We start from the raw sequence: 45,912 nt of genomic DNA, 5'->3' as shown, positions 1-45,912 counted from the left end.
GCTCTTTGACATCGTGAGCTCTCTGGCGACGCCGTCGGGAAAGGTCCGGCCGCGGACGGACGCCCCCCCGTCCCCGCCGCAGCCGGACCGCCTGAGGCGCATGCCTATTCGTCGTAGATCGCCGTCTGAGCCGGACCGCCCGCCTGCTTCACGCCGCGGAACATGCCCTTGGAGTTGAACTCCATCGTATAGCCGCCGTCCTTGCCGAGAACGATCACGCCGCCGTCGCCGCCCAGGCCCTGCAGCCGACCATGAATGACGTCGCGGGCGGCTTCGGCGACGCTTTTCCCGGCGTATTCGACCTGCGCGCAGACGTCCCGGGCGATGGCGAGCCGGATGAAATATTCCCCGTGCCCTGTCGAAGAGACGGCGCAGGAGCGGTTGTCGGCGAAGGTTCCCGCGCCGATGATGGGCGAGTCCCCGACCCGGCCGTAGCGTTTCATGCTCATGCCGCCGGTCGAAGTTCCGGCGGCGAGATTTCCTTCCGCGTCGAGCGCCACGGCGCCGACCGTGCCGTATTTGTAATCGGCGTCCGCGGCGGCGCCTTTGTCCGGCTTGCCTTCCTTGCCCTTCTTCTCCTTTTCGAGGGCGTCCCGGTAGGCTTTCCACCGCGCTTCGGTGCGGAAATAGGCGGGAGAAACCAGCTCAAGCCCCTGCTCTTCGGCGAATTTCTCCGCGCCTTCCCGCGCGAACATCACATGCGCGGACTTTTCCATCACCGCGCGTGCGAGCCTGATCGGGTTCCTGACGCGCGTGACGCCGGCGACCGCGCCGGCGTTCAGCGTCGCGCCGTCCATGATCGAGGCGTCGAGCTCGTTCCTGCCGTCGCGCGTGAACACCGCGCCCTTGCCGGCGTTGAACAGAGGCGAGTCCTCCAGAATGACGATCGCCGTCTCCACGGCGTCGAGGGCCGAGCCGCCCCGCTCCAGCACGGCGTAGCCGGCCTCGAGCGCTTCGGTCAGCTTGGCCTTGTATGCGGCCTCTTCTTCCGGCGTGTAACGCCCCTTCTCCATCGCCCCCGCGCCGCCGTGAACGAGGATCGTGAGCGGCGGACCGGCCATGTGCTCGTCCCTCGATTGCGCGCGCGTCACGGCGGTCAGCATGACGCCGGCGAGCGCCGCCGCGATCGCAGCTTTCATCATATGTCGCATGGGAGTCCTCCTCGCCGGGCATAATGCCAACGTGCGGCGGGAGAACAAGTGCGCTCAGACCTCGGGCAGGAGCAGCTTCTGCGCGCGCCACTGCTCGACGATGCGGTCGAGGAAGCCCGCGTCGTCGACGTCCACCGACCAGCCGTCGGTGAAGCTCGCGGTGAGGCTTTTCGGCACGATTTCGCGCGGCAGCGCGTCGAACCGGATGCGGGTCGGCAACGGCACGCCTTCGCCGACGGCGACCGCCTCGCCCATGCCGAGCGACGGCAGACAGTTGAGCAGGCTCGTCGCCGCGTCCGGGACGGCCGCGCGCAGCGCGTCCTGATCGGCCTGGTTGGCGAGCCGCATGGCGAAGATAGTGTTGCACTGGGACAGGATCGTGGGGTCGAGCTCGGTCGGGCGCTGCGAAACGAGCCAGAGCGATACGCCGGTCTTGCGGCCTTCCTTGGCGATGCGCGTCAGCGCCCGGCGCGTCGGCGCGAAGCCCGCGTCTTGCTGAGCCGGGGCGTAGCGGTGCGCGTCCTCGCAGACGATGGCGATGGGCGCGGCCCCGTGGCTCCACAGGCCGAAATCGAAGGCGAGCCGCGCCGTCACCGAGACGACGACCTGCGCCACCTCGGACGGCAGCCCGCCCAGCTCCAGGATGCTCACGGGCCGGCCCTGAACCGGGATGCGGAAGAGCTGTCCCAGAAAACTCGCCATCGTGTCCTGGACCGTGAGGCTCGCGAACATGAAGGCGTAACGCGCGTCCTGGCTGATCGCGTAGATGCGATTGCGCAGCCGCTTGTAAGGCGAGATGGCCCGCGCGCTTTCAAGCGCGCCGAGCGATTTGTCGATGAGGCCGAGAAGCTCAGAAATGCGATACGGGGTCGGCGTGTCGACGGTTATCGAGGCGATGTCGCCGCGCCGCTCGGCCAGCATGCGCGTTCCGCCCTGGGTCGCGGCGAGATTCATGCGCTTGGCCTGCGGAATGAGATCGGCGAGGATTTCGATTTCCTCCTCATAGCCGCGCCGGTTCGGATAGAGCACCTCGACCAGCTCCTCGAAGGTGAGAAGCCAGTAAGGCAGGGTGAAGCTCGACGCGTCGAACACGACGGCCTGATCGCCGAAGGCGCGCGCATATTCATTGTGCGGATCGATGATGACGATATGCGCCTGGCTGTAACGGTCGAGCACCGCCCGAAGCATGAGCGCGACGGCGCAGGACTTGCCCGAGCCCGTCATGCCGAGAACGGCGCAGTGCCGCGCGAAAATCTCATTGACCGCGACGGTCGCGGGGATGGCCGCGTCCTGCTTGACGACGCCGATGCGAACGCTGGCGAGGCCGTTGACGGCGAAGAGCGCGGCGAGCTCTTCGCGCGTAGCGACATGAACCTCGTCGCCGAGCGTCGGGAACGTCGACACGCCGCGCCGGAAGCGCGCGGGCGTCTTCGCCGTCGGCTTGGTGAACTCGCCGATCAGCTCCATTTCGACGAGGCGCATCTCGCCGCCGCTTCCGTCGACGGACGGCGCCGGCACGCTCATCGCCGAGATGAGGCCGAGCACCACATTGGCGCCGGCGTCGACGCTCATGATCGCGCCGAGCTGCGGCCGGTGGAGCCGGTCGACCTCAGCCTGCGCGTCGTCGAGCATGACGAGGGCGTGCGAACCCGTGACCGAGATGATGACGCCGGCGCGCGGATTGCGCGCCTGCGCGGCCTGAACCGCCTTGGCGAGTCGCGCTTGAGGATTTCGCGACGCTTCCTGTGCTGACATTCATGCTCTCCGCGAGGCTTGTCTATCCGGCCATGCGCATGGGCTCGACGTCCGCGTCCGCTTGCGCCGCAGGCAGAACCGCGCGCACCAGCGTGCCCTCGCCCAGACGGCTGCGGATCTCGAAGCGTCCGCCCTGCATTTCGATGAAGGTCTTGGCGATGGCGAGCCCCACGCCCGGCCCCGCGAAGGACCGGTCGAGGCCCCGGTGGATCTCCTCGAAGGCGCCGAGCGCCTGGTCGATGGTCTCGCGCGCCAGCCCCGGACCGTGATCGCGGATGGCGATCTCCGGCTCGCCGCGCTCGTTGAAGACGGCCCGCGCGAGAACCTTCGCTCCCTTGGGCGAAGCCTTGATCGCCAATCGCAGAAGGTGATCGACGGCCTGGCCGAAGCGCCGTTCGTCGCCGACGCCGATCACGCCTTCCGCCGGTCCCTTGCGCGCCAGCGCGACCTCGCCCGCCTGCGCCGCGATCGCCGCGCGCGACATCGCCTCGCCGAGCGCGGCCGCAAGATCGAACTCGCCGCGGTCGAGGGCGCGCTCGCCGCTGTCGAGGGCGGCGGCTTCGAGAATGGTGTTGATATGACCGAGCAGGAGGTCCGCTGACTGAAGAATGTATTCGGCGTAGGCGCGGCGCTGTTCGTCGCTCAGATCGTAGACGTCGCTGTCGCGCAGCATGGTGGCGAAGCCGATGACGGCGTTGAGGGGCGTCCTCAGCTCGTGGTTCATGTTCGCCAGAAACTCCGAGCGCGCCTTGATCGACAGCTCGGCCTGCTCGCGCGCCGCGCGCGCCTCGTCCGTCGCACGCCGCACGGCGACGGCTTCCGCCATTCGCGCGGCGTAGCTCGCGATCAGCGATCCGTCATGGACGACGAAAGGATTATAGGCGCGCATGCGACGTTCCCTCGCGCAAACGCTACGCGGCAAGCGCTAATGCGCCGTTAAGCAAATCGTTCGTAAACGCGCCGTTAACCGCCGCCGGCGGCGGGGTCCGGCGCAAGCGAAGCGGCGGCCGGGCGCGCCGCCTCCTGCGGGCGTTCGGCGCGGACGCTTTCGGCTTTTTCGTCGGCGCCGGCCCTCTTCGGCGCCGTCTCGGCCGGCTTCGGCAGATAGGCGAGCACGAGGTCGCCGATCTCGGGCTTGACGGGCCGCTCCTGCGAGGCGAACAGCAGCGCCCCTTTGCGCTGGATGAGGACGATCTCGTACTCGTCTCCCAGATCCTCGAAATATTTCTCCGGCGGGTATTCCTCGGTCAGCCGCGTGCGCTGATAGATCCAGCCGGCGTAATGCCGGCGCAGAAGCTCGTCGAGCGTCGCGCCGGAATGGAGGAAGGTGCGCCCCTGCAAGGTGAAAGAAAGCGCCCGCCTGTCCTCCTCGTCCTTGCCGCGGGCGTTGACCTGATAGATCGCCGCCCGGCCCATTTCCGGCGCGAGGTCGGTGCACACGAGCGCGTTATGCGCCTCGTTGCCGCTCAGGGCGAGCAGATAGCCGAAGCGGTTGAGGTCGAGATGGTGCTCGGTCACCTCCGACAGGATCTCGCCGTAATAGGTCTCGACCTCGGCGAGGCGGACGGGGCGAAGCCGGCGCCAGCTCGCGTCGGCGACCACGACCGGCACGTCCATCTCCTTGAGCTTCGCGGCCAGCCCCGCCGACCATGGGCTCGCGCCGGAAATGAGCACGCCCGGCCGTTCGCTCGACACCAGGCCGAGCGCCCTGGCGAGCGGCCCGATGGTGAAGCCGTGCAGAAGCACCGTGGCGAAAACCATCGCGAAAGCGAGCGGAATGAGGCGCGCGCCGTCCTCATAGCCGGCGGCGGCCAGCGAGGCGCCGAAAAAGCTCGAAACGGCGACCGCGACGATGCCGCGCGGCGCGATCCAGCCGACCAGAAGCCGCTCCTGCCAGGGCAGTCCCGCGCCGATGGTCGACAGGAATACGGTGAGCGGGCGCACCACGAACAGCATCGCTCCGAGAAACGCGAAGGCGCGCAGGTCGAAACCCGTCAGCATGTCGACGGTGAGGTTCGCCGTAAGAATCACGAACACCCCGGCCACCAGAAGGACGGCGATGTTCTCCTTGAACAGCCTGAGCTCGTTGATGCTGGCGATGCGCGAATTCGCCATCGTCACGCCCATCGCCGTCACGGCGAGAAGGCCGGCTTCCTCCTGCAGGAGATTGGCGATCTCGAAGCAGACGAGAACGAGCACCAGCAGGATCGGGGGTTTGAGATATTCCGGCGCCCAGCCGCGCTGAAAGACCGTCGCCGCGAAACGTCCCAGCATGAAGCCGAGCGCGCAGGCGAGAACGCTCGCGATGAGAAGCGAGGCGAAGATCTGTCCCGGCGAGGCCCCGTGGCTGTCGTCGCCGCCGGCGCTGAAGACGATCACCTCATAGACGAGCACGGCGAGCAAGGCGCCGATCGGATCGTTGATGATGCCTTCCCACTTGAGCAGCGTCGCCGGACGCGGCTTCAGGCGTGCCTGGCGCAGAAGGGGAATGATCACCGTCGGGCCGGTGACCACCATGACGCCCGCGAAAAGGATCGCCGTCGGCCAGGAAAGCCCGGCGATGTAATGGGCGGCCAGCGAGCCCAGCCCCCAGGCGATGGCCGCGCCGGGAAACACCAGCCGGCGCACGCCCTTGGTGAGGCCGCGCAACTCGGCGAAATTGAGCGACAGTCCGCCCTCGAACAGAATGACGGCGACGGCGATGGCGATGATCGGCTGATAGAATTCGCCGAGCAGCGCCTGCATCGGCGGCAGGCCTTCGCCGACGCCAGGCGGCGGGCGCAGGATGCCCAGGACCGGCCCGGCGAGGATGCCGGCGACGGCCATCACCACGATCGCCGGCAGGTTGAAACGCCAGGCGATCCATTGCGCGCCGACGCCAAGCACGCCGATCGCCGCGACGACGAGGACGAGATTGTCCATCCATGTCTCCCGCGGGACCGCCGCGAGGCGCTTCGCGCCCGCTCCCCCGCGCCGTCAGGCTCCTAGCGGTTCTTGAAGGACGGCTTTCGTTTCTCGATGAAGGCGGTCATGCCTTCCTTCTGGTCTTCGAGGGCGAAGACGGAATGGAAGACGCGCCGCTCGAACCGCACCCCTTCCGACAAGGTCGTTTCATAAGCGCGGTTAACCGCCTCTTTCGTCAGCATGGCGATGGGCCGCGAGAAGTCGGCGATCTGCCTGGCGACCTTGATCGCTTCAGCCCTGAGCTCGCCCTTGGGCACGATGCGCGAGACGAGGCCGCAGCGTTCGGCCTCCTGCGCGTCCATCATGCGCCCGGTCAGGCACATATCCATCGCTTTCGACTTGCCGATGAAGCGCGCGAGGCGCTGGGTGCCGCCGGCGCCCGGCATGGCGCCGATGGTGATCTCCGGCTGGGCGAACTTGGCGTTGTCGGCGGCGATGATGAAGTCGCACATGAGGGCGAGCTCGCAGCCGCCGCCGAGCGCGTAGCCGGCGACCGCGGCGATGATCGGCTTGCGCACGCGCGTCGCCTCCTCCCAGTTTTTGGTGATGAAGTCCTCACTATAGACGTCGATATAGGACTTCGACGCCATCTCCTTGATGTCGGCGCCGGCGGCGAAAGCCTTCTCCGAGCCCATGAGCACGATGCAGCCGATGTCGTCGTCGGCGTCGAATTTCTTCAGCGCGTCGGTGACCTCGTCCATCAGCTGATCGGAGAAGGCGTTGAGCGCTTCAGGCCGGTTGAGAGTCAGCACGCCGACTTCGCCGTCCTTTTCGGCGAGAATGCATTCATAGGCCATGGTCAACGACTCCTTTCAAAACCCGCTAGTTGAAGCCTATCAACTTCAGCACCTCGTGGCGCGCCTTGTCGTCCTCGCGGAAGACGCCCATCATGCGGCTCGTGGTCATGATGACGTCGGGCGTCTCCACGCCGCGGCAGGTCATGCAGGCGTGCGTCGCCTCAATCACCACGGCGACGCCTGCGGGCTCCAGCACCTTCTGGATGCAGTCGGCGATCTCGGCCGTCAGGCGCTCCTGCACCTGGAGGCGCTTGGCGAAGGCGTGCACGACGCGCGCGAGCTTGGAGATGCCGACCACCTTGTCTTTCGGCAGATAGGCGACATGCGCCTTGCCCATAATCGGCGCCAGGTGGTGTTCGCAATGGGAATGAAAGGGAATGTCGCGCAGAAGGACGATCTCGTCATAACCGCCCACCTGCTCGAAGGTGCGCGTGAGATAGGTCTCGGGACATTCCTCATAGCCGCGGAAATATTCGAGGAACGCCTCGATCACCCGGCGCGGCGTGTCCTTCAGCCCTTCCCGCTCGGGATCGTCGCCGATCCAGCGTATGAGCTCGCGCACCGCTTCCATCGCCCTGCGCCGATCTTCTTCCGTACGGTCGATGGGATTGCCCATGAGCGGCTCCTCGCCTGCTGCGCCTAACGCATGCCTCTAACGTTTCTCAATGGGAACGACCTCGCGCTGCTCGACGCCCGTATAGTTCGAGAGCGGACGGACGAGCTTGTTGTCGGCGAGCTGTTCTATCACATGGGCCGTCCAGCCGGTGATGCGGCTCATGACGAAGATAGGCGTGAACATGGGGATTTCGAAGCCCATAAGATAGTAGGACGGTCCGGCGGGGAAATCGAGATTGGGATAGATGCCCTTCTCGGCGACCATGGTCTCATTGAGAATCTTGCTGATCTCCCAGTATTTCCTCGCCTCCTCGGTGCCGATCGCCTCCACCATTTTCCTGTAAGCCTCGGTCATGGTGGGCACGCGCGAGTCGCCCTTGCGATAGACCCGGTGGCCGAAACCCATGACGCGCTTCTTCTGCGCCAGGGCGTCGAGCATCCACTGGCGGGCGTTGTCGGGAGAGCCGATCTCCTTCAGCGTATGCATCACCGCCTCGTTGGCGCCGCCGTGGAGCGGGCCTTTCAGCGAGCCGATAGCGCCGGTGACGGCCGAATAAATGTCCGACAGCGACGAGGCGATGACCCGCGCGGTGAAGGTCGAGGCGTTGAAGGAATGCTCTGCATAGAGAGTCATGGAGATGTCGAAACACTTGACGATGTCGGGCGCGGGAACCTTCTCGAAGCACATGTGGAAGAAGTTCTCGGAGAAGCCGAGGTCCTTCGACGGCGCGACCGGCTCCTTGCCGTTGCGCAGGCGATAATCGGTCGCCACGATCTGCGGAATCTTCGCGTAAAGCCGGATCGCCTTGGCGTAGAGCCCCTCGGGCGAGGAATCGTTCGCCGTGTCGTCCTCCTGGCCGAGGAACGAAACGGCGGTGCGCAGCGTGTCCATCGGATGCGCCTTTTTGTTGAACTTGCGCATCACCGCAATGAGATCATCCGACAGCCCGCGCTCTTCCCGCTCGGCCCTGTTCAGCGCGTCGAGCTGGGCCTGCGTCGGCAGATCGCCGTTCCAGATAAGCCAGGCGACCTCCTCGAACCGGCATTTCTCGGCGAGGTCCTGGACCTTGTAGCCGCGATAGGTGAGCGAATTGATCTCCGGCATCACCTTCGAGATCGCCGTGTCGTCGGCGTAGACGCCGGCGAGGCCGTATTTGACTTCCGTGTCGGTCATGGCGCTTCCTTTAGTTCGTAGTTCGTAGTGCGTCGTACGTCGTTGAAGGTCGCGCAGCATTCTACGTACGACGGACTACGCACTAATACGTCACCCCTTCGGCGTGTCCCCAACCTCGAAGTTGAAGATCGACTGGTCGAACTGGTTGTAGTCCTCATAGCGCAAAAGATCGTAGAGGTCGCGCCGGTGCTGCATGATGTCGAGGACGCCGTTCTGATCCCCGTCCCTGAGGATCGCGTCGAGCCCCTTGCCGGCGCCGTACATCGCCAGGCGCAGGGTCGTGACCGGATAGATCACGATGTTGAAGCCGAGATTTTCGAGTTCCTTCTTGTTCAAGAGGCGCGACTTGCCGAACTCGGTCATGTTGGCGAGCAGCGGAACCGAAATCGCCTTGCGGACGGCCTCGAACTCCTTTTCGTTCTGCATCGCCTCGGGGAAGATCATGTCGGCGCCGGCGTCGACATAGGCCTTCATCCGGTCGACGGCCTTGTCCAGCCCTTCCACGGCGCGCGCGTCCGAGCGCGCGATGACGACGAAATTCGCATCACGCCGGGCGTCGACCGCCGCTTTCACGCGCTGAACCATGACGCCCGTCTCCACGACCTCCTTGCCGTCGAGATGGCCGCAGCGCTTCGGCATCACCTGATCCTCGATGTGACAGCCGGATAGGCCCATCTCCTCCATCGTGCGGATGGTGCGCGCCGCCATCATCGGCTCGCCGAAGCCGGTGTCGACGTCGATGACGGCGGGAAGGTCGGTGACCCGCGCGATCTGATGGCCGCGCTCCGCGAACTCGGTAAGAGTCGCCAGCCCGATATCCGGCAGGCAGAGATCGGCGGACATGACCGCGCCCGAAATGTAGACGCCGTCGAAGCCCTTGCGCTCGATCATCTGCGCACAGAGCGGATTGAACGCGCCCGGAAACTGCAGGAGCGCGCCGGACTTCAGCTTGGCGCGAAAATCGGCTCGCTTTTCAGCGGGGTTTTTCTTGGTAAAGAGCATTTTTCCAGGCCTTTCAAAACCGAATCCAGACAGCGCCGTTCTCATCCTGAGGAGAATTACTCATCGTCCGATGAGCAATCGGTCGCGATGGATGGGCTGCACGCGTCGTCGCTAAAAAGTCCCTTCCGCCTTCCACTCGTCGTCTAACTGACCCGCCCTGTCGATTCCGTCATCGCCGCCCTTTTGACGCCGGCGCGATCAGCGCGACGCGCGGGAAATAGGCTCGATAGACCTGCGGATCCCGCGTCAGCAACCTGTAGCCCGCGACGGCCGCATGGGCGCCGATAAAGAAGTCGAGCAGCGTTTTCGTTCTCCCGCCGCCCCGCTTTCTGTAGGCGGCGAAAGCCTTGCCCGCAAGGAAGGCGGCTTCGAAGGGAACGGCCTCCCGCTCGACCGCCGACCGCGGCAGGGCGTCCTCGAAATCCTCGATGCGGGAAAAGCGGATCGAGGCTTCCGCGTAAATCACGGCGTTGATGACGAGCCGGGACTCATCCGCGGCCTTTTCCAGGGCCTTGCTCGACCATTCGAACCATGCCGCGTCTTCGGTGAAGACGTCGAGCAGGACGTTCGAATCGACGAGGACGGCGCTCATCCCGACCGCGTCAGCGCCATGATCTCGTCGGTCGTCATTTTCACGTCGCCGCGGCCGCGCATGCGCGCCGTCAGCGCGGCGCCGCGCCCCGCCTTTTTGGGCGCGCGCGCCTTGTAGAGGCGGACGACCCGGCCGTCATACTCGAATTCGATCTCGGCGCCCGGCAGAAGCCCCGCCCGCTCGCGAATGTCCTGCGGGATGGTGACCTGGCCTTTGGAGGTGATGCGCATGCATGACCCTTTCTTACCAGTAAGAGTAAGAATTGGGGAATCGCCCGTCAAGGCGCGCCGCGCCCCTAAAAAATCCCCTTCGCCGCATTCTCCTGCAAATAGCCCTCCGGCGCGACGGGGTTGAGCATCACGACCTCGTCAGCGGACAGGTCCGGCAGGCGCTGGACGAGATCGAGGAACCGCTCGGATTCGGCCGGATCGAGAATATCGTCCGTCAGCGTTCTGAACTTCCTGATATACTCCGCCCTCCCGAAGGGGCGCGCCCCCAGGGGGTGCGCATTGGCGACGCCGAGCTCGTCCACGAGCTCCGAGCCGTCCTCGAAGGTCGCGACCACGCGCGCGCCGAAGGCTTTCTCCTTCGGGTCGCGGCTGTGATAGCGCCGCGTCCACTCGGGATCTTCGACGGTCGAGATCTTGCGCCAGAGCCGCACGGTGTCGGGCCGGCGCGCGCGCTCGGGCGCATAGGACTTCACGTGATGCCATTGCCCGTCCTGCAGCGCCACGGCGAAGATGTACATGATCGAGTGATCGAGGGTTTCCCGACTCGCATTCGGGTCCATCTTCTGCGGGTCGCCGCTCCCCGTGCCGATGACGTAATGGGTGTGATGGGACGTGTGCAGAACGATCGACTTCACCTTGTCGAAGCCGCCGCGCTTTTCGATCTCACGGCCCATGCGAAAAGCGAGGTCGATGAGCGCCTGGCTCTGGTACTCGGCCGAATGCTCCTTGGTGTAGGTCTCGAGGATCGCGCGCTTGGGCTCGCCCTTCTCCGGCAGCGGCACGTGATAGGTCGGCTCATAGGGGCTCTCGCCCTTGTCGCGCGCGGTGCGCCCGTTGAGGATCCAGGCGATCACCGAATCCTCGCCTTCATAGATCGGGCTTGGGCTCCCTTCGCCGCGCATGGCGCGGTCCACGGCCTCGATCGCCTGCTTGCCGGCATAGGCGGGCGCATAGGCCTTCCAGCTTGAAATCTCGCCCTTGCGCGACTGGCGCGTGGTGATCGTCGTGTGCAGGCCCTGCTGCACCGCCTGATAGATGACCGCCGTCGGCAGATCGAGCAGCGCGCCCACGCCGGCGGCCGCCGACGGCCCGATATGGGCGATGTGGTCGATCTTGTGCTCGTGCAGGCAGATCGCCTTCACCAGATTGACCTGGATCTCATATCCCGTCGCAATGCCGCGGACGAGCGCGCGCCCGTCCTTGCCGCATTGCTGGGCGACGGCGAGGATCGGCGGGATGTTGTCGGCCGGGTGCGAATAGTCCGCAGCCAGAAAAGTGTCGTGATAATCGAGCTCGCGCACCGCCACGCCGTTGGCCCAGGCCGCCCATTCGGCGTGGACGCGATGCCCGGCCGGCCTGCCGAACAGCGTCGCCCCGCCGGCGCGCGGATGGGCGTCAGCCATCGCGCGGGCAGACTTGATCGGGCCGCGGTTGAGCGAGGCGATCGCCACCGCCGCGTTGTCGATGATGCGGTTGACGATCATCTCCGCGACGTCGGTCTCGACCTCGACGGGATCGGCGGCGACTTCGGCGATCTTCCAGGCGAGCTGATCCTCGCGCTTGAGGTTGTCCTTGGATCGATGGGCGCGGACGGGATGGACTTTCATGGAGCCGCCTTTTCCTGAATGTTTTTTTTGCTTTCCGGCCTCGCCGGAGGACCCTCGGGGACGCGCCGGGCGCGCGCGTTGTCGCAGCCCGAAGGCGCGCCATTCGTGCCTTAACAAGGGCTTAGTGTCAAAAGCGCGCGGGCCGCGCGTCCGGCGGCGTAACGCCTCAGGAAAACCAGCGCTTGACAGGCGCGCCGAGTCTTGTTCCGGCCGCCTCCAGCTTCAGAAAAACAACAGCTTGACCGCCATCGCTGCGACCGCGGCGTAAAAGACTTTCTTGATGAGAGGCGCGCCCTCGCGCACGGTCGCGCGCGCGCCCAAAAGCCCGCCCAGCGCGTTGCCGGCGGCGAGCGCCGCCCCCGCGGTCCAGGCGATCTCGGTCCGCGCTGCGAACACGGCCAGCGCCACGACCGAAAAGACAAGGGCGATGAACACCTTGTGCATGTTCACGCGGACCAGGTCGAGGCCCATCGTCCGATAGAGGATCGGCATCATCAGGAAGCCGACGCCGATCTGGATGAAGCCGCCCCAGAAGCCGGCCCCGACCATCAGGACATGTCCGAGGACCAGGTTGCGGGCCTGCGGGGACGCGTCGGGCGGCGGCGCGGGCCGGTCGCGGCCGGTCGCCATCAGGATCAACACGCCGATCATGGTGAGCGCGAGCACCCGGTCGAACCACGCGCCGTCGAGGCGCACGCCGACCATCGCCCCGGCGAAGGCGCCGACCGAAGCGGCCGCGGCGAGGGTCGCGCTCAGCCTGAAATCGGCGAAGCCCTGCGCGCGGAACGAACCGACCGCGACGATGTTCTGGGCGATGATGGCGATCCGGTTGGTGCCGTTGGCGACCGGCCCCGGCAGGCCGAGAAACACCATGGTCGGCACCGTCAGCAGCGAGCCGCCGCCGGCGAGCACGTTGATCCAGCCGCAGGCGACGCCGGCAAGCGCCAGAAGGGCGAGCTCCCACGCCGTCATCGCCGCGCCTTCACGTCTGAATGCGGCCGCGGCCTGCGATCCGCGCCGACGAGCCCGACAGCCGATTCTTCGAAGCAGGGACGGAGGACGCCCGCCCCTCGCCGGCGCCGAGCCCGCGCGCGGCTTCCGATCCGTCGCGCGCCGGCGGCCGCAACGCGTCGGCTGCGCGCTCCGGCGTTCGATCCGGGCGCTCGAGATCGATTCCCGTCAATTCCTTCGTTCGACGATTGCTCCCGGCGAAATATGTCGCAAAAGCCGCCTCGATCTCTTCGCGCCAACGCCGTTCGAGCCATCGATTGAGCGCAGGCGGAACGAGTCTGCCGACGATCGTAACGAAGGGAAGGAAAAGCGCCGCGCCAAGAGGACTCGCCAGCGGACTGGACCCGTTGACCGTATCGGCGCGAATGAAAAGATTGAGGCGCGCCTTGAGCCAGACAGTGACCGCCGGCGCTTGGGCGTTCGCCCTGCGCGAGACGGGCAGGCCGGCGACAGGCGGAACTCCCGCGAAGGAGGCGACCCTCGACAGGAACGCTTCCGGCGCGCTTGCGAAGTCCTCATAGGCGAGCACGCAGACGTTTTCCGCGCCGAACAGCGTCTGATAGAGCTCGATGATCGCGTCATAGGCGAAGTGATCGGGATCGAACTGCGGCACGTGCCCGTCGCGCTGCGGCCTCAGATAGCCGACGAGGGAGCGCATGCCGCCCTTCTTCACATATTGTTTGTAGGCGGACAGGATCGCCGCCTTCTGTTCGCGGATGACGATCAGAACGCGCCCGTCGGGAAAGACGGCGCGCAACCGGCGCGCGATGGTCTCGCAGTCATAGCCGCCCGAATGCGGATGACCGGACAGCCTTTCGTTGCTGAGGACGGGAACGGCGCCCGGCGGCGCGGCCTCCCGCAGGGCTTCGTAGCGCGCCCGGCATCGCGCCGCGTCGAATCGGAGCGGATGGGAAAGAAAAAGATTCTTCTCGACGTCCATCCAGAAGAAGCCGCAGCCGGCGTCCCGGAACAGGAAACGCTGAAGCCAGGTCGACGCCGTCTTGTGATAGCCGATATGGATAAGGGGGCGAGGCCTTCGCCTCCGCTCCCGCGCGCCCGCGATCAAGTCTGACAATCTTCCCTCGTCGGCGCTCCCCGCTCGCGCGCTTTTCGCCGCAATCGGAGTCGCCCTCCCCTGGCTGCCCAGCCGCCCTTCTCTGTTATCGCCCCTGAGAAATGCGTCGGCGGCTTTTCTGGAAGGAACCGTCGGGCGGGTCAAGGCGCGCGACGCAGCCGGCGAGTAACCTGACTAATTTCTCACGGTTTTAAGACACTTTTTTCAACTCCGCGCCTCGGCAAGCCGATCGCGACTCGAACAGCTGAGTCGGCCATGATCGCAGGATGCGGGAATTCATGCGTCTGCTCATCTTCGCTGCGGCGGCGAGCTCGGCAATTCCAGCGCGTCGAGCCTCGCCTGTATGGACGAGATCTGGCCGCGCCTTTCCGCGCTCGGCCTCAATGCCGTGCTCGCGCCCGTCTATTGGGAAATGATCGAGCCGGAAGAGGGCCGTTTCGACTTTTCGCTGGTCGACGCGCTCCTCAAACGCGCGCGGGCTCACGATCAGCGCCTCGTCCTGCTGTGGTTCGGGAGCTGGAAGAACTCCATGTCGAGCTATGCGCCGGCCTGGGCGAAGCGCGATGCGGCCCGTTTTCCCCGCGCCGAAACGAAAGACGGGACCCGGCAGGAGATCCTCTCTCCCTTCAGCGAGGCCAATCTCGACGCCGACCGCAAGGCCTTGGTCGCGCTGATGACTCATCTCGCCGAGGTCGACGCGAAGCATCGCACCGTCGTCATGGTCCAGGTCGAGAACGAGATCGGCATGATTCCCGAGGCGCGCGATCACAGCCCCCGCGCCGGAAGCGCCCGCCAACGCCTTTTACGCCTTCGGCGCGCTCGACGCGATCGGATTCAGTCCGCTCTCGATCGAATCCATTGAGAATCCGGACGAGGACCCTCTCGGCGAAGCCTATCGCCTGCTCGCGAGCCTCGCGCCGCTCATTCTGGAGCGTCAGGGTGCGGACGACATCGCCGGCTTCCGCCCGCCCGTCGACTTCGAGGGCGAGGTCGATGCAGCGCCGCAGCGCCACGTCTTCGGCTCTTACCGGTTCAACGTCTCCTTCGTCGATCCGTGGACGCCGCAAGACGCGCAGAACGCCGCCGCCCATGGCGGGCTCGTGCTGCGCCTCGGCGAGGACGAGTTTCTCATCGCCGGCAAGGGGATCGTCGTGACGTTCGAGACCGTCGCCGGCGACGAACGCGCAGGCGTCGAGTCCGCCTGGGAGGGCCGGTTCGAGGCGGGCCGCTGGATCCCAGGCCGGCGCCTCAATGGCGACCAGACCCATCAGGGCCGGCACATCCGCCTGCCGCCCGACCAGTTCGGCGTTCAGCGCGTGCGGCTTTACCGGTATTAGGGCCGCCGGCCTCGCCAGGCCCGCGCCGTCATGGACGCGCTCTTCGCGCTTTGCTAACATAGTAGCTGGTAGCGTTAACAGAAGGCGCGGGCGGGGCTGCATGTCTCAAGCTGAAACCATTTTGCCGGCGGCCGGCGCCGCGCGAGAGCCGTTCTTCTCCTGGCCGCCGCTGCCCTTCGCCCTGTGGCTATGCGGATTCTACGCCTGCTGGCTCGCCATCGTCGCCGGCTTCGACTATTGGGCGACCGTCGCCGCGCACTGGCCGATTGCGGCCGCCATGGCGGCGGGATCGTATTTCGCCGGCTCGACGCCTATGGGGGGCGGGACGGTCGGATTCCCGGTTCTGGTGCTTCTGTTCAACGAGCCCGCTTCGCTGGGGCGCAGCTTCGGCCTCGCCGTGCAGTCGATCGGCATGGTCTCGGCGAGCATCTACATCATCGCCGCAGGACGCCGGATAGACTGGAGCCTTCTCAAACCTGCGCTTGTCGGCTCGCTGATCGCCACTCCGCTCGGCGCAGCCTTCATCGCGCCTTACGCGCCCGATCTCGGCGTGAAGCTGCTGTTCGCCACCCTGTGGGCGAGCTTCGGCGTCATCCACTTCGCCAAGCTCAAGATGATCGTGACGCCGGAAGGCGCCCGCCGCCCCGAGCCCGCGCTCGACCGCCGGATCGGCTTCGCCATCGGACTCGCCGGCGGCGTCGTTGCCTCGCTCACCGGCGTCGGGATCGACATGATGATCTACGCGGCGATGGTCATGTTCTATCGCGCCGACATCAAGGTCGCGATCCCGACCTCCATCATCCTCATGGCGTTCACCTCAGTCGTAGGGATCGCGAGCAACGTCGCGCTGTCGGCCTTCGGACCGCCGCAATACGCCCTGCCCCCGGACGTTTTTCACAACTGGCTGGCCGCCGCGCCGGTGGTCGCCGTCGGCGCGCCTTTCGGCGCGGTCATCGTCAACCGCCTGCCGCGCAAGTCGACCTTGCTGATCGTCTCCGCGCTGTGCATCGGCCAGTTTGTGTGGACGCTCGTTCAGGAACGCGAGGCCGGATGGCCCCTTCTCGCCGCGCTGGGCGGCCTGCTTTTGCTGAACCTCTTCTTCCTCTTCCTGTTCCGTACGGGAGAGCGGCGCGCCGCCGGCGAACGGGTTGAGTCGATCAAGGCTCGTTAGTCAGGCTCGCTCGCCGGAAATGAGGGATTTTTCCCATAATTCTTGACATAATTTGCCCGGTTTTCTCTTCGAAATCGTGGGAAACGCCTTGATCCTTCCTGTCGTCTCACGCATATTCAGCCCATTGCGCCTGATTGCTAGGGGAATTTTCCCACCATGTCTCAGATCCAGCATCTCCTCGCCCGCGCCGAGAGTTACGCCGCGCGCGAAGGCCTTTCGCTCTCCACCGTCTCGCGCAAACTGCTGAACGACGGCAAGGGGCTCGCCCGGCTCAAGGCCGGCGGGCAGTGCACGCTGAAGACGCTCGAACAGGCGCTGGCGCGTCTGGCCGCGCTTGAGGGAAACGGCGCCGGCGCGCCGGCGAGCGCAGCAGAGGCGAGCCGGGCGCAAACTGCGCCCGGCCAGCTCGAGCGCGCGTCCATGACCCATCTCGACCGGCTGGAGGCGGAGTCGATCCACATCATCCGCGAGGTTGCGGCCGAGTGCGAAAACCCGGTGATGCTCTACTCCATCGGGAAGGACTCCTCGGTGATGCTGCATCTCGCGATGAAGGCGTTCCATCCCTCCAAGCCGCCCTTCCCGCTCCTCCATGTCGACACGACATGGAAGTTCCGCGAGATGATCCGGTTTCGCGACGAGACCGCCAGGCGTCTCGGTCTCGACCTCATCGTCCATATCAATCAGGAGGGCCTGGCGCAGGGCGTTGGTCCGTTCACGCACGGTTCGCAAATCCATACGGACGTGATGAAGACTCAGGCGCTCAAGCAGGCGCTCGACAAATACAAGTTCGACGCGGCCTTTGGCGGCGCTCGTCGCGACGAGGAGAAATCCCGCGCCAAGGAGCGCGTCTTCTCCTTCCGCACGGCGCAGCATCGCTGGGACCCAAAAAATCAGCGTCCAGAGCTTTGGAGCATATACAACACGCGGGTTCACAAAGGCGAATCGATCCGCGTATTTCCCCTGTCCAACTGGACCGAGCTCGACATCTGGCAATATATCTGGCGCGAGAACATCCCCATCGTGCCGCTTTATTTCGCCGCCGAACGGCCCGTGGTGGAGCGCGACGGTGCGCTCATCATGGTCGACGACGAGCGCATGCCGCTCGCCGACGGAGAAAAACCGAAGCTGGAAATGGTCCGCTTCCGGACATTGGGGTGTTATCCGCTGACCGGCGCGATCCGCTCGACGGCGACGACCTTGCCAGAAATCATCCAGGAGATGCTGCTCGCGAAAACCTCCGAGCGTCAGGGCCGAGTGATCGACCACGATCAGGCCGCCTCGATGGAGAAGAAGAAGCAGGAGGGGTATTTCTGATGGCCCGCGACGACGCGCTCGCCCGCGAGGATATCCTCGCCTATCTCGACGCGCATGAGAAGAAGTCGCTCCTGCGCTTCATTACCTGCGGCTCGGTGGACGACGGCAAGTCGACCCTGATCGGGCGGCTGCTTTACGACTCGAAGCTCATCTATGAGGACCAGCTCAAGGCGCTTGAAGGCGACAGCCGCAGGTTCGGCACTCAGGGCGAGAAGATCGACTTCGCGCTGCTGGTCGACGGACTCGCCGCCGAGCGCGAGCAGGGCATCACGATCGACGTCGCCTATCGCTTCTTCTCGACGGAAAAGCGCAAGTTCATCGTCGCCGACACGCCCGGCCATGAACAGTATACGCGCAACATGGCGACCGGCGCGTCCACAGCCGACCTCGCCGTCATCCTCGTCGACGCGCGCAAGGGCGTGCTGACCCAGACCCGGCGGCATTCCTATATCGTTTCGCTGCTCGGCATCCGGCATGTGGTCGTCGCCGTCAACAAGATGGACCTCGTCGGCTATTCGCGCGAAACGTTCGATGAAATCGAAGCCGAATATCGCGCCTTCGCCGCGCCGCTCGGCTTCGAGAGCATTGTCTGCATACCGATCTCCGCGCTCGAAGGCGACAACGTCACGGCGAAAAGCGCCAGGACGCCGTGGCACAAAGGGCCGGCGCTCCTGCCCTATCTTGAAACGGTCGAAACCGCGCAGAACCGGGCCGGCGCGCCTTTCCGCCTGCCCGTGCAATGGGTGAACCGGCCCGATCAGAACTTTCGCGGATTCGCCGGCACGATCGCGTCGGGAACGGTCGGCGTCGGCGACGAGGTCGTCGTCGTTCCCTCCGGCCGGCGCTCGACGGTCGCGCGCGTGCTCGTCGGCGACCGGGAGGTCGCACGCGCCGGACCCGACGAGGCGGTCACGGTGACCCTCGCCGACGAGATCGACATCTCCCGCGGGGACGTCATCTGCGCCGGACGCGCCCCGGCCGAGCAGACCGATCAGTTCGCCGCCCACATATTATGGATGCATGACGAAGCGATGATCCCCGGCCGGCAGTATCTTCTCAAGACCGCCAACCGGGTCACGCCCGCGACCGTCACCGAGCTCAAGCACAAGGTCAACGTCAACACGCTGGAGCATCTTTCCGGCAAGACCCTGGAGCTCAACGAGGTCGGCTACGGCAACGTCGCGACCAGCCATCCGATCGCATTCGATTCGTACAGAAACAACCGCACGACTGGCGCATTCGTGCTGATCGATCGGCGCAGCAACAACACGGTCGGCGCGGGAATGATCGACTTTTCGCTGCGGCGCGCACAGAACGTCCACTGGCAGGACCTCGACATCCACAAGGCCGAGCGCGCCCGCGCCAAACACCAGCGGCCCTGCATTCTGTGGTTCACCGGCCTGTCCGGCTCCGGCAAGTCGACGGTGGCCAACCTCGTCGAGAAGCGGCTGCACGACATGGGCCGGCACACCTACACGCTCGACGGCGACAACGTGCGCCACGGCCTCAACAAGGATCTCGGCTTCACCGACGCCGACCGGGTGGAGAACATCCGCCGCGTGGCCGAGACCGCGAAGCTGATGGTCGACGCCGGGCTGATCGTGCTCGTCTCCTTCATCTCGCCCTTTGCAAGCGAGCGGCGCATGGCGCGCGAGCTGGTCGAGGACGGCGAGTTTCTGGAAGTCTATGTCTCGACGCCCCTCGAAGTGTGCGAGAAGCGCGACATCAAGGGACTTTACGCCAAGGCGCGCCGCGGCGAGATCAAGAACTTCACCGGCATCGACTCGCCTTACGAGCCGCCGGAGAATCCCGAGCTTGATCTCGACACGTCGAAGATCGCCGCGCACGAGGCCGCCGAGCGCGTGGTCGAATATCTCGAGCGCAACGGCTATCTGCGGGGATGAGGCGCGTCAGCCCAGCCGCTCGAGCACCGCTTGCGTGAACGCGCGACAGCCGAGCGTTCCGCCGAGGTCCGCCGTGCGCGCGCCCGACGCGATCGCTTCCTCGACGGCCTGCTCGATGTCTCGCGCCATATGTTCCGTGCCAAGACTGAAGCGGGCGAGCATCGCGGCCGAAAGGATCGCGCCGGCCGGATTGGCCTTGTCCTGCCCGGCGATGTCGGGCGCCGAGCCGTGGATCGGCTCGTAAAGCCCGACCGCGCCGCCGAGCGAGGCCGAGGGAGACAGGCCGATGGAGCCGGCGATCACCGACGCCTCGTCGCTCAGAATGTCGCCGAACATGTTCTCGGTCAGGATCACGTCGAAGGACGCCGGCGCCAGCACGAGCTTCATCGCCATGGCGTCGACGAGAACATGCTCCAGCGCGACGTCCGGATATTCGCGCTCATGAAGCTCGCTCGCCGCCGCGCGCCACAGCCGGCTCGTGGCGAGCACGTTCGCCTTGTCCACCGAGGCGACGCGCCCGCGCCGACCGCGCGCGGCCTCGAAGGCGACGCGCGCGACGCGCTCGACCTCCTCGCGCGCATAGACGATCTCGTCGCGCGCGCGCGCGCGGCCTTCCTCGCGTCGACCGAAATAGGCGCCGCCCGTTAGCTCGCGGACGATCAGAATGTCGGCGCCCCTCGCGATTTCGGGCTTCAGGGGCCCGAGCGTCTCCATCCCCGGCAGAACACGCATGGGGCGCAGATTGGCGAACACGCCCAGCGCCTCGCGCAGCGCCAGCAGGCCCGCCTCGGGCCGGCGCGGCGCGCCGTCCCATTTCGGACCGCCGACTGCGCCCAGAAACACCGCCTCCGCCTGAAGGCAGGCCGCCCGCGTTTCATCGGGGAACGGATCGCCCGCTGCGTCGATCGCCGCGCCGCCGAAGGGATGCTCCTCGAAGGCGAGCGCGACGTCATGACGGCGCGCGGCCTCCTCCAGAACGAGGCGGGCGGCCGCCGTCACCTCCGGCCCCACGCCGTCGCCCGGCAGCAGAACGATGCGACGACTCATGCGCGGGCCTTTTCGTAGGCTTCGATGGCGTCGATCTGATTCAGGAGATGGCCGAGCGGATCGACCCCTTCGACCAGGCAGCGGCGCGCGAAGGGCTCGACCTCGAAGGGAGCAGAAAGCCCCCCGCCCAGCGCGCCGATGACGCCGGCTTCAAGGTCGATCTGCACCTCGGCGCCCGGATGGGCGAGCAGATAGGCGTGCATCTCCTCGTCGACTTCGACCGGCAGAAGGCCGTTCTTGAGCGCGTTGCTCTTGAAAATGTCGGCGATGTCGGACGACACGACCGCGCGAAAGCCGAAATCGACCAGCGCCCAGGACGCGTGTTCGCGCGAGGAGCCGCAGCCGAAATTGGCGCCCGCCACCAGAATGCGATGGGCGCGCGCGTCCACGCCGTGGAACACGGAGGAATTGCGCGGTCGGCCCTCTTCGTCGAAGCGCCAGTCGTAAAAAGCGACCTCCCCGAGCCCGCGCCGCGTGGTCGTGGTCAGAAACCGGGCCGGGATGATCTGATCGGTGTCTATATTCGCCTGCGGCAGCACCAGCGTGCGCGAGCGCAGGACGGTGAAGGGTTCGAAGCTCATGACGCCATCCTTTCCGCCTGTTCGAGATAGGGACGCGGGTCGGCGATGCGCCCCTCCACGGCCGAAGCCGCCGCGGTCGCCGGGCTGGCGAGCACGGTTCTCACGCCCTTGCCCTGGCGGCCCATGAAGTTGCGGTTCGAGGTCGAGACCACCAGCTCGCCGGGCTCGCCCTTGTCGCCGTTCATGGCGATGCACATGGAACAGCCCGGCAGGCGCCATTCGGCGCCGGCGGCGAGAAAGACCTCATGCAGCCCCTCGGCCTCGGCCGCGCTGCGCACCGCCTCCGAGCCTGGCGCCACCAGCACCGTAACGCCCTCCTTCACTTTCCGTCCGCGGAGCACTGCGGCCGCCTCGCGCAGGTCGGACAGGCGCGAATTGGTGCAGCTTCCGATGAAGACGCGGTCGACCCTGATCTCGCTGAAACGCTGGCCGGGCGCGATGCGCATATAGTCGGCCGCCGCCCTGCCCGCTTCGCCCGGATCGGCCGGGACCGGACCATCGACGGGCGCGGCCGCGTCGGGCGAGACGCCGTACGTCGCCATCGGCCGTATTTCAGCGGCGTCGATGAAGACCTCGCGGTCGAAGGCCGCGCCCTCGTCCGTGGAAAGGGAGAGCCAGTCCTCGACGGCGCGCGTCCACGCCTCGCCCTTCGGCGCAAGCTCGCGCCCCTCCAGCCATTCTACGGTCTTCTCGTCCGGCGCGATCATGCCGCAGCGCGCGCCGGCCTCGATCGACATATTGCAGAGGGTCATGCGTCCCTCCATCGTCAGGCTGCGGACCGCTTTGCCTGCGTATTCGATGGCGTAGCCGCGCCCGCCGTCCGCCCCGATGGTCGCGATCATGGCGAGCGCCATATCTTTGGCTCCGACGCCGGGCTGCAGCCGTCCGCCGAAAGTCACGCGCATGGTCCTGGGACGGCGCTGAAGCAGGCACTGGGTCGCAAGCACGTGCCCCACCTCTGTCGTGCCGATGCCGAAAGCGAGCGCGCCGAAGGCGCCGTGCGTGGAGGTGTGGCTGTCACCGCACACGATGGTCATGCCCGGTCGCGTAGCGCCGAGCTCCGGTCCTATGACATGGACGATTCCGCGCCGGGGGTCGTCGAGACCGAGCAGCCTTATTCCGTGCGCAGCGCAGTTGCGTTGCAGCGCCTCGACCTGCGCCTTCGCCTCGGGAGACGCATAGGGCCATTCGCCGTCAGGACCGGGCGGGCGCGTGGGCGTCGAGTGATCGAGCGTGGCGAGGGTGCGGTCGGGCCGGCGCACCTTCAGCCCGCGCTCGGCGAGCGCCGCGAAGGCCTGCGGCGAGGTCACTTCGTGAATGAGATGCAGGTCGATATAGAGAACGGCCGGCGCGTCCGCCGCCTCCTCGACGACGACATGCCGCGCCCAGACCTTGTCGAACAGCGTTTGCGGCTTCATCGCGTCCTCCATCATGCTGCGCCCGCCAGCGTCGCCTTTTCGAAGTCGACCGCCTGGTTGATCGCGACGACGAAGGCGGCGACCGCCGCGTCGGCGACGTCGATCTCGCGCGCGGCGCCGCTGAAGCGCCGCCCGCTGACCTCCACGACGGCCTGCGCGTGCACGGGCCCCACTTCGTGTTCGGCGACGTGATGCATGTCGAGGCTGACGATGCGCCCTTGGACGCCGGCGATGGCGCAGACGGCCGCGAAGGCGGCGTCGATCGGCCCGCCGCCCTGTTCGGTCACCGTGCGCGTCGCGCCGTCGTCATGCTCCATCGTGACGCGCGCCTTCGGCGGCTCGCCGTCCTCGAAATCGACATGCAGCTCGACCCGCCGCACCTTCCAGGGGCCGGCGCGTCCGTCGCGGGTCTCGCCGGCGACGAGACGCACCACGTCCGCATCCGTTACTTCGCGCGTGGCGTCGGCGAGCTTCTTGAACTCGACGAAGATCTCGTTGAGGCGGTTGTCGCCGACCTCGAAACCCAGCGCCCTGATGCGCGCGGCGAGCGCGTGCTTGCCGGAATGCTTGCCCAGCACGATGGAGTTCGACGGCATGCCGACGGACTCCGCATCCATGATCTCATAGGTGCGCTTGTTCGCGAGCACGCCGTGCTGGTGAATGCCGGCCTCATGCGCGAAGGCGTTCTTGCCGACGATCGCCTTGTTGCGGGGGATGGGGTTGTGGGTGACGCGCGCCAGGGTCTGGCTCGCGGGATAGATTTTCGTCGTGTCGATCTGCGTGGTTACGCCGAAATGATCCCGGCGCGTCGCCAGCGCCATCACCACCTCCTCCAGCGAGCAGTTGCCCGCGCGCTCGCCGATGCCGTTGACGGCGCACTCGACCTGGCGCGCCCCGGCGCGCACCGCCGCCAGCGAATTGGCGACCGCCATGCCGAGATCGTCATGGCAATGGGCGCTGAAGACGACCTTGTCAGCGTCAGGCGTATTCGCGCGCAGAAAGGAAAAGAGATCGTAGATTTCCTCCGGCGTCGTGTAGCCCACCGTATCGGGAATATTGAGCGTCGTCGCGCCCGCCTCGATCGCAGCGGCGCAGACCTCGACGAGAAATTCCCGCTCGGTGCGGATGGCGTCCTCCGGCGAGAACTCGACGTCCTCGCACGCCGCGCGGGCGTGAGCCACGAGCCGCGCGACGCGCGCCAGGATTTCCTCCTTCGTCAGCTTCAGCTTGGCCTCGCGGTGCAGCGGGCTCGTGCCGATGAAGACGTGCACGCGCTTCCTTCGGGCCGGTTCGATCGCGCGCAGGGCCGCGTCGATGTCCGGCTCGGTCAGACGGGCGAGCGAACAGATGATCGGGCCCTCGACCTCCCGGGCGATCGCAGAGACCGCGGCTGCGTCGCCTGGCGAGGCGGCGGCGAAGCCGGCCTCGATGACGTCCACATTGAGATCGCGCAGCGCGCGGGCCATCACGAGCTTCGCGCCCGTATCCATCGAAAAGCCCGGCGCCTGCTCGCCGTCGCGCAAGGTCGTGTCGAAAATCCTTACGTGGTCTACGGATTTGTTAGCGGAAGAGGTCATGACGTTTCCTTCGAATTCGTTGAGCGTGAAAAACGGCGGCGCGGACGAAAAGGCCCGCATCGCCGCTAAGTCGCTCAGGCGAATTCTGGGAAAGACCGTGATATGCGTTCAACATGGCGATTCTCCTCTCCGTGAATTGCGTCGTTCCGGGGCGCGCCGAAGGCGCAAAGCCGGAAATCCGGCCGCTGAGGCCGTCTCTGGATCCCGGCTTCGGCTCTGACGACCCGCCCCTGGACGACGCGGAATAGTTTCGCGTTCTCATCAATCCGACTCCGGTCCGCGACGGATGGACAAAACGCCCGTGCGCGCCACCTCTATGAGGCCGAGAGGGCGCATCAGGTCGATGAAGGCGTTGATCTTCTCGCGCGCCCCGGTGACCTCGAACACGAAGGACGTATGCGTCGTATCGACGGCGCGGGCGCGGAAGATGCCGGAAAGACGCATCGCCTCGACGCGCTGCTCGCCCTTGCCGACGATCTTCACCAGCGCGAGCTCGCGCTCCAGCGCGTCGGTCTCCGCCGTCACGTCGATCACCCGGCGCACCGGCACCAGCCGGCCGAGCTGGGCCTTGATCTGCTCGACCTTGGAAGGCGTGCCGCGGGTGACGATGGTGATCCGCGAGCGATGCTTTTCGACGTCCGTCTCGGCGACCGTCAGGCTTTCGATGTTGTAGCCGCGCGCGGAAATGAGCCCGACGACGCGCGCCAGCACGCCGGGCTCGTTGTCGACGATCACGGCGAGAATCGCCTCGCGGATCGTCTCCTCGCCGGGCGAGACGGGATAGACGGACTGCGAAGATCCGGTCCCGACGCTCATACCAGCGTGCGTCCTTCGGCGCTGACTTTATCTCCCGCGACCGCGCCCAGCAGCATTTCGTTATGGGCCGCGCCCGAAGGGATCATCGGAAAGACGTTCTCCTCCTTCGAGACGACGCAGTCGAACAGCACCGGCCGGTCGCACGCGATCATCTCCATGATCTTCGCGTCGAGCTCGTCCGGCGTCGTCGCGCGCAGGCCGACCGCGCCATAAGCCTCAGCGAGCTTCACGAAGTCTGGCAGCGAGGCCGAATAGGAATGCGAATACCGCCCGCCATGCAGAAGCTCCTGCCACTGACGGACCATGCCGAGATATTCGTTGTTCAGGATGAACACCTTGATCGGCAGGCGGTGCTGCACGGCGGTCGCCATCTCCTGCAGGGTCATCTGCACCGAGGCGTCGCCGGCGATGTCGATGACCAGCGCGCCCGGATGCGCCGCCTGCACGCCGATGGCGGCCGGCAGGCCGTAGCCCATCGTGCCCAGCCCGCCCGAGGTCATCCACCGGTTCGGCTCGTCGAAATGAAAGAACTGCGCCGCCCACATCTGGTGCTGGCCGACCTCGGTCGTAACATAGACGTCGCGCCCGCGCGTCAGCGCGTAAAGCCGTTCGATAGCGTGTTGCGGCTTGATGACCTTCCTGGACGGTTCGTAGGCGAAGCATCTCTTGGCGCGCCATTCGTCGATCTGCGCCCGCCACAGGGCGAGGCGGCCGTCGTCGAGCGGGTCTTCCTTCGCTCGCGCGCGCCATTCGGCCAGAAGCGCCGCCATGACCTCGCCGGCGTCGCCGACGATGGCGAGATCGACGGGCACGTTCTTGTTGATCGACGACGGATCGATATCGATGTGAATCTTGCGCGAATCCGGCGAGAAGGCGTCGAGCCGGCCCGTCACCCGATCGTCGAACCGGGCGCCGACTGCGATCATCAGGTCGCAGTCATGCATGGCGTTGTTCGCCTCGACGCTGCCGTGCATGCCCAGCATGCCCAGCCATTTCGGATCGGAGGCGGGAAAGGCGCCGAGCCCCATCAGGGTCGAGGTGACGGGAAAGCCCGTGTCGCGCGCGAGCACGCGCAGCGCGTCGCAGGCGATGCGGCCGGCGTTGACGACGCCGCCGCCGGTGTAGAGCACCGGTCGGCGCGCGCGGCGCATCATCTCCACGGCCTGCGCGATCTTCGCCCGATCGACCGGCGGGCGCGCGACGCAGTCGCGCTTGGCCGCCCGCTCGCGCGCGACATAGACGGCTTCCTCGAACTGGACGTCCTTCGGAATGTCGATCAGCACCGGACCAGGCCGGCCGTTCGTCGCGACGTGGAACGCCTCATGCACGATCGACGACAGGCGCTCCGCCGACGGAACGAGATAGTTATGCTTGGTGCACGCCCGCGTGATGCCGATGGTGTCGCATTCCTGAAAAGCGTCCGTGCCGATCAGCTTGCGCGCCACCTGCCCCGTAATGCACACGACCGGGATCGAATCGAGCAGCGCGTCGGCGAGCCCGGTGACGGCGTTGGTCGCGCCGGGTCCGGAGGTGACCAGCACTACTCCCGGCTTGCCGGTCGAGCGGGCGTAGCCTTCCGCCGCATGGACAGCGCCCTGCTCGTGGCGGACAAGCACATGCCGGATCGTATCGCGCGCATACAGCGCGTCGTAGATCGGCAGCACCGCCCCGCCGGGATAGCCGAAGATCACCTCGACGCCCTGCTCCTCGAGCGCGTCGAGCAGAAGCTCGGCGCCGGCTTTCGTCGCAGCGGCGGCGGCGGTTTCAGGCGCGGCGGCTTTCGGCCTCGCGGTCGGGGCGGTCATGGCTTCCTCAATCATCTTTCGTGTTGGCGCCGGCTTTCAGCCACGCCATGCGGGCGCGCAAGGCGCGCCCGATATGCTCGATGGGATGGTCGAGATCCGCGTCCAGAAGCTTCTGGTAACGGACCTTTCCGGCCTGGTTCTCGACGATCCAGTCATGGGCGAAGGCGCCCGACTGAATGTCCTTCAGCACCTCGCGCATGCGCTGGCGGGTTTCTTCATTGATGACGCGCGGCCCGGAGACGAGATCGCCGTATTTCGCCGTCTCGGATATGAATTCGTGCATTTTCGCAAGACCGCCTTCATAGAGAAGATCGACGATCAGCTTCAGCTCGTGCAGGCATTCGTAATAGGCGACCTCGGGCGCGTAGCCCGCTTCGGTCAGCGTCTCGAAGCCGGCGAGAACAAGCTCGGTCGCGCCGCCGCACAGCACGGCCTGCTCGCCGAAGAGATCGGTCTCGGTTTCTTCGCGGAAAGTGGTCTCGATGGCGCCGGCCGCCGCGCCGCCGATAAGGCTGGCATAAGACAGCGCGCGCTCCTTGGCCTGGCCCGTCGCATCCTGATGTACGGCGATGAGGCACGGCACCCCGCGTCCGCGCTGATATTCGCGGCGCACGAGGTCGCCCGGCCCCTTGGGCGCGACCATGATGACGTCGACGTCCTCTGGCGGCGTCACGCGGCCATAGAGGATCGAAAAGCCGTGCGCGAAGGAAAGCGCGTTTCCGGCCTTCAGCGCCGGCGCGACCTCGTCGCGGAACAGCGCTTCATGGCTCATATCGGGCGTGAGAAGGGCGACCACGTCGCCCGCTTCGGCCGCCTCGCGCACCGGCGCGGTCTCGAGCCCGTCCTCGCGCGCGCGCCTGTCGCCCGCGCCGCCGGGGCGCGCGCCGACCACAACGCGACAGCCGGAATCCTTGAGGTTCAGGGCGTGCGCGCGGCCCTGGCTGCCGTAACCGATGACCGCGACCGTCCCTTCCCGCAACAAGGCCGGGTTCGCATCATCATCCGTGTACACCTTCATTGTTCTGCCTTTCCCTGTCATGATTGTTCGACGGCGATGGTGACGGCGCCTTTCGACGCCGAAGCGACGAGGCGGGCGTATTTGTCGAACGCCCCGCCGAGCCGACGCGGAGCCGGCGGCCGGAATCCGGCCCGGCGCGCCTGCCAGCCGACATCCGCATCGATGCGCTGGCGCTCGGCGTCGATGCGGATGACGTCGCCGTCTTCAAGAAGCGCGATCGGCCCGCCGGCGGCCGCCTCCGGCGCGACATGGCCGATGACGAACCCGTGCGAGGCGCCGGAAAAGCGCCCGTCCGTGATGAGCGCCACCTTGCCGGCGAGCCCCTGGCCGGCCAGCGCCGCGGTCACGGCCAGCATCTCGCGCATGCCCGGTCCGCCCTTAGGTCCTTCGTAGCGGATGACGACTACGTCGCCGGCCTTGATCTTCTGGGCGCTGACGGCCTCGAACGCGGCCTCCTCGCTGTCGAAAACGCGCGCCGGGCCTTCGAAGGCGCCGTCGGCGTAGCCCGCGGTTTTCAGCACCGCGCCTTCCGGCGCGACGTCGCCGTAAAGAATGCGGATCCCGCCGGTTTTCTTGACGGGATCCGCGACGCTGCGCACGACCTCCTGGCCGGGCGTTTCCTCCGCGTCGTTCAACTCCTCGAACAGGCCGCGCCCGGAAACCGTGGGCGCGTCATACAGCCGCCCGGCCTCCATCAGGCGCTTGCCGAACAGGCGCATGCCGCCGGCGGCGTAGAGATCTTTCGCCAGAAAGCGCCCGCCGGGCTTCAGATCCGTGATAACCGGCGTCGACCGCGACAGCTCGTCGAAGAGGTCGATCGTAAACGGAACGTTCGCCTCAGCGGCGATGGCGGCCAGATGCAGAACCGCGTTGGTCGAGCCGCCGCTTGCAACCACCGCCGTTGCGGCGTTGCGCAAGGACGCGCCGTTAATATAACGGCGCGCGTTGTCGCCCGCGAGCGCCCGCTCGGCCGCGAGACGACCGCAGCGCTCGGCCTCGGCCTCCTTGGCCGGATCGACAGCAGGCGGATCGCCCGCGCCCATCGGCGCGAGCCCGAGAAAGGCGAGCGCCATCGCCATCGTGTTGGCGGTGAACTGGCCGCCGCACGCGCCCGCGCCCGGACAGGCATGACGCTCGATTTCCTCAAGGCTCCTGTCGTCGAGATCGCCCTTGGCGTGAGCGCCGACCGCCTCGAACACGTCCTGGATGGAAAGATCGCGGCCCGCGCAGCGGCCGGGAAGGATCGTGCCGCCATAGAGAATGACGCCCGGAATATCCATGCGCGCCAGGGCCATCGCGGCGGCGGGCAGGGTCTTGTCGCAGCCGACGAGAATGACCGCGCCGTCGAGAGAATGGCCGCGCACGGCGATCTCGATGGAATCGGCGATGACCTCGCGCGAGATGAGCGAGGCCTTCATGCCCTCCCCGCCCATGGTGATGCCGTCCGAGACGACGATGGTGTTGAAATCGACCGGCGTCGCCCCGCCCGCGCGCACGCCCCGGCGCACCGGCTCGGCCAGCCGGTCGAGATGCATGTTGCAGGGCGTGACCGTCGACCAGGTGTTGACCACCGCCACCAGGGGCTTTTCGAAATCCTCGTCCGTGAAGCCCGCGGCGCGCAGCATGGCGCGGGCCGGCGCTCTGGCCGGGCCTTTGGTGATGGCGTCTGATCGCTTTGCCTTGGTCATTGTCGGTCCTGGCTCGATGGGGCGAAAAAAACCCGCTCGCCTTGCGGGGAGCGGGTCCTGTGGTTCCTTGCTGCGCTTCAGGCTCTAGCGTGCAGGCTCCCTGGCCGCTCCCCCGAGGGGGCGAATAAGGAGGTCTACGACGAGGCTAAGTCGGCCAGCGGCGGCAGCGCGCAGGCGCGGGCTCGGAGAGCCGCCTTCGCTCAAAGCTTTTTCTGGCGTCATGGTCGCCATCGTCGCCATGCCTTCCGCGAAACGTCCGCGCCATGGTGTTGCGGCGCGGCGAAATCCTGCCTAACCAAGACATCGGCTGATTGCAACAGAAAATTTCAACCGCCGTGTTGATTCGCACATTTTATGCTCAGCGGCAGTTTTCTGCTCCAACCGCACAAGGGTTAACGAGCTTTCAACGCCGCCGCCCGTCGGGCGTTCGCCGCGATCGCCGCCCAGTCCCGCGCCTCGATCGCCTTGGCCGGCGCGATCCATGACCCGCCGACGCAGGCGACATTCGGCAGCGCCAGATAGTCGGCCGCCTGTTCCGGCCCGATGCCGCCGGTGGGACAGAAAACCGCCGCCGGAATCGGCCCGTAAAGCGCCTTGAGATAGGCGGCGCCGCCGGCGGGCTCCGCCGGGAAGAACTTCAGGCGGCTGACGCCCGCCTCCAGCGCGCGCATGACTTCGCTCGCCGTCGCCACGCCCGGCAGAAACGGCGCGCCGCTTCGCGCGGCGAACTCCAGAAGCGCCGGGGTGAGCCCCGGCGAGACCAGAAAGTCCGCGCCGCGGGCAAGCGCCCGCTCGGCGTCGTCGACCGTGAGCACTGTCCCCATGCCGACGATAAGCCCCGGCGCGGCCCGTTTCATCGCCGCGAGCGCATCGAGAGCGGCGGGCGTGCGCAAGGTGAGCTCGGCGACCCGCACGCCTCCTTCGAGCAGCGCCTCGGCGAGCGGCCCGCCGTCTTCGGCCTGCGCGGCCTCCATTACGGGAATGACGCTCGCCGCGGCCAGAATGTCGTCGATGGTGCGTGTCATGCCGAGTGATCTTTCGTGGAGAACAAAGAGCATAGCGCGTCACGGCACCCAGCAGGGATAAAGCCTATCGGGATCGCCGAGAAAGAGCGCGCGCACGGGCATGTCGTCGACCGGCCCCGATGCGCGCGCGCGGGCGAAGGCGAGCTTCTTCTCCTCGCCCGTCATAAGCACAAGCTGCGCCCCGGCCTGGAGTATCGCGGGCGCGGTGAGCGTCATCCGCTCGACATGGGCGCCCGTGATCGGGCTTACATGCGCCGTCACCGCCGCGCAACGGCGCGCCGTATCGGAATCGATGGCCGCGTCGAGCCCATGCGCGTTCGGAAACCAGGAGGCCGTATGTCCGTCCGCCCCCATGCCAAGGACTGCGACATCCGCCGGCCAGGGCGCGGCGGCCAGGCGCTCCTCAACCGCTTCGACTGCGTCCGCCGCACAGGCATGATCGGTCTTGAGGCCGATGAATCGCGCCGCGGCGGCGCGATTCCTGTGAAGCCTCGCGCGCACGGCGCGTTCGTTCGAGGCCCCGTCGTCGAGCGGAACCCAGCGCTCGTCCACGAGCGCGATCGTCGCCTTGGACCAGTCAATATCGGCCTCGGACAGCGCCTCGTAAAGCGGCAGGGGCGTGGACCCGCCCGAGACGAGAAACAGGGCGCCGCCGCGACGCGCGATCGCCGCGGCGAGGCGCTCGACGCAGAAGGCGCGCGCCGCCTCCAGCATCGCCTCGCGGGTTTCGAACTCATTCAGTTTCGCGCCCGGCCTGATGATGCGCCCCTCCTGCGCCGCTTCGCGCCGGACCTTACCCCAGGCGCGTGCATTGTAAACCGCCGGCTTCACGCAAATCATCCCGCTCCAGGCGAGATATGCTAAGTGAACGGGACCGATCATATGCGCCAAGGGGTGACCGCCGTGAAGCCGCAGGTGACAGCATTCTTCGACGAACCGACCTTCACGGTCAGCTATGTCGTCGCCGACCGTGCGAGCAGCGCGTGCGCCATTATCGATTCGGCGCTCGATTTCGATCCCGCCTCCGGGCGCACCGGCCATGCAGGCGCTGATCGGATCGTCGCGTTCGTTCAGGACAACAACCTGTCAGTCGAGTGGATTCTGGAGACCCATGTGCATGCGGATCATCTTTCCGCCGCGCCCTATCTGAAAGACCGCCTCGGCGGAAAGATCGCCATCGGCGCGAACATCGCCGTTGTTCAGGAGGTCTTCGGCGAAATCTTCAACGCCGGCCCCGCCTTCAAAAGGGACGGCAGCCAGTTCGACGCGCTCTTCAGGGACGGCGACCGTTTTCGCGTCGGCGATATCGCCGCCCGCGCCATGCACACGCCGGGACACACCCCGGCTTGCATGACCTATGTGATCGGCGATGCAGCCTTCGTGGGCGATACGCTCTTCATGCCGGATTACGGCACGGCGCGCGCCGACTTCCCGGGCGGCGACGCGCGCGCGCTTTATCGATCCATTCAGAAGATTTTCACTCTGCCTGACGAGACGCGCATGTTTCTCTGTCATGACTACAAGGCCCCGGGACGCGACGAATATCGTTGGGAGACGACCGTCGGCGAGCAGAAGCGCAGCAACATCCATGCGCGCGAGGGCGTCAGCGAGGACGAGTTCGTCGCCATGCGGACGATGCGCGACAAGACCCTCGCCATGCCGCGGCTGATCCTGCCCTCGGTGCAGGTCAACATGCGCGCCGGACGCCTGCCGGACCCCGAAGACAACGGGGTGCGGTATCTGAAATTGCCGCTGAACAAGTTCTGATCGGCGCGCCGTGCTTTTGAGACGATATCTTCCTTTCCTCGAATGGGCGCGCAGCTATGACCGCGCGACGCTGGCGAGCGACCTCCTCGCCGCGGCGATCGTTACAATCATGCTTATACCGCAGTCTTTGGCCTATGCGCTTCTCGCCGGACTGCCGCCGCAAGTCGGACTCTATGCCAGCATGGCGCCGCTCGTCGCTTACGCCCTTTTCGGCACGAGCCGCGCGCTCGCCGTCGGCCCCGTCGCCGTGATCTCGCTGATGACCGCCGCCGCGATCGGGCGCGTCGCCGAACCGGGATCGTCGGACTATATCTCCGCCGCGCTCGCTCTCGCCGTCTTGTCAGGGCTTATCCTTCTGGCGCTCGGGCTTTTCCGCCTCGGCGCGCTGGCGAACTTCTTGAGCCATCCGGTCATTTCGGGCTTCATCTTCGCCTCCAGCCTGCTGATCGCGGCGAGCCAGCTCAAGCACATTCTCGGCGTCGACGCCGACGGACACACGCTCGTCGAGATCGCGCCGGCTCTCGCGGCGCGAATCGCGGACGCGGATGCGTTGACGCTCCTTATCGGCCTTGCTTCCCTCGCCTTTCTATTCTGGGCGAGAACGGGCCTAAAGCCTCTGCTCGTCACTGTCGGAATAGGCCCTCGCTCGGCCGATCTCTTGTCGCGGCTCGGCCCCATCGCGGCCGTCGTCGCGGCGATCGGCGCGACGACACTTTTCGATCTCGATGCAACGGGCGTCGCCGTAGTCGGCGCCATTCCGCATGGGCTGCCGCCCCTGACGCCGCCGCGCATCGAACCGCAACTATGGGCGCAGCTCGCCGGACCGGCGGCGCTCATCAGCATTATCGGCTTCGTCGAGTCAGTGTCTGTGGCGCAGACTCTCGCCGCCAAGAAACGCCAGCGCATTGATTCCGATCAGGAGCTTATCGCCCTCGGCGCGTCGAATCTCGCGGCTGGTTTCACCGGCGGCTATCCCGTGACGGGCGGTTTCGCGCGATCTGTGGTGAATTTCGACGCAGGCGCGCGCACGCCGGCGGCGAGCGCCTTCACTGCGGCGGGCATCCTCCTCGCCGCGCTCTATCTGACGCCCTTTCTTCAGCGTCTTCCGCAAGCCACGTTAGCCGCTACGATCATCGTCGCCGTGCTTTCGCTGGTGGACGCGCGCGCCTTGGGGCGCGTCTGGCGGTATTCAAAGAGCGACTTCGCCGCCATGGCCGCCACGATCGGCGGCACGCTTTCCTTCGGCGTCGAAGCCGGCGTCCTGGCGGGCGTCATTCTCTCATTAGTACTGCATATACGCCGCACGAGCTATCCGCATACAGCGGTTGTCGGTCAGGCGCCGGGTACGGAGCATTTCCGCAACATGGAACGCCATAAAGTCGTCGTCAGCCCTGAGGTGCTGACCTTACGCGTCGATGAAAGCCTGTATTTCGCCAATGCGCGGTATCTCGAAGACCGGATTTACAAGCTCATCGCAGAGCGTCCGACAGTGAAACACTTCGTTCTGATGTGCCCGGCGGTGAACGAGATCGACGCAAGCGGTCTTGAAGCGCTTGAGTCGATTAACGAGCGCTTGAAAGACGCCGGCGTGACCTTTCATCTGTCTGAAGTGAAGGGGCCTGTCATGGACAGGCTGCAACGGTCGCATTTTCTCGAACGTCTGACCGGGCGCGTGTTCCTGACGCAATTCGGCGCCATGTCGATCCTCGCTCCCGAGCTTACGCGCCGGACTCTGACGGCGAAGCCGGAGCCGCAATTTCTCGCCGAACGGAAAGGCCTCGTCCGCTAGGCGGAAAAGAGCGCCCCGGACAGGCGCGCGACGGCCGGCGACGACAACAGCTCTCCCGCAGCGACGATCTTCCGCAACGACGCCATTTCGTCCGCTAGGTAACGGTCGCGCGCGAGAAACGCCGTCTGCTGACGAATCAAGGCATGGACGTCCTGCAGCGCCGGCGACGTCTTGCAGGGGGCGTGGAAGTCGATTCCTTGCGCGGCGGCCATCAGCTCCACGGCGATCACGCCGGCGGCGTTGCGGGCGACTTGGTCGGCCTTGCGCGCCGCGCCGGTCGCCATCGAGACGTGATCCTCCTGATTGGCTGAAGTCGGCACCGAATCGACGCTCGCTGGAAAGGCGAGCGAACGGTTCTCCGCGACCAGCGCCGCGGCCGTCACCTGCGGGATCATGAAGCCGGAATTGACCCCGCCGTCCTCGACGAGGAAGGCCGGCATCCCGCTCATCTTCGGATCGACCAGCACGGCGATCCGGCGCTCCGAGATCGAACCCGCCTCGCACATCGCCATGACGATCTGGTCGGCGGCGAAAGCGACCGGCTGGGCGTGGAAATTCCCGCCCGAGACCGCCTCGTCCGTATCGGGAAAGATGATCGGATTATCGCTGACCGCGTTCGATTCGATCTCAAGCGTGCGCGCGGCGGCTTCCAGAAGATCCAGGCAGGCGCCCATCACCTGCGGCTGGCAGCGGAAGGAGTAAGGGTCCTGCACGCGGTCGCACTCGATATGAGACCGGCGGATTTCGCTGCCCTCCATCGCCGCCTTCAAAAAGGCTGCGACGCGAATCTGGCCCGGCTGGCCGCGCAGGGCGTTGAGACGCGGATCGAACGGCGCATCGGAGCCCTGCAGCGCGTCGACCGACAGCGCTCCGGCGACAAGCGCCGAGGCGAAAACGTTGCGCGCGACGAACAGCGCGTCGAGCGCGATCGCGGTCGAGACCTGCGTGCCGTTGAGCAGCGCCAGTCCCTCTTTCGGTCCGAGCGCAAGCGGGGCGAGATCGACCTTGGCAAGCGCTTCCGCCGCCGGCATCGCGACGCCCTTCACGGCGATCTTGCCGACCCCCATCATCGCCGCCGTCAGGTGAGCGAGCGGCGCAAGATCGCCCGAAGCACCGACCGAGCCCTGCGCCGGAATGCAGGGGATCGCCTCGCGCTCCAGCATCGACAGAAGTTGCCGGATGACGGCGCGGCTCGCGCCCGAATAGCCGCGGGCGAGCCCGATGACCTTGAGCGCCATCAGTAGACGGACGATTTCGCGCGACAGGTCCGGTCCGAGCCCGCAGGCGTGCGACATGACGAGATTTCGCTGCAGCTCGGCGAGCCGGCCGTCGTCGATGCGCGTCTGCGCAAGCAGGCCGAAGCCGGTGTTGACGCCGTAGACCGTCTTGCCGGAGGCGACGATGCGCCCGATCGAGTCCGCGCCCGCGTCGACCGCGCGCCACGCCGCGGCGTCGAGATCGACGCCGGCGCCGCTCCATATGGCGCGCAATTCGCCCAGGCGCGTCTCGCCGGGATTGAGGATCACCGCATCGCTCATGCGCCCCCTCCGATCATCGGCAGGTCGAGGCCGTGGGCGCGCGCGCAGGCGATCGCATCTTCATAGCCGGCGTCGGCGTGACGCATCACCCCCGTCGCCGGATCGTTCCACAGCACTCGCGCGAGACGACGCGCGGCGGCCTGCGTCCCGTCGGCGACGATGACGACTCCGGCGTGCTGGGAAAACCCCATGCCGACGCCGCCGCCATGATGGAACGACACCCAGGTCGCTCCAGACGCCGTGTTGAGCAGGGCGTTCAGAATCGGCCAGTCGGAGACTGCGTCGGAGCCGTCCTTCATGCCTTCGGTCTCGCGATTGGGGCTCGCCACCGAACCGGAGTCGAGATGATCGCGCCCGATGACCACCGGCGCCTTGAGCTCGCCTTTCGCGACCATCTCGTTGAAGGCGAGGCCGAGACGATGGCGCTGGCCGAGCCCGACCCAGCAGATGCGCGCCGGCAGCTCCTGAAATCGGATGCGCCGGCGCGCCATGTCGAGCCATTGATGGAGATGCGGATCGTCCGGGGTCAGCTCTTTCACCTTCTCGTCGGTGCGATAGATGTCCTCGGGATCGCCTGACAGCGCCGCCCAACGGAACGGTCCGATCCCGCGACAGAATAGCGGGCGAATATAGGCCGGCACGAAGCCCGGAAAGGCGAAGGCGTCTTCGAGCCCTTCCTCCTTCGCGACCTGGCGAATGTTGTTGCCGTAATCGACGACGGGAACGCTGTCGTTCCAGTAGGCGACCATCGCCGCGACATGCTCGCGCATCGACGCACGAGCTGCGCGCTCGACCGCCTTCGGGTCGCGCTCGCGCCTTTCGCGCCACTCGCCGAGGCTCCATCCCTTCGGCAGATAACCGTTGACGGGATCATGCGCCGAAGTCTGGTCCGTCACCAGATCGGGTCTGACGCCGCGGCGATAGAGCTCGGGAACGGTGTCGGCGGCGTTGCCGAGAAGCCCGACGGATTTCGCTTCGCCCGCAGCCGTCCAGCGTTCGATCATGACGAGCGCTTCGTCCAGGCTTTCCGTCCGTTCGTCCAGATAGCCTGTTCGCTGACGAAAGGCGATGCGCTCAGGATCGCATTCCACGACGAGCGAGCACGCGCCGGCCATGACCGCGGCGAGCGGCTGCGCGCCGCCCATGCCGCCAAGCCCGGCGGTCAGGATCCAGCGGCCCCTGAGGTCGCCGCCGTAATGGCGTCGTCCCGCCTCCTTGAATGTTTCATACGTACCCTGAACGATGCCCTGAGAGCCGATATAGATCCAGGAGCCAGCGGTCATCTGGCCGTACATCATGAGGCCCTTGCGGTCGAGCTCGCTGAAATGAGCCCAAGTCGCCCATCGCGGCACGAGATTGGAATTGGCGATGAGGACGCGCGGCGCGTCGGCGTGGGTCTTGAACACGCCGACGGGCTTGCCCGACTGGACGAGCAGGGTTTCGTCCTCTTCAAGCCGCTCCAGCGTCTCGACGATCTTGTCGAAACAAGCCCAGTCCCGCGCGGCCCGCCCGACGCCCCCATAGACCACGAGCTCTTCAGGGCGCTCGGCGACGTCAGGCGAGAGATTGTTCATCAGCATCCGGACCGGCGCTTCCGTGGTCCAGTATCTGGCCTTGATTTTCGGTCCTTTCCGGGGACGCACCGTGCGGGCGTTGGCGAAACGGCGTTCGCTCATGACTCACCTCTTTCGGTTGGGCGCCCGGCCGGCGCCGTCGGGCCCGAAAACGCCGGACAGTTCGTAGCGGTCGCCCGCGTAATGAAGCGTCGCCGTCGAGACGACGCGGCCGCGCGACCAGGTGCGCCGGCGCACGATCAAAAGCGGCGCGCCGACAGGGACGGCGAGCCGACGCGCGATGTCGGCGGGCGCGGCCGCGGCTCGCACCACATGTTCGACCTTCTCCGGCAACGCGATGCTTGAGAGATACTGATAGCTCGTGGTTCTCGCGAGGTCGGCGTCAAGATAGCCCGGCGCGACGGCGGCGTTGACGAGGCGGTCTTCAAGAAGCACCGGCTCGCCGTCGCGTCGGTGCAGCACGCGCGCGCGGATCAACGGCGCGCCGGGCGACTCATCGAACGCCTCTGCGGCCTCGCGCGAGGCCGCGACCTTCTCCTGAACAAGGACGTCTGCGGAATGTTCATGCCCGCGCTCTGCGAGCTCGACGGCGATGTCGCGCAGCGCGAAAAGTTCGCCCCGCGCGCGCCGGTCGGCGACGAAGGTGCCGCTGCCGGCGATGCGCACGAGCAGGCCTTCCTTCGCGAGTTCGTTGAGCGCCCGGTTCGCGGTCATGCGCGACACGCCGAGGGTCTGAACAAGCTCCGCCTCCGACGGCGCGCGCGCGTCCACCGGCAGATCGCCGTTCTCGATGCGCGCGAGAATGTGGTTTTTGACTTTCTTATACAGCGGCGTGGCGGTCATGCGCGATGAACCTCCCGCCCGCCGGCGACGACCAGCGCCGGCGCGGCCGCGCCGATCCAGTATGAAAGCTCGGCGGGCTCGTTCACCCGCCAGACGGCGAAATCGGCGGCCTTTCCGGGCTCGAGCGCGCCGGTCTCGCGCTGAAGGCCCAGCGCCTTCGCGGCGTTGCGCGTCATCCCGGCCAGCGCTTCTTCCGGCGTCAGGCCGAACAGCACGCAGGTCATGTTCATGGCGAGCGTCGGCGAGACAATAGGCGCGGTGCCCGGATTGCAGTCCGTCGCCACGGCCATCGCCACCTTGTGCTTACGGAACAGTTCTATGGGCGGGCGACGCTTTTCGTTGAGAAAGTAATAGGCCCCGGGCAGCAGCACGGCGACTGTTCCCGCGCGCGCCATCGCCGCGACGTCGTCTTCGCTGATGTACTCCAGGTGATCGGCCGACAGCGCGCCGTAACGCGCCGCAAGTCCGGCGCCGCCGAGATCGGACAGTTGCTCCGCATGGAGCCTGACGGGCAGGCCGAGCGCGCGCGCCGTCTCGAACAGCCTTTCGACCTCCTCCGGCGTAAAGCCGATCGTTTCGCAATAGGCGTCGACGGCGTCGACCAGCCCGCGCGCTTTCGCCTCGGGCAACATTTCCTCGCAGACGAGGCGCACGTAATCCGCTCGCCGATCTTTATGCTCCGGCGGCAGGGCGTGCATGGCGAGAAACGTCCGCCGTACTCGCACGCCGCACGCCGCTCCCAGCCGGGTCGCCGCTTCCAGCATGGCGAACTCCGTCTCGGTTTCAAGTCCGTATCCGGACTTTATCTCAACGGTCGTGACGCCGGCGCGGATCATCGCCTCGAGTCGCGGACGCGCCGCCGCGACGAGCGCCTCGGCGCTCGCCGCGCGAGTTGCGCGCACGGTCGAAAGTATGCCGCCGCCGGCGCGCGCGATCTCCTCATACTGCGCGCCCTCAAGACGCATTTCGAACTCGCCAGCGCGCGATCCGGCGAAGACGAGATGGGTGTGGCAGTCAATAAGCCCCGGCGTGACCCAGGAGCCGCCCAGCCGTTCGACGCGCGTCGCGAGCGTCTCCGGCGCTCCCGGCAGGTCGCGCGCACGCCCGGCGTAGGCGATGCGTCCGTCCGTCACCGCGAGCGCGCCGTTACGGATCGCGCCATAGGCTGCGCCGCCCTCGGTCATGACGGCGAGATGGAGATCAAGATAAAGTTGGTCCCACATGCAGCGCGCGGCGCTCCAAAGGGCTATGACAAGCCGGCGGCAAGTTGTATATACAGCTTATAGACCTGCCGGAAGAGGGCTGCAACCGCGCTTCTTCCAGTGCTTCTTTCGGGGAGGCTTCTATGGGGCAGGAACATGACGCCTCGGAATGCCGCGGCTGGCGCGCCGCAGCCGATCTGCTGCTGACGCCGGGCGTCGCCGATTGTCCGCTTGCGTTGATCGGCGCGCCGCAGAGCGAGAAATCGCTCACCCCTGGTCGTTGCGACCTCGCGCCGAAGATTCTGCGCGAGGTCCTGCGACGATTTTCCGTCTACGATGTTGAGAGCGAGACCGATCTGTCGGCGCTTCCTGTGGCCGATTACGGCGATCTCGCCCTGAAGACCCTGACGCCGGAGCAGTCCTTTCCGCTGATCGTCGAGGCAGTCCGCCGTGCGGTCGATGCGCACAGACTCGTCGTTCTCGCCGGCGGCAACAATGCGCTCACACGGCCAGGCGTTCACGGCCTCGGCGCGGATCTTTCGAAGATCGGGCTAGTCACGCTTGACGCGCATTTCGATCTGCGCGACCTCGACTGCGGTCTGACCAACGGCAATCCCGTGCGCGCGCTTCTCGACGACGGCCTGCCGGGAGAGAACATCGTGCAGATCGGCCTCGCCCCCTTCGCCAATACGAGGCGGATGCACGAGACGGCGAAGGCGGCCGGGATCGGCGTTCATACGATCACGGACTGTTTCGAGGCCAGCGCCGCGACGCTGGTCAAACGGGCGCTCGTTCGTCTCTCAGCCCGTTGCGAGGCCATCTATGTGGATTTCGACATCGACGTGATCGACCGGGCGCAATGTCCGGGCGCGCCCGGCGCGCGGGCCGGCGGCCTTCCCGTCCGCGACTTCTTCGCCGCGGCGCGCGCGGCCGGCGCCCATCCCAAGGTGCGCGCGGTCGATCTGACGGAGTTCGACCCGTCGCTCGACGCGAGCGACCTCACGGCCCTGACGGCGGGCCGCTGGTTCTGCGAAGTCCTAGCCGGTTTCGCGCAGCGCCGCTGAGGCGCCGCCATTGCGCGCGGGCATGGACAAGGACGACCGGCGAAGGCGATGATGCCCGGTCAAGCCGCAAGGGAGCGCCGATGCCCGCAAAACCTTTGCTTCTCGCGATCGATCAGGGCACTACGTCGAGCCGCGCGATCGTCTTCGACCGCGCCGCCCGCATCGTCGCTCTCGCCCAGGCGGAATTTCCGCAGCTTTACCCCGCCGACGGCTGGGTCGAGCACAATGCGGAAGCGATCTGGTCGACTACGCTGGAAACCGCGCGCCAGGCCCTCGCCGAAGCCGAGGCGAAAGGCGGAAGAGTCGCCGCCATCGGCGTGACCAACCAGCGCGAGACCACCCTCGTCTGGGAACGCGACGGCGGAAAGTCCATCCATAACGCAATCGTCTGGCAGGACCGGCGCACAGCCGATCATTGCGCGCGGCTGAATCGCGAAGGCGCCGAAGATATGATCCGTGCGCGCACCGGGCTTCTGCTCGATCCTTACTTCTCTGCGACCAAGATCGCCTGGATTCTCGACCATGTCGACGACGCCCGGCGCGCGGCCGAAGCCGGCCGCCTCGCCTTCGGCACGGTGGACAGCTTCCTCATCTGGCGCCTGACGGGCGGGCGCGTTCATGCGACCGACGCCACGAATGCGGCGCGCACCAGCCTGTTCGACATAAACCGGAACGAATGGGACGACGAACTGCTCGCGCTTTTCGGCGTTCCGCGAAGCCTCCTGCCCGCGGTTCTCGACTGCGCGGCGGATTTCGGCGAGACGGACCCCGCGCTGTTCGGACGGCCCATCCCCATCCGCGGCGTCGCCGGCGACCAGCAGGCCGCCGCCATCGGCCAGGCCTGCTTCGCGCCCGGCGCGATCAAGAGCACCTACGGCACCGGCTGCTTCGTTCTGACGCACACGGGCGATCAGTTCATCCTTTCGAAGAACAACCTTTTGAGCACCATCGCTTGCCGTCTCGACGGCCAGACTTCCTATGCCATAGAAGGGTCGATTTTCGTCGCCGGCGCGGCGGTCCAGTGGCTGCGCGACGGACTGGGAATCATCGAGACGGCGGGGGAGTCCGAAACGCTGGCGCGCTCAATCCCGGACAATCGCGGCGTCTACCTGGTGCCCGCCTTCACAGGACTTGGCGCACCCCACTGGGCGCCGGAGGCGCGCGGGCTCATCTGCGGGCTCACCCGCGCCTCCGGCCCGGCGGAACTGGCGCGCGCCGCGCTCGAATCGGTCGTCTATCAGACTACGGATCTTCTCGCCGCCATCGAGGCCGACGGCGTGAAGCCGGATGCGCTCAGGGTAGACGGCGGCATGACTGCGAACGCCTGGCTGATGCAGTTTCTCGCCGACTTGCTGGAGCTGCCCGTGGAGCGGCCGGAAGTGATGGAGACGACGGCGCTGGGCGCGGCCTTTCTCGCCGGCCTCAAGACGGGCCTTTACGGATCGACCGACGATGTCGCCGCGATCTGGCGGCGCGCGGCGCGCTTCGAGCCGCGAATGTCGGAAGGCGAGCGCGCGCGCCTGATCGAAGGATGGCGCAAGGCCGTGCGCCGCGCACTGGCCTGAGGGAGAAACGCGCGATGACGGAAGAAATCGATCCCGGCGAGGTCGTCGGATTCTGGCGCGAGGCCGGGCCGAAAGCCTGGTTCAAAAAAGACGCCGCCTTCGACGAGGAGATCCGCCGCCGCTTCGAGGCGCTCCATCACGCGGCGGCCCGCGGCGAGCGCGCCGCGTGGGAGGAAAGCTCCGGGGGCGCGCTCGCGCTTGTCCTTCTCCTCGACCAGTTTCCGCGCAACATGTATCGCGGGTCTGCGCACGCCTTCGCCACGGACGGTCTGGCGCGCCGCGTCGCCGGCGCCGCGATCCGGCGCGGTTTCGATCGGCAGGCGGACGAATCCTTGCGAGTCTTTTTCTATATGCCATTCGAGCACTCGGAAGACCCGGCGGACCAGGCGCGCGCCGTCGAACTGATCGAGGCTTTGGGCGATGAGGAATACGCGAAATTCGCCCGCCTGCATGCCGACGTCATCGCGCGGTTCGGGCGCTTTCCCCACCGCAACGCCTGCCTCGGCCGCGCCTCGACGCCCGAGGAGCTCGCCTTTCTCGAGGCGGGCGGCTTTTCGGGCTGAAACACGCCCTACTGAAACGCCTGATGACCGGTGATGGCGCGCCCGAGGATGAGGGCGTGGATGTCGTGGGTGCCCTCATAGGTGTTGACGGTCTCGAGGTTCATCACGTGGCGCATCACGTGATATTCCTCCGAGATGCCGTTGCCGCCGTGAATGTCGCGCGCGGCGCGGGCGATCTCCAGCGCCTTGCCGCAATTGTTGCGCTTCATCATGGAGACGGCTTCGGGAATGAATGCGCCTTCGTCGAGCAATCGGCCGAGCCGCAGCGCGCCCTGCAGGCCGAGCGCGATCTCCGTCTCCATGTCGGCGAGCTTTTTCTGCACGAGCTGGGTCGCTGCGATGGGCTTGCCGAACACCTTGCGCTCGAGCGCGTAGTCGCGCGCCGCCATGAAGCAGAACTCCGCCGCGCCCATCGCCCCCCAGGAGATGCCGTAGCGCGCCTTGTTGAGGCAGGAGAACGGCCCCCTCAGCCCGCGCACGGTCGGCAGGAGGCTTTCTTCCGGCACGACCGCGTCGTCCAGCGCGATCTCGCCGGTGATCGAGGCGCGCAAGCTGAGCTTGCCCTTGATCGCCGGCGTCTCGAAGCCCTTCGTCCCGCGCTCGACGATGAAGCCGCGGATGTCGCCGTCCAGCTTCGCCCAGACGAGCGCGATGTCCGCGATCGGCGAATTGGTGATCCACGTCTTGGCGCCGGTGAGCCTGTAGCCGCCGGAGACTTTCTCCGCTTTCGTGCGCATCGCCCCGGGATCGGACCCGCCGTCGGGCTCGGTCAGCCCGAAGCAGCCGATCATCTCGCCCGTCGCCAGTCTCGGGAGATATTTCTTCTTCTGATCTTCCGTTCCGAACGCCTCGATCGGATACATGACCAGCGAGGACTGCACCGACATCGCCGAGCGGTAACCGGAATCGACCCGCTCGATCTCGCGCGCGATGAGCCCGTAAGCGACGTGACTCGCTCCGCCCCCGCCATAGTCCTCCGAAACCGTCGCGCCGAGCAGGCCCTGCGCGCCCATCTCGGTCATGATCTCGCGGTCGAAGCGCTCCTCGCGGTTCGCCTCAATGACGCGCGGCAGCAGCTTGCCTTGCGCGTACCCCCGCGCCGCGTCGCGGACGAGACGCTCCTCGTCCGTGAGCTGATCATCAAGATGCAACGGATCGCGCCAGTCGAAGATTTGTTTCTCGGTCATCGTTTTTGCAATCGCCCGCGACTGTCGCCCTACGCCAGCTCCACCGCCAGGCTGGTCGCCTCGCCGCCGCCGATGCACAAGGAGGCGACGCCCTTTTTGCCGCCCGTCTTTTTGAGGGCGTTGATGAGCGTGACCACGATGCGCGCGCCGGACGCGCCGATCGGGTGGCCGAGCGCGATGGCGCCGCCGTGGACATTCACCTTCTCCGCCGGCAGTTTCAGTTCGCGCATGGCGGCCATGGGCACCACCGCGAAGGCTTCGTTGATCTCGAAAAGATCGACCTCGGACGCGCTCCAGCCGACCTTCGTGAGCAGCTTGCGGATGGAATCGACCGGCGCCGTCGTGAACCATTCCGGCGCCTGGCTGTGCGTGGCGTGGCCGACGATGCGCGCAACCGGCGAAAGCCCGCGCCTTTCGGCCTCGCTCGCGCGCATGAGGACGAACGCCGCCGCGCCGTCGGAGATCGCCGAGGACGAGCCTGCCGTCACCGTGCCGTCCTTTTCGAAGGCCGGCCGCAGCGACGGAATTTTCGAGGCGTCGACAAGGCCGGGCTTTTCGTCGTCGGAGACCGTGTGCGCGCTCTTGCGCTCCGTCACCACGACGGGAACGATCTCGTCGGCGAAGGTTCCGTCTTTCACCGCCTTTTGCGCGCGCGTGACCGAGCGCATGGAGAATTCGTCCTGCTCCTCGCGAGAGAACTGCCATTCGCGCGCGCATTTCTCGGCGAAGACGCCCATGGCCGTGCGTTTGCTGTAGGCGTCTTCGAGCCCGTCCCAGGCCATGTGATCGAGAATCTCGCCATGTCCGAACTTGATGCCGCTGCGCCCGGAGGGCAGCAGATGCGGCGCGTTCGTCATCGACTCCATCCCGCCGGCGACGACGACGCCGGCCGAGCCCGCCGCGATCTCATCATGCGCGATCATCGCCGCCTTCATGCCGGACCCGCAAACCTTGTTGACGGTCACGCAGCCTGCGGAATCGGGTATTCCCGCCCCGCGCGAGGCCTGCCGCGCCGGCGCCTGGCCAAGGCCCGCCGGCAGCACGCAGCCCATCAGCACCTCGTCCACGGCTTCGGCCTCCAGCCCGGCGCGCTCCAGCGCCGCCCCGATCGCGCGGGCGCCGAGCTCGGTCGCGGGAACGCCCGCGAAAGCGCCCTGGAAGTTGCCGATAGGCGTTCTCGCCATGCCGACGATGACGATGGGATCCGCAACAGTCATGGAAGTCCTCCTCGGGCTACTGTTCAGGCGCCGGTCCGGAACCACGGACCCGACGGCGCGGGGTTCTTTTGGACCTTCGCGACGGCGAATTCAATCGCGCGGCGCCGGCTTTAACTCGCCGGCCGAGCTCGGCCGCGCCGGGAGGCGGGCCGTCATCCCCAAAAGGCGTCCTCAACGATCGGCAACAGGCTGACCTCATCTTTGTTGACGTAATCGCCTGTCACTTCGTTTTTCACGACACTGACGAGCGAGGACGGCGCGACCTCGCGCCAATATCCCAGAACGCGCGGCGGAGCGGCGACGATGAGCCGGTCGAAGCCGCCCTTGCTTCTGACCGCCTCGAGCCGCCTCGCCACACCGGCGACGAAAGCACGCTCCAGCTCCTTTTCGGGATCGGTCTGCGGTTCCACGGCGCTGCGCATTTCGCCGACGCTTTGGAAAACGCGCGGGCGCTCGCTGTCGAATTCCGGCTTTCTCGCCCCTTCCAGCGGAAAGCCGTCGAGCGGCGTCAGGCGCTTTTTGGCTCTCTCATAAATATAGGCGCGGGCCGAAGCGCCGTCGAAGGTGGCGAAGGCGGTAGTGATCTTGCGCAACTTCGAACCTCCCGTTCAGCCGAAGGATCGCGGCGCGTCATTGGCGGGCCGGTCCATCATGTGGGCTCTATTCCGCCGAGGTCAAGCCGGCCGGAGTCTGCCGCGCGAGGGCCTCATGCGCCGCGCGCCATTCAGGGTCCACCGGCTCGAAAGGCCGGCCTTCGACCACGCCCGTCACGAGTTCGGCCTGACGCGCCGAAACGGCTTCGTGGCTCAGCCAACGCTCGGCGTAGGCTTTTGCAACCGCGGCGCGCCGGCGGGCCTCATCTCTGTCCGTTCGTATGCTGTTTATCGCCGCCGCCGCCGCGTCCGCATCGCGCAACGCAACCGCCCAGC

41 protein-coding genes (1 of these 41 cut by a window edge) are annotated in these 45,912 nt (G+C 66.7%); 10 read left to right on the top strand and 31 right to left on the bottom strand.

The genetic code is table 11. The annotated features are described in order from the left end of the window. Positions 1-104: 104 nt before the first annotated feature. From CHB64_RS13155 to CHB64_RS13095, 13 genes are all read right to left on the bottom strand, one after another. Positions 105-1,151: an isoaspartyl peptidase/L-asparaginase family protein gene (locus CHB64_RS13155; RefSeq protein WP_089413082.1), complete on the bottom strand. Its 1,047-nt coding sequence runs from the start codon at positions 1,149-1,151 to the stop codon at positions 105-107. Positions 1,152-1,205: 54 nt separating this feature from the next. Then, positions 1,206-2,906, bottom strand: coding sequence for an ATP-binding protein (locus tag CHB64_RS13150; protein ID WP_089413081.1), 1,701 nt, complete (start codon positions 2,904-2,906; stop codon positions 1,206-1,208). Between the two features lie 22 nt (positions 2,907-2,928). Further along, positions 2,929-3,795, bottom strand: a complete 867-nt coding sequence (locus CHB64_RS13145; RefSeq protein WP_089413080.1) for a sensor histidine kinase — start codon at positions 3,793-3,795, stop codon at positions 2,929-2,931. Positions 3,796-3,869: 74 nt separating this feature from the next. Further along, complete coding sequence (locus tag CHB64_RS13140; protein WP_089413079.1) at positions 3,870-5,828, bottom strand: cation:proton antiporter; 1,959 nt, start codon at positions 5,826-5,828, stop codon at positions 3,870-3,872. Positions 5,829-5,890: 62 nt separating this feature from the next. Further along, positions 5,891-6,667: an enoyl-CoA hydratase gene (locus CHB64_RS13135; protein WP_089413078.1), complete on the bottom strand. Its 777-nt coding sequence runs from the start codon at positions 6,665-6,667 to the stop codon at positions 5,891-5,893. Between the two features lie 25 nt (positions 6,668-6,692). Further along, on the bottom strand, positions 6,693-7,283 hold the full coding sequence (gene folE / locus CHB64_RS13130) for a GTP cyclohydrolase I FolE (RefSeq protein ID WP_089413077.1): 591 nt from the start codon (positions 7,281-7,283) through the stop codon (positions 6,693-6,695). A 36-nt stretch (positions 7,284-7,319) separates the two neighbouring features. Continuing rightward, a complete protein-coding gene (locus tag CHB64_RS13125) occupies positions 7,320-8,456 on the bottom strand; it encodes a bifunctional 2-methylcitrate synthase/citrate synthase (protein ID WP_089413076.1) in 1,137 nt (378 codons plus the stop codon). 90 nt (positions 8,457-8,546) lie between these two features. Beyond that, a complete protein-coding gene (prpB, locus tag CHB64_RS13120) occupies positions 8,547-9,458 on the bottom strand; it encodes a methylisocitrate lyase (protein WP_089413075.1) in 912 nt (303 codons plus the stop codon). 169 nt (positions 9,459-9,627) lie between these two features. After that, positions 9,628-10,050, bottom strand: coding sequence for a type II toxin-antitoxin system VapC family toxin (locus tag CHB64_RS13115; RefSeq protein WP_089413074.1), 423 nt, complete (start codon positions 10,048-10,050; stop codon positions 9,628-9,630). After that, positions 10,047-10,280, bottom strand: a complete 234-nt coding sequence (locus tag CHB64_RS13110) for an AbrB/MazE/SpoVT family DNA-binding domain-containing protein (RefSeq protein ID WP_089413073.1) — start codon at positions 10,278-10,280, stop codon at positions 10,047-10,049. Before CHB64_RS13110 ends, CHB64_RS13115 begins: the two co-directional genes overlap by 4 nt. 65 nt (positions 10,281-10,345) lie before the next feature. Continuing rightward, positions 10,346-11,887: an MmgE/PrpD family protein gene (locus CHB64_RS13105; RefSeq protein WP_089413072.1), complete on the bottom strand. Its 1,542-nt coding sequence runs from the start codon at positions 11,885-11,887 to the stop codon at positions 10,346-10,348. A 222-nt stretch (positions 11,888-12,109) separates the two neighbouring features. Continuing rightward, the gene (locus CHB64_RS13100) at positions 12,110-12,859 is read right to left on the bottom strand and encodes a sulfite exporter TauE/SafE family protein (protein WP_089413071.1); all 750 of its coding nucleotides are present in this window, start codon (positions 12,857-12,859) and stop codon (positions 12,110-12,112) included. A 10-nt stretch (positions 12,860-12,869) separates the two neighbouring features. Further along, the gene (locus tag CHB64_RS13095; protein ID WP_143266020.1) at positions 12,870-13,973 is read right to left on the bottom strand and encodes a sulfotransferase; all 1,104 of its coding nucleotides are present in this window, start codon (positions 13,971-13,973) and stop codon (positions 12,870-12,872) included. 343 nt (positions 13,974-14,316) lie between these two features. Here CHB64_RS13095 and CHB64_RS15465 point away from each other — a divergent pair, with 343 nt between their 5' ends. From CHB64_RS15465 to cysN, 5 genes are all read left to right on the top strand, one after another. After that, positions 14,317-14,835 (top strand): beta-galactosidase, encoded by a 519-nt coding sequence (locus CHB64_RS15465; RefSeq protein ID WP_200815383.1) that lies wholly within the window; start codon positions 14,317-14,319, stop codon positions 14,833-14,835. Continuing rightward, entirely contained in the window at positions 14,738-15,310 is a 573-nt protein-coding gene (locus tag CHB64_RS15460; RefSeq protein WP_200815387.1) for a DUF5597 domain-containing protein, read from the top strand. The genes CHB64_RS15465 and CHB64_RS15460 overlap by 98 nt, the downstream gene beginning before the upstream one ends. A gap of 100 nt (positions 15,311-15,410) precedes the next feature. Continuing rightward, entirely contained in the window at positions 15,411-16,481 is a 1,071-nt protein-coding gene (locus CHB64_RS13085; RefSeq protein WP_089413069.1) for a sulfite exporter TauE/SafE family protein, read from the top strand. Between the two features lie 243 nt (positions 16,482-16,724). Beyond that, positions 16,725-17,795: a sulfate adenylyltransferase subunit CysD gene (cysD, locus tag CHB64_RS13080; RefSeq protein ID WP_375790384.1), complete on the top strand. Its 1,071-nt coding sequence runs from the start codon at positions 16,725-16,727 to the stop codon at positions 17,793-17,795. Beyond that, positions 17,795-19,699: a sulfate adenylyltransferase subunit CysN gene (cysN, locus tag CHB64_RS13075; RefSeq protein ID WP_089413067.1), complete on the top strand. Its 1,905-nt coding sequence runs from the start codon at positions 17,795-17,797 to the stop codon at positions 19,697-19,699. The genes cysD and cysN overlap by 1 nt, the downstream gene beginning before the upstream one ends. Positions 19,700-19,705: 6 nt before the next feature. Here cysN and leuB read toward each other — a convergent pair whose 3' ends face one another. The 10 genes from leuB to pgl all read right to left on the bottom strand — a co-directional run bounded on the left by leuB (position 19,706) and on the right by pgl (position 31,505). Beyond that, positions 19,706-20,746 (bottom strand): 3-isopropylmalate dehydrogenase, encoded by a 1,041-nt coding sequence (gene leuB, locus CHB64_RS13070; RefSeq protein WP_089413066.1) that lies wholly within the window; start codon positions 20,744-20,746, stop codon positions 19,706-19,708. Continuing rightward, positions 20,743-21,327 (bottom strand): 3-isopropylmalate dehydratase small subunit, encoded by a 585-nt coding sequence (leuD, locus tag CHB64_RS13065; RefSeq protein ID WP_089413065.1) that lies wholly within the window; start codon positions 21,325-21,327, stop codon positions 20,743-20,745. The genes leuB and leuD overlap by 4 nt, the downstream gene beginning before the upstream one ends. After that, positions 21,324-22,745 (bottom strand): 3-isopropylmalate dehydratase large subunit, encoded by a 1,422-nt coding sequence (gene leuC, locus CHB64_RS13060; protein WP_089413092.1) that lies wholly within the window; start codon positions 22,743-22,745, stop codon positions 21,324-21,326. The genes leuD and leuC overlap by 4 nt, the downstream gene beginning before the upstream one ends. Before the next feature lie 11 nt (positions 22,746-22,756). Next, the gene (locus CHB64_RS13055) at positions 22,757-24,322 is read right to left on the bottom strand and encodes a 2-isopropylmalate synthase (RefSeq protein ID WP_089413091.1); all 1,566 of its coding nucleotides are present in this window, start codon (positions 24,320-24,322) and stop codon (positions 22,757-22,759) included. Positions 24,323-24,583: 261 nt separating this feature from the next. Next, positions 24,584-25,138, bottom strand: coding sequence for an acetolactate synthase small subunit (gene ilvN, locus CHB64_RS13050; protein WP_089413064.1), 555 nt, complete (start codon positions 25,136-25,138; stop codon positions 24,584-24,586). Next, positions 25,135-26,943, bottom strand: a complete 1,809-nt coding sequence (locus CHB64_RS13045) for an acetolactate synthase 3 large subunit (RefSeq protein WP_089413090.1) — start codon at positions 26,941-26,943, stop codon at positions 25,135-25,137. Before CHB64_RS13045 ends, ilvN begins: the two co-directional genes overlap by 4 nt. Before the next feature lie 7 nt (positions 26,944-26,950). Beyond that, on the bottom strand, positions 26,951-27,961 hold the full coding sequence (gene ilvC / locus CHB64_RS13040) for a ketol-acid reductoisomerase (RefSeq protein ID WP_089413063.1): 1,011 nt from the start codon (positions 27,959-27,961) through the stop codon (positions 26,951-26,953). A gap of 17 nt (positions 27,962-27,978) precedes the next feature. Further along, entirely contained in the window at positions 27,979-29,649 is a 1,671-nt protein-coding gene (gene ilvD, locus CHB64_RS13035) for a dihydroxy-acid dehydratase (RefSeq protein WP_089413062.1), read from the bottom strand. A gap of 392 nt (positions 29,650-30,041) precedes the next feature. Continuing rightward, on the bottom strand, positions 30,042-30,674 hold the full coding sequence (eda, locus tag CHB64_RS13030; protein ID WP_089413061.1) for a bifunctional 4-hydroxy-2-oxoglutarate aldolase/2-dehydro-3-deoxy-phosphogluconate aldolase: 633 nt from the start codon (positions 30,672-30,674) through the stop codon (positions 30,042-30,044). A 39-nt stretch (positions 30,675-30,713) separates the two neighbouring features. Next, a complete protein-coding gene (pgl, locus tag CHB64_RS13025; protein ID WP_159462506.1) occupies positions 30,714-31,505 on the bottom strand; it encodes a 6-phosphogluconolactonase in 792 nt (263 codons plus the stop codon). 51 nt (positions 31,506-31,556) lie between these two features. Between pgl and CHB64_RS13020 the strand changes: the two genes are divergently transcribed. Both CHB64_RS13020 and CHB64_RS13015 read left to right on the top strand, forming a co-directional pair. Next, a complete protein-coding gene (locus CHB64_RS13020) occupies positions 31,557-32,441 on the top strand; it encodes an MBL fold metallo-hydrolase (protein ID WP_089413059.1) in 885 nt (294 codons plus the stop codon). A 10-nt stretch (positions 32,442-32,451) separates the two neighbouring features. After that, positions 32,452-34,230 carry a SulP family inorganic anion transporter gene (locus CHB64_RS13015; RefSeq protein ID WP_089413058.1) on the top strand — a complete coding sequence of 593 codons (1,779 nt, stop codon included), beginning with the start codon at positions 32,452-32,454 and terminating at the stop codon, positions 34,228-34,230. On the opposite strand, the gene hutH is transcribed toward CHB64_RS13015, so the two are convergent. The 4 genes from hutH to hutI are packed head-to-tail and all read right to left on the bottom strand — an operon-like array spanning position 34,227 to position 39,408. Next, a complete protein-coding gene (hutH, locus tag CHB64_RS13010; protein WP_089413057.1) occupies positions 34,227-35,768 on the bottom strand; it encodes a histidine ammonia-lyase in 1,542 nt (513 codons plus the stop codon). The two genes, CHB64_RS13015 and hutH, sit on opposite strands and share 4 nt — an antisense overlap. Beyond that, complete coding sequence (gene hutU / locus CHB64_RS13005) at positions 35,765-37,444, bottom strand: urocanate hydratase (RefSeq protein ID WP_089413056.1); 1,680 nt, start codon at positions 37,442-37,444, stop codon at positions 35,765-35,767. The genes hutH and hutU overlap by 4 nt, the downstream gene beginning before the upstream one ends. Before the next feature lie 3 nt (positions 37,445-37,447). Beyond that, positions 37,448-38,185, bottom strand: a complete 738-nt coding sequence (locus tag CHB64_RS13000; protein ID WP_089413055.1) for a UTRA domain-containing protein — start codon at positions 38,183-38,185, stop codon at positions 37,448-37,450. Next, positions 38,182-39,408 (bottom strand): imidazolonepropionase, encoded by a 1,227-nt coding sequence (hutI, locus tag CHB64_RS12995; protein WP_089413054.1) that lies wholly within the window; start codon positions 39,406-39,408, stop codon positions 38,182-38,184. The genes CHB64_RS13000 and hutI overlap by 4 nt, the downstream gene beginning before the upstream one ends. 122 nt (positions 39,409-39,530) lie before the next feature. On the opposite strand from hutI, the gene CHB64_RS12990 reads away from it, so the two are divergent. The 3 genes from CHB64_RS12990 to CHB64_RS12980 all read left to right on the top strand — a co-directional run bounded on the left by CHB64_RS12990 (position 39,531) and on the right by CHB64_RS12980 (position 42,579). Beyond that, positions 39,531-40,451 carry an arginase family protein gene (locus tag CHB64_RS12990; protein WP_089413053.1) on the top strand — a complete coding sequence of 307 codons (921 nt, stop codon included), beginning with the start codon at positions 39,531-39,533 and terminating at the stop codon, positions 40,449-40,451. Between the two features lie 80 nt (positions 40,452-40,531). Next, positions 40,532-42,016 (top strand): glycerol kinase GlpK, encoded by a 1,485-nt coding sequence (glpK, locus tag CHB64_RS12985; protein ID WP_089413052.1) that lies wholly within the window; start codon positions 40,532-40,534, stop codon positions 42,014-42,016. Positions 42,017-42,030: 14 nt separating this feature from the next. Continuing rightward, a complete protein-coding gene (locus CHB64_RS12980) occupies positions 42,031-42,579 on the top strand; it encodes a DUF924 family protein (RefSeq protein ID WP_089413051.1) in 549 nt (182 codons plus the stop codon). Between the two features lie 8 nt (positions 42,580-42,587). On the opposite strand, the gene CHB64_RS12975 is transcribed toward CHB64_RS12980, so the two are convergent. The 4 genes from CHB64_RS12975 to CHB64_RS12960 form a co-directional block, all read right to left on the bottom strand. Further along, positions 42,588-43,766 (bottom strand): acyl-CoA dehydrogenase, encoded by a 1,179-nt coding sequence (locus tag CHB64_RS12975; protein ID WP_089413050.1) that lies wholly within the window; start codon positions 43,764-43,766, stop codon positions 42,588-42,590. A gap of 29 nt (positions 43,767-43,795) precedes the next feature. Further along, positions 43,796-44,983, bottom strand: coding sequence for an acetyl-CoA C-acyltransferase (locus CHB64_RS12970; protein ID WP_089413049.1), 1,188 nt, complete (start codon positions 44,981-44,983; stop codon positions 43,796-43,798). A 152-nt stretch (positions 44,984-45,135) separates the two neighbouring features. Next, the gene (locus tag CHB64_RS12965; RefSeq protein ID WP_089413048.1) at positions 45,136-45,576 is read right to left on the bottom strand and encodes a host attachment protein; all 441 of its coding nucleotides are present in this window, start codon (positions 45,574-45,576) and stop codon (positions 45,136-45,138) included. Positions 45,577-45,643: 67 nt separating this feature from the next. After that, positions 45,644-45,912: the end of a glycosyltransferase gene (locus tag CHB64_RS12960; protein WP_159462505.1), read on the bottom strand. Its footprint extends 829 nt past the window's final position; only the last 269 of its 1,098 coding nucleotides appear in the window; the start codon falls outside the window, past its right edge — the gene reads right to left on this strand; its stop codon occupies positions 45,644-45,646.

The sequence above is a fragment of the Amphiplicatus metriothermophilus genome (assembly GCF_900199215.1).
In the GTDB taxonomy this organism is placed as follows: domain Bacteria; phylum Pseudomonadota; class Alphaproteobacteria; order Caulobacterales; family Parvularculaceae; genus Amphiplicatus; species Amphiplicatus metriothermophilus.
Note: the sequence above shows the minus strand (reverse complement) of the source record. Positions and strands in the feature narration are given on the sequence as shown.

What these genes read in the sequence shown, in the direction of transcription:
- CHB64_RS13085 (WP_089413069.1), top strand. Translation starts at nt 15,411, where the DNA reads ATGTCTCAAGCTGAAACCATTTTGCCGGCGGCCGGCGCCGCGCGAGAG.
- CHB64_RS12970 (WP_089413049.1), bottom strand. Translation starts at nt 44,983, where the DNA reads ATGACTGTTGCGGATCCCATCGTCATCGTCGGCATGGCGAGAACGCCT.
- CHB64_RS13020 (WP_089413059.1), top strand. Translation starts at nt 31,557, where the DNA reads ATGCGCCAAGGGGTGACCGCCGTGAAGCCGCAGGTGACAGCATTCTTC.
- CHB64_RS12975 (WP_089413050.1), bottom strand. Translation starts at nt 43,766, where the DNA reads ATGACCGAGAAACAAATCTTCGACTGGCGCGATCCGTTGCATCTTGAT.
- CHB64_RS13055 (WP_089413091.1), bottom strand. Translation starts at nt 24,322, where the DNA reads ATGACCTCTTCCGCTAACAAATCCGTAGACCACGTAAGGATTTTCGAC.
- CHB64_RS13145 (WP_089413080.1), bottom strand. Translation starts at nt 3,795, where the DNA reads ATGCGCGCCTATAATCCTTTCGTCGTCCATGACGGATCGCTGATCGCG.
- CHB64_RS13000 (WP_089413055.1), bottom strand. Translation starts at nt 38,185, where the DNA reads ATGACCGCCACGCCGCTGTATAAGAAAGTCAAAAACCACATTCTCGCG.
- ilvD (WP_089413062.1), bottom strand. Translation starts at nt 29,649, where the DNA reads ATGACCAAGGCAAAGCGATCAGACGCCATCACCAAAGGCCCGGCCAGA.
- CHB64_RS13140 (WP_089413079.1), bottom strand. Translation starts at nt 5,828, where the DNA reads ATGGACAATCTCGTCCTCGTCGTCGCGGCGATCGGCGTGCTTGGCGTC.
- prpB (WP_089413075.1), bottom strand. Translation starts at nt 9,458, where the DNA reads ATGCTCTTTACCAAGAAAAACCCCGCTGAAAAGCGAGCCGATTTTCGC.
- leuD (WP_089413065.1), bottom strand. Translation starts at nt 21,327, where the DNA reads ATGAGCTTCGAACCCTTCACCGTCCTGCGCTCGCGCACGCTGGTGCTG.
- ilvC (WP_089413063.1), bottom strand. Translation starts at nt 27,961, where the DNA reads ATGAAGGTGTACACGGATGATGATGCGAACCCGGCCTTGTTGCGGGAA.
- leuC (WP_089413092.1), bottom strand. Translation starts at nt 22,745, where the DNA reads ATGAAGCCGCAAACGCTGTTCGACAAGGTCTGGGCGCGGCATGTCGTC.
- CHB64_RS12990 (WP_089413053.1), top strand. Translation starts at nt 39,531, where the DNA reads ATGGGGCAGGAACATGACGCCTCGGAATGCCGCGGCTGGCGCGCCGCA.
- hutU (WP_089413056.1), bottom strand. Translation starts at nt 37,444, where the DNA reads ATGAGCGAACGCCGTTTCGCCAACGCCCGCACGGTGCGTCCCCGGAAA.
- CHB64_RS12980 (WP_089413051.1), top strand. Translation starts at nt 42,031, where the DNA reads ATGACGGAAGAAATCGATCCCGGCGAGGTCGTCGGATTCTGGCGCGAG.
- hutH (WP_089413057.1), bottom strand. Translation starts at nt 35,768, where the DNA reads ATGAGCGATGCGGTGATCCTCAATCCCGGCGAGACGCGCCTGGGCGAA.
- CHB64_RS13150 (WP_089413081.1), bottom strand. Translation starts at nt 2,906, where the DNA reads ATGTCAGCACAGGAAGCGTCGCGAAATCCTCAAGCGCGACTCGCCAAG.
- folE (WP_089413077.1), bottom strand. Translation starts at nt 7,283, where the DNA reads ATGGGCAATCCCATCGACCGTACGGAAGAAGATCGGCGCAGGGCGATG.
- glpK (WP_089413052.1), top strand. Translation starts at nt 40,532, where the DNA reads ATGCCCGCAAAACCTTTGCTTCTCGCGATCGATCAGGGCACTACGTCG.
- CHB64_RS15465 (WP_200815383.1), top strand. Translation starts at nt 14,317, where the DNA reads ATGGACGAGATCTGGCCGCGCCTTTCCGCGCTCGGCCTCAATGCCGTG.
- leuB (WP_089413066.1), bottom strand. Translation starts at nt 20,746, where the DNA reads ATGAGTCGTCGCATCGTTCTGCTGCCGGGCGACGGCGTGGGGCCGGAG.
- CHB64_RS13115 (WP_089413074.1), bottom strand. Translation starts at nt 10,050, where the DNA reads ATGAGCGCCGTCCTCGTCGATTCGAACGTCCTGCTCGACGTCTTCACC.
- eda (WP_089413061.1), bottom strand. Translation starts at nt 30,674, where the DNA reads ATGACACGCACCATCGACGACATTCTGGCCGCGGCGAGCGTCATTCCC.
- CHB64_RS13155 (WP_089413082.1), bottom strand. Translation starts at nt 1,151, where the DNA reads ATGCGACATATGATGAAAGCTGCGATCGCGGCGGCGCTCGCCGGCGTC.
- ilvN (WP_089413064.1), bottom strand. Translation starts at nt 25,138, where the DNA reads ATGAGCGTCGGGACCGGATCTTCGCAGTCCGTCTATCCCGTCTCGCCC.
- hutI (WP_089413054.1), bottom strand. Translation starts at nt 39,408, where the DNA reads ATGTGGGACCAACTTTATCTTGATCTCCATCTCGCCGTCATGACCGAG.
- CHB64_RS13125 (WP_089413076.1), bottom strand. Translation starts at nt 8,456, where the DNA reads ATGACCGACACGGAAGTCAAATACGGCCTCGCCGGCGTCTACGCCGAC.
- CHB64_RS13100 (WP_089413071.1), bottom strand. Translation starts at nt 12,859, where the DNA reads ATGACGGCGTGGGAGCTCGCCCTTCTGGCGCTTGCCGGCGTCGCCTGC.
- cysN (WP_089413067.1), top strand. Translation starts at nt 17,795, where the DNA reads ATGGCCCGCGACGACGCGCTCGCCCGCGAGGATATCCTCGCCTATCTC.
- CHB64_RS13110 (WP_089413073.1), bottom strand. Translation starts at nt 10,280, where the DNA reads ATGCGCATCACCTCCAAAGGCCAGGTCACCATCCCGCAGGACATTCGC.
- CHB64_RS13135 (WP_089413078.1), bottom strand. Translation starts at nt 6,667, where the DNA reads ATGGCCTATGAATGCATTCTCGCCGAAAAGGACGGCGAAGTCGGCGTG.
- CHB64_RS13045 (WP_089413090.1), bottom strand. Translation starts at nt 26,943, where the DNA reads ATGACCGCCCCGACCGCGAGGCCGAAAGCCGCCGCGCCTGAAACCGCC.
- CHB64_RS13105 (WP_089413072.1), bottom strand. Translation starts at nt 11,887, where the DNA reads ATGAAAGTCCATCCCGTCCGCGCCCATCGATCCAAGGACAACCTCAAG.